Source organism: Mediterranea sp. ET5 (assembly GCF_023337025.1).
Lineage (GTDB): Bacteria > Bacteroidota > Bacteroidia > Bacteroidales > Bacteroidaceae > Phocaeicola_A.
In genome coordinates, this window is the sequence record NZ_JAMBLN010000016.1 from 57,672 (window position 1) to 101,900 (window position 44,229).

At 59.7% G+C, this 44,229-nt stretch carries 40 protein-coding genes, 2 tRNA genes and 1 riboswitch (1 of these 43 cut by a window edge); of the genes, 27 read left to right on the forward strand and 15 right to left on the reverse strand.

Annotation, left to right across the window (positions count from 1 at the left end; genetic code table 11):
- From M3087_RS10320 to tyrS, 17 genes are all read left to right on the forward strand, one after another.
- Window positions 1-1,138, forward strand: the 3' portion of a protein-coding gene (locus M3087_RS10320) for a pectinesterase family protein (protein WP_249095525.1). 512 nt of this gene lie to the left of the window's left edge; 1,138 of the gene's 1,650 nt are visible here — the last part of the coding sequence; its start codon lies beyond the left edge, outside the window; the stop codon is at window positions 1,136-1,138.
- Window positions 1,139-1,148: 10 nt separating this feature from the next.
- Window positions 1,149-2,720, forward strand: a complete 1,572-nt coding sequence (locus M3087_RS10325; RefSeq protein ID WP_249095526.1) for a pectate lyase — start codon at window positions 1,149-1,151, stop codon at window positions 2,718-2,720.
- An 89-nt stretch (window positions 2,721-2,809) separates the two neighbouring features.
- Window positions 2,810-4,258 carry a pectate lyase gene (locus M3087_RS10330; RefSeq protein ID WP_249095586.1) on the forward strand — a complete coding sequence of 483 codons (1,449 nt, stop codon included), beginning with the start codon at window positions 2,810-2,812 and terminating at the stop codon, window positions 4,256-4,258.
- Between the two features lie 788 nt (window positions 4,259-5,046).
- Complete coding sequence (locus M3087_RS10335; RefSeq protein WP_249095528.1) at window positions 5,047-5,919, forward strand: cell division protein FtsX; 873 nt, start codon at window positions 5,047-5,049, stop codon at window positions 5,917-5,919.
- A 2-nt stretch (window positions 5,920-5,921) separates the two neighbouring features.
- Entirely contained in the window at window positions 5,922-6,170 is a 249-nt protein-coding gene (locus tag M3087_RS10340) for a DUF3098 domain-containing protein (protein ID WP_249095529.1), read from the forward strand.
- Entirely contained in the window at window positions 6,167-7,024 is an 858-nt protein-coding gene (locus tag M3087_RS10345; RefSeq protein ID WP_022385029.1) for an undecaprenyl-diphosphate phosphatase, read from the forward strand. The genes M3087_RS10340 and M3087_RS10345 overlap by 4 nt, the downstream gene beginning before the upstream one ends.
- A gap of 9 nt (window positions 7,025-7,033) precedes the next feature.
- Complete coding sequence (gene truB, locus M3087_RS10350) at window positions 7,034-7,741, forward strand: tRNA pseudouridine(55) synthase TruB (protein ID WP_249095532.1); 708 nt, start codon at window positions 7,034-7,036, stop codon at window positions 7,739-7,741.
- A gap of 42 nt (window positions 7,742-7,783) precedes the next feature.
- Window positions 7,784-8,836 (forward strand): tRNA preQ1(34) S-adenosylmethionine ribosyltransferase-isomerase QueA, encoded by a 1,053-nt coding sequence (gene queA, locus M3087_RS10355; RefSeq protein ID WP_022385027.1) that lies wholly within the window; start codon window positions 7,784-7,786, stop codon window positions 8,834-8,836.
- Between the two features lie 12 nt (window positions 8,837-8,848).
- Entirely contained in the window at window positions 8,849-9,346 is a 498-nt protein-coding gene (folK, locus tag M3087_RS10360; protein WP_249095534.1) for a 2-amino-4-hydroxy-6-hydroxymethyldihydropteridine diphosphokinase, read from the forward strand.
- Window positions 9,347-9,609: 263 nt separating this feature from the next.
- Window positions 9,610-10,902 (forward strand): methionine adenosyltransferase, encoded by a 1,293-nt coding sequence (gene metK / locus M3087_RS10365; protein ID WP_249095538.1) that lies wholly within the window; start codon window positions 9,610-9,612, stop codon window positions 10,900-10,902.
- Between the two features lie 99 nt (window positions 10,903-11,001).
- Window positions 11,002-11,589: a TIGR00730 family Rossman fold protein gene (locus M3087_RS10370; RefSeq protein ID WP_249095539.1), complete on the forward strand. Its 588-nt coding sequence runs from the start codon at window positions 11,002-11,004 to the stop codon at window positions 11,587-11,589.
- Window positions 11,586-12,365, forward strand: a complete 780-nt coding sequence (locus M3087_RS10375) for a DUF4271 domain-containing protein (protein ID WP_249095542.1) — start codon at window positions 11,586-11,588, stop codon at window positions 12,363-12,365. The genes M3087_RS10370 and M3087_RS10375 overlap by 4 nt, the downstream gene beginning before the upstream one ends.
- Window positions 12,366-12,380: 15 nt before the next feature.
- Entirely contained in the window at window positions 12,381-13,124 is a 744-nt protein-coding gene (locus tag M3087_RS10380) for a uroporphyrinogen-III synthase (RefSeq protein ID WP_022385022.1), read from the forward strand.
- 107 nt (window positions 13,125-13,231) lie between these two features.
- Window positions 13,232-13,645, forward strand: coding sequence for a ribonuclease P protein component (locus M3087_RS10385; protein ID WP_249095544.1), 414 nt, complete (start codon window positions 13,232-13,234; stop codon window positions 13,643-13,645).
- A gap of 12 nt (window positions 13,646-13,657) precedes the next feature.
- Complete coding sequence (gene yidD / locus M3087_RS10390; RefSeq protein WP_022385020.1) at window positions 13,658-13,900, forward strand: membrane protein insertion efficiency factor YidD; 243 nt, start codon at window positions 13,658-13,660, stop codon at window positions 13,898-13,900.
- A gap of 33 nt (window positions 13,901-13,933) precedes the next feature.
- On the forward strand, window positions 13,934-14,695 hold the full coding sequence (locus tag M3087_RS10395) for a TatD family hydrolase (RefSeq protein WP_249095545.1): 762 nt from the start codon (window positions 13,934-13,936) through the stop codon (window positions 14,693-14,695).
- A 128-nt stretch (window positions 14,696-14,823) separates the two neighbouring features.
- Window positions 14,824-16,116, forward strand: a complete 1,293-nt coding sequence (gene tyrS / locus M3087_RS10400; RefSeq protein ID WP_106484079.1) for a tyrosine--tRNA ligase — start codon at window positions 14,824-14,826, stop codon at window positions 16,114-16,116.
- An 89-nt stretch (window positions 16,117-16,205) separates the two neighbouring features.
- Here tyrS and M3087_RS10405 read toward each other — a convergent pair whose 3' ends face one another.
- Window positions 16,206-17,072, reverse strand: a complete 867-nt coding sequence (locus M3087_RS10405) for a DUF4373 domain-containing protein (protein ID WP_249095547.1) — start codon at window positions 17,070-17,072, stop codon at window positions 16,206-16,208.
- Window positions 17,073-17,229: 157 nt separating this feature from the next.
- Window positions 17,230-17,559: a hypothetical protein gene (locus tag M3087_RS10410; protein WP_022385016.1), complete on the reverse strand. Its 330-nt coding sequence runs from the start codon at window positions 17,557-17,559 to the stop codon at window positions 17,230-17,232.
- 304 nt (window positions 17,560-17,863) lie between these two features.
- Here M3087_RS10410 and M3087_RS10415 point away from each other — a divergent pair.
- Window positions 17,864-17,934 (forward strand) — tRNA-Gln (locus tag M3087_RS10415).
- Between the two features lie 177 nt (window positions 17,935-18,111).
- Here M3087_RS10415 and M3087_RS10420 read toward each other — a convergent pair.
- The 4 genes from M3087_RS10420 to M3087_RS10435 all read right to left on the reverse strand — a co-directional run bounded on the left by M3087_RS10420 (window position 18,112) and on the right by M3087_RS10435 (window position 23,714).
- The gene (locus M3087_RS10420; RefSeq protein ID WP_022385015.1) at window positions 18,112-18,906 is read right to left on the reverse strand and encodes a gluconate 5-dehydrogenase; all 795 of its coding nucleotides are present in this window, start codon (window positions 18,904-18,906) and stop codon (window positions 18,112-18,114) included.
- A 144-nt stretch (window positions 18,907-19,050) separates the two neighbouring features.
- Window positions 19,051-19,893 carry a 5-dehydro-4-deoxy-D-glucuronate isomerase gene (gene kduI / locus M3087_RS10425; protein WP_022385014.1) on the reverse strand — a complete coding sequence of 281 codons (843 nt, stop codon included), beginning with the start codon at window positions 19,891-19,893 and terminating at the stop codon, window positions 19,051-19,053.
- 882 nt (window positions 19,894-20,775) lie between these two features.
- Complete coding sequence (locus M3087_RS10430) at window positions 20,776-21,780, reverse strand: 2-oxoacid:ferredoxin oxidoreductase subunit beta (RefSeq protein ID WP_249095549.1); 1,005 nt, start codon at window positions 21,778-21,780, stop codon at window positions 20,776-20,778.
- A gap of 86 nt (window positions 21,781-21,866) precedes the next feature.
- Window positions 21,867-23,714: a 2-oxoacid:acceptor oxidoreductase subunit alpha gene (locus M3087_RS10435; RefSeq protein ID WP_249095551.1), complete on the reverse strand. Its 1,848-nt coding sequence runs from the start codon at window positions 23,712-23,714 to the stop codon at window positions 21,867-21,869.
- A 343-nt stretch (window positions 23,715-24,057) separates the two neighbouring features.
- On the opposite strand from M3087_RS10435, the gene M3087_RS10440 reads away from it, so the two are divergent.
- A tRNA-Arg gene (locus M3087_RS10440) sits at window positions 24,058-24,129 on the forward strand.
- Window positions 24,130-24,304: 175 nt separating this feature from the next.
- Here M3087_RS10440 and secDF read toward each other — a convergent pair.
- The 4 genes from secDF to M3087_RS10460 all read right to left on the reverse strand — a co-directional run bounded on the left by secDF (window position 24,305) and on the right by M3087_RS10460 (window position 30,175).
- Complete coding sequence (gene secDF / locus M3087_RS10445; protein WP_249095553.1) at window positions 24,305-27,328, reverse strand: protein translocase subunit SecDF; 3,024 nt, start codon at window positions 27,326-27,328, stop codon at window positions 24,305-24,307.
- 144 nt (window positions 27,329-27,472) lie between these two features.
- Window positions 27,473-28,558: an endonuclease/exonuclease/phosphatase family protein gene (locus tag M3087_RS10450; RefSeq protein WP_022385009.1), complete on the reverse strand. Its 1,086-nt coding sequence runs from the start codon at window positions 28,556-28,558 to the stop codon at window positions 27,473-27,475.
- Window positions 28,559-28,629: 71 nt separating this feature from the next.
- Window positions 28,630-29,520 carry a rhomboid family protein gene (locus M3087_RS10455; RefSeq protein WP_022385008.1) on the reverse strand — a complete coding sequence of 297 codons (891 nt, stop codon included), beginning with the start codon at window positions 29,518-29,520 and terminating at the stop codon, window positions 28,630-28,632.
- Window positions 29,501-30,175 carry a rhomboid family intramembrane serine protease gene (locus M3087_RS10460; protein WP_249095555.1) on the reverse strand — a complete coding sequence of 225 codons (675 nt, stop codon included), beginning with the start codon at window positions 30,173-30,175 and terminating at the stop codon, window positions 29,501-29,503. Before M3087_RS10460 ends, M3087_RS10455 begins: the two co-directional genes overlap by 20 nt.
- Window positions 30,176-30,398: 223 nt before the next feature.
- Between M3087_RS10460 and M3087_RS10465 the strand changes: the two genes are divergently transcribed.
- The 7 genes from M3087_RS10465 to M3087_RS10495 all read left to right on the forward strand — a co-directional run bounded on the left by M3087_RS10465 (window position 30,399) and on the right by M3087_RS10495 (window position 39,005).
- Window positions 30,399-30,671: an HU family DNA-binding protein gene (locus tag M3087_RS10465; RefSeq protein ID WP_249095558.1), complete on the forward strand. Its 273-nt coding sequence runs from the start codon at window positions 30,399-30,401 to the stop codon at window positions 30,669-30,671.
- 127 nt (window positions 30,672-30,798) lie between these two features.
- Window positions 30,799-31,455 (forward strand): fructose-6-phosphate aldolase, encoded by a 657-nt coding sequence (fsa, locus tag M3087_RS10470; protein ID WP_022385005.1) that lies wholly within the window; start codon window positions 30,799-30,801, stop codon window positions 31,453-31,455.
- Window positions 31,456-32,424: 969 nt separating this feature from the next.
- A riboswitch (cobalamin riboswitch) is annotated at window positions 32,425-32,635 on the forward strand.
- A 110-nt stretch (window positions 32,636-32,745) separates the two neighbouring features.
- Window positions 32,746-33,909 (forward strand): DUF5074 domain-containing protein, encoded by a 1,164-nt coding sequence (locus tag M3087_RS10475; protein WP_249095561.1) that lies wholly within the window; start codon window positions 32,746-32,748, stop codon window positions 33,907-33,909.
- Entirely contained in the window at window positions 33,909-35,918 is a 2,010-nt protein-coding gene (locus M3087_RS10480) for a TonB-dependent receptor (RefSeq protein ID WP_249095562.1), read from the forward strand. Before M3087_RS10475 ends, M3087_RS10480 begins: the two co-directional genes overlap by 1 nt.
- A gap of 5 nt (window positions 35,919-35,923) precedes the next feature.
- Window positions 35,924-37,096 carry an ABC transporter substrate-binding protein gene (locus tag M3087_RS10485; protein ID WP_249095564.1) on the forward strand — a complete coding sequence of 391 codons (1,173 nt, stop codon included), beginning with the start codon at window positions 35,924-35,926 and terminating at the stop codon, window positions 37,094-37,096.
- Window positions 37,097-37,203: 107 nt separating this feature from the next.
- The gene (locus tag M3087_RS10490) at window positions 37,204-38,205 is read left to right on the forward strand and encodes a FecCD family ABC transporter permease (RefSeq protein ID WP_249095566.1); all 1,002 of its coding nucleotides are present in this window, start codon (window positions 37,204-37,206) and stop codon (window positions 38,203-38,205) included.
- A 23-nt stretch (window positions 38,206-38,228) separates the two neighbouring features.
- Window positions 38,229-39,005, forward strand: coding sequence for an ABC transporter ATP-binding protein (locus M3087_RS10495; RefSeq protein WP_022385968.1), 777 nt, complete (start codon window positions 38,229-38,231; stop codon window positions 39,003-39,005).
- 276 nt (window positions 39,006-39,281) lie between these two features.
- Here the strand turns inward: M3087_RS10495 and M3087_RS10500 are convergent, their stop codons facing one another.
- From M3087_RS10500 to pckA, 4 genes are all read right to left on the reverse strand, one after another.
- On the reverse strand, window positions 39,282-39,800 hold the full coding sequence (locus M3087_RS10500; RefSeq protein ID WP_249095569.1) for a TlpA family protein disulfide reductase: 519 nt from the start codon (window positions 39,798-39,800) through the stop codon (window positions 39,282-39,284).
- Between the two features lie 6 nt (window positions 39,801-39,806).
- Window positions 39,807-40,454 (reverse strand): nitroreductase family protein, encoded by a 648-nt coding sequence (locus M3087_RS10505; RefSeq protein WP_249095571.1) that lies wholly within the window; start codon window positions 40,452-40,454, stop codon window positions 39,807-39,809.
- Between the two features lie 40 nt (window positions 40,455-40,494).
- Complete coding sequence (locus M3087_RS10510; protein ID WP_106484092.1) at window positions 40,495-40,875, reverse strand: DUF6565 domain-containing protein; 381 nt, start codon at window positions 40,873-40,875, stop codon at window positions 40,495-40,497.
- Between the two features lie 307 nt (window positions 40,876-41,182).
- Window positions 41,183-42,790, reverse strand: a complete 1,608-nt coding sequence (gene pckA, locus M3087_RS10515; protein WP_022385964.1) for a phosphoenolpyruvate carboxykinase (ATP) — start codon at window positions 42,788-42,790, stop codon at window positions 41,183-41,185.
- Between the two features lie 401 nt (window positions 42,791-43,191).
- Between pckA and upp the strand changes: the two genes are divergently transcribed.
- Window positions 43,192-43,842: a uracil phosphoribosyltransferase gene (upp, locus tag M3087_RS10520; protein WP_022385963.1), complete on the forward strand. Its 651-nt coding sequence runs from the start codon at window positions 43,192-43,194 to the stop codon at window positions 43,840-43,842.
- Window positions 43,843-43,998: 156 nt separating this feature from the next.
- On the opposite strand, the gene M3087_RS10525 is transcribed toward upp, so the two are convergent.
- Window positions 43,999-44,229: hypothetical protein (locus M3087_RS10525; protein WP_249095573.1), on the reverse strand; the 231-nt coding region annotated here is incomplete at its 5' end.

A 44,229-nucleotide genomic window follows, 5' to 3' on the forward strand; every position in this document is an offset into this window, starting at 1 on the left:
CGAGTGCATCACCATCCCGGCGAACAAGCCCTACGTACACCTCATCGGGCAGTCGCGCGAGGGCACACGCATCCAGTTCCTCCTGAACCGCGTGCAGTGGAAGGACCCTGCCACGCCGAAGCCCGAGGGCTGGGAATGGTCGGCATACAACCCCGACTACCAGGCAACGACCGGACTGACCTCTGCCAACGAAGCCGTCTGCCTCGTGCTGGCGAGCGACTTCCATGCCGAGAACCTCTCGTTCGTCAACCTCTACGGCGCACGTGCCGACGTCTATGGCGGACGCGCGGCCAACGGACAGGCGGATGCACTCATGACACGCGCCGACCGCATCTCGCTCTACAACTGCCGCATGGTCTCCTATCAGGACACCTGGTGGGTGCGCAACAACCAGAGCGACAAGTGGAGGGGGCTGAACAACCGTAACTACGCCGACAGCTGCTGGATTGAGGGAAAGACCGACTACCTCTACGGCAACGGCAACCTGCTGGTGGAACGGAGCACCTTCTTCAACGTCGGCACGAGCGGCAACGTGATGACCGCCGGAGCCCACTTCCCCGGCACGGCGTGGGGACACATCATGCGCGGATGCACCGTCGACGGACTGCCCTCGGCGAACGGGACGACCTTCTTCGGACGCCCCTGGCAGCAGGAGCCCGTCGCCGTGTGGATTGACACCCGCTGCAAGGTCTCCCTGGACCCTGCCGGCTGGATGGACATGGGCGCCCTGCCCAAGGTCTACGGCGAGTACGGTACGACCGATGCCGAAGGGAATCCGGTTGACACCAGCCGGCGCAAGACGACCTTTGCCGTCGGTGGCAAGCAAGTGCCCTACCCGGGCAACATCGTCCTCGATGCAGCCGATGCCGCCAAATACACCTACGACGCCATCATCACCGCCGACGACGGATGGGACCCCCGCTCGTACTATACCGACAAGCATCTGCCTGCCCCCGCACACGTCGCCCTCGACGGGACGACCCTCACCTGGGACGGGCTGAACCGGGCGGTGTGCTACCTCGTCTTCCGCGACGGCGTCCTGCTGGGACAGACCACGGAGACGACCTACACCGTGCCCTCGGCCGACGGCACCTACACCGTCCGTGCAGCCAACAAGTATGGAAACCTGAGCGACTGAAGCCATGAACATGAACCGACTGATACTGACACTCCTGTGCGGCGCCCTCCTTGCGGGGGGCACCGCCTGCTCGGGCGACGACCCCCAGCCGTCCGATAAGCCCCAACCGGAGAACCCCGGCGGCACCGACACGCCGGACACCCCCGGACTGCCCACCTACCCGAAGCCCGACCGCTCGCACATAGCCGCCTTCCCCGGTGCACACGGGGCGGGCCGCTACGTCAAGGGCGGGGCGGAAGGGAAGGTCTACGTCGTCACCTCGCTCAAGGACGATAACTCCGTGGGGACGCTCCGCCACGCCATCGCACAGAGCGGACCGCGCACCATCGTCTTTGCCGTGAGCGGCACCATCGACCTCACGAGCGAACTGGTGATACGCAACGGCGACCTGACCATTGCCGGACAGACCGCCCCGGGCGACGGCATCTGCCTGCGCTACCACCCCGTGATGCTTGCCGCCGACAATGTCATCATCCGCTTCCTGCGCTTCCGCATGGGGGCGGACAGGCTGCAAGGGACCGAGGCGGACGGCGCCGACGCCATCTGGGGCAAGGGACACCGGGATATCCTCATCGACCACTGCTCCATGAGCTGGAGCACCGACGAGTGTGCCTCCTTCTACGACAACCGCAACTTCACCATGCAGTGGTGCATCCTCGCAGAGAGCCTCGCCCGTTCGCTCCATGACAAGGGGGCGCACGGCTACGGCGGCATCTGGGGAGGCGCGCCTGCCACCTTCCACCACAACCTGATGGCACACCACAGCAGCCGCACCCCGCGCCTGAACGGCAGCCGCACGCTGGGCAACCCCGGCGAGGAGAAGGCGGACCTGCGCAACAACGTGTTCTACAACTGGGGACCCACCAACGGAGGCTATGCCGGCGAAGGCGGAAGTTTTAATTTCGTGAACAACTACTACAAGCCGGGACCCTCCACCGCCACGAAGAAGGGCATCGTGAACCGCATCTTCTCGCCCAACGGCGACGACGGCAAGCAGAAGAACCCGCGCGGCATGTGGGGCACGTTCCACCTGTCGGGGAATTTCTTCGACGACTCCTGTCCGTCCCTCCCTTCCGCCTGGAAGCCACTGCTCGAGGCTGTCAACAAAAATAACCGCGAAGGCTTGCAGCCGAACACGGGGAATGGTGTACCTTTGCCGTCGGGAGGCGTGGACGCCCTCCTGGCAGCCAAGGAGTTTGCCGTTTCAACCGATGCCGCCGCCTTCACCCAGTCCGCTGCGGACGCCTACGAGTCGGTGCTCCGGCTGGCAGGCGCCTCGCTGAAGCGCGACGCCGTGGATGCCCGCATCGTGGAGAACGTCCGTCGGGGCGACTTCACCGCTCCGGGCAGCAACGGCAGCAACTACGGCATCATCGACAACGAGCAGGACGTGGGCGGTTGGCCCGCCTATGCCGGAACGACGCTGAAGGACACCGACGGCGACGGCATGCCGGATGCCTGGGAACGGGCGCACGGGCTCGACCCCGACCGGGACGACAGCGCCGCCTACAACCTGAGCAAGGAGTACACCAACCTGGAGGTTTACTATAACGGACTGGTGGAGAACCTCTACGGCAATTGACAATTGACAATTGACAATTGACAATGAAGAACGGACGATTGAAAAACAGAAAGACTATGCGACTACGAACCATGAGTATGACTGTCCTGATGCTGGCAGGAGCCTTCACGCTGCTGCCCGTGCAGGCACAGCAACAAGCGAATTATCCGACGCCGGACCGTTCCACGGTGCCCGCCTTCCCGGGTGCCGACGGAGCCGGCAAGTATGTCACCGGCGGGGCAGGAGGAGCCGTCTACACCGTCACCTCGCTCAAGGACGACGGTTCGGAGGGCACCCTGCGCTGGGCTGTCCGTAAGAAGGGACCGCGCACCATCGTCTTTGCCGTCAGCGGAATCATCGAACTGACGGAACCGCTGAAGATCAACAACGGCGACCTCACCATCGCGGGACAGACCGCCCCCGGCGACGGCATCTGCCTGAAGAACTACACGCTGGGCATCTCCGCGGACAACGTCATCATCCGCTTCATCCGCTCGCGCATGGGAGCGGACATCCGCCAGAAGGGCGACGATGCCATGAACGGCTTCCACGGGCACCGCGGCATCCTCATCGACCACTGCTCCATGAGCTGGAGCACCGACGAGTGTGCCACGTTCTACAACAACAGCAACCTCACCCTCCAGTGGTGCCTCATCAGCGAGAGCCTCGTGCACTCCATCCACGAGAAGGGGGCACACGGCTACGGCGGCATCTGGGGAGGCTCGCCTGCCACGTTCCACCACAACCTGCTGGCGCACCACACCAACCGCACCCCGCGCCTCTGTGGAAGCCGCTTCAACGGGAAGCCCGAGGAGGAGCGCGTGGAGCTGTTCAACAACGTGATTTACAACTTCGGCAGCGACGGCGCGTATGCCGGCGAGGGAGGCTCGTACAACTTCCTGAACAACTACTACAAGCCGGGACCCTACACCGCCACCAAGTCGTCCTACAAGCGTTTCTTCACCGCCTACGCGGACGACGGCAAGAACGAGAACGTCAAGGGCACGCACGGCGTGTTCTACCTGGCAGGCAACTACATGGACCCGACCTGCCCCGCACTCGACGAGAAGAAGCGTAAGGCCATCATGCGGCTCAACAAGGACAACGCCGCCGGCTTCGTCATCAAGAACGACTTCGCCCCTGCCTCCGAGGTGCTGGCGTCGCAGCCCTTCACCATTGCCGAGCACACCACCCTGCAGCCGGCATGGGATGCCTACGAGTCCGTGCTCCGTCATGCCGGCGCCTCGCTCCACCGTGACAAGCAGGACACGCGCATCGTCGGGGAGGTCCGCGCCGGGACGTACACCTACGAGGGTTCGCACGGCAGCACGCTGGGCATGATCGACCAGCCCTCCGACGTGGGCGGCTGGGAGACTTACCGTCAGACGGACGCACCCCTGGACACCGACGGCGACGGCATGCCCGACGACTGGGAAAGGGCACATGGACTGAACCCGTCCGATGCCACGGACGGCGCGGCGTACCGTCTCTCTCCTTCGTACACGAACCTGGAGGTCTACCTCAACGGGTTGGTGGAGGGAACGTTCCCCGACAATTGACAATTGACAATGGACAATTGACAATTGCCATGCGGCGTGGGGCTGCTGACGTTTTGTCAAAGTGTCAAACGAATCGCCCGAGAAGGGGCTTCCTTGCATCCGACTGCGAGTTGGTGGGCAGGGAGCGCCTTTTCGGGCGGTTTGTGTTTTTCATATTGATGTGGTTTTGGTTGTTTTCCTTTCCTTCTGTCTTGTTTTTCTTCTCGTTTGTTTCCTTCTGTCGGTGTTTTTACACGGATGGGCGCAAAGTCACACATTGGGAATCGTGTCCTTTGGGGCTCTAAAAAATGGGGACAGGTGGGTGTTTTCGTACGGACGAACGACTACGACGGTGCGGACACGTCGGTACGACGGTAGTCGTTCGTCCGTACGAAGCCAATCACAGGTGCTTTCGAGCGTGGAAACAGGTGCGTCGGATGCCTTTTTTGCGTTAGAAAGGGTATAATTGTGTGAATATAGGTTTATTTTGATGCATTCCGACGGACGTATCTTAAAATATTTAACGCGCGTTTTTCTAATTGGGACGATTTTGCGAAAATGCGCGTTAGCTGAAAACGGCAAATTGGGAAATTGTGATGTTAAAAACGACGTTTCAATGGACAATTGACAATTGCCAATTGACAATTATCGCCTGATGGGTTCATGTCCACGCCGCAGGGTTAATTGTCCATTGTCCATTGTCAATTGTCAATTGAAGCGTTGCCGATTGTTTAAATGTTATTAACCGGTTGCGCCCGTGTGGCAATTAATTTGTTACTTTGCACCAATTTAGCTAAAGAGTCGCTTTTATGTCCACGAAACACCGGGTACGCCTTTTCGATATGCAGTTCATCACCGCCTGCATCAGTACGACCATGGTACTGATACTGTTGGGGTTGATGCTGTTTCTCGTGTTGTCGGCGCACCGGCTGTCCGTGTACGTGCGCGAGAACCTGAACTTCACCGTCCTGCTGAACAACGACGCACCCGAGTCCGCCATCCTTGCCCTGCAGAAGCGGCTGGACAGTGAGGCGTTCGTCAAGGCGTCCGCCTACATCTCCAAGGAGGAGGCGCTGAAGGAGGAGGTGGAGACCATGGGCAGCGACCCCGTGGAGTTCCTCGGTTACAACCCCTTCAGTCCGTCCATCGAGCTGAAGCTGCATGCCGCCTACGCCAATGCCGACAGCGTGGCGTGGATCAAGGAGCGCATCCTTGCCGACAAGCTGGTGACGGACGTCGACTACAGGCAGGGGCTCATGGACTCCGTGAACCGGAACATCAGCAAGCTCAGCATCGGGCTGCTCGCCGTGGCCGCCCTGCTGACGCTCATCTCGTTCGCACTCATCAACAACACCGTCCGCCTGACCATCTACTCCAAGCGCTTCCTCATCCACACCATGAAGCTCGTGGGGGCGGGGTGGGGCTTCATCCGACGGCCCTTCCTGCGGCGCAACTTCTGGGTCGGGCTGTCGTCGGGCGTCCTGGCGGACGCCGTGCTGGTGGCTGCCGCCTACACCCTGGTGAGCTATGAGCCGGGACTGCTCGCCGTCATCACCACCGACATCCTGCTGTGGGTGATGCTGTCGACGCTCCTCTTCGGCGTGCTCATCACCTGTCTGTGCGCCTATATTTCGATAAACAAGTACCTCCGCCTGAGCGCAGGTGACCTATATTATATGTAAACATGGATAGACAAACATTCGCTTTCGACAAGACAAACTTCATCCTCCTCCTCATCGGGATGGCGGTAGTAATCATCGGCTTTCTCCTCATGGCGGGACCGGGCTCCTCGGAGACCCAGTTCAACCCCGACATCTTCAGCGTACGCCGCGTCCGGGTGGCTCCCATTGTGAGCTTCGTGGGGTTCGTGTTCATGATTTACGCCGTGGTGCGCCGTCCCAAACACACTGAAGATAACCGACCGGAAGCATGAACGACCTGACCCTCCTTGAAACCATCGTGATAGCCATCGTGGAGGGACTCACCGAGTTCCTTCCCGTCTCGTCCACGGGACACATGATCATTACCCAGGGCGTGCTGGGCGTGGAGAGTACGCCTTTTGTCAAGGCGTTCACCGTCATCATCCAGTTCGGCGCCATCCTCTCGGTGGTCTGCCTCTACTGGAAGCGGTTCTTCCGCCTGAACCCCAAGCCCGTGCCTGCGGGCAGTACGCCCGTGAGACGGTTCCTCCACAAGTTCGACTTCTACTGGAAACTGCTGGTCGCCTTCATCCCCGCGGCCATCTTCGGCTTCCTCTTCAGCGACAAGATAGACGAGCTGCTGGAGAGCGTGACCGTGGTGGCGGTGATGCTCATCCTGGGCGGCATCTTCATGCTGTTCACCGACCGCATCTTCCGCGACGAGGCAGGACGGAAGACCGAGCTGACGGAGGCGAAGGCGTTCCGCATCGGGCTCTTCCAGTGCATCGCGATGATACCCGGCGTGTCGCGCTCCATGGCGACCATCGTCGGGGGCATGGCGCAGAAGCTCTCGCGCAAGGATGCCGCCGAGTTCTCCTTCTTCCTCGCCGTGCCGACCATGTTCGCCGCGACCGCCTACAAGATGCTGAAGCTCTTCCTCGACGAAGGGGGCGCCGACGTGCTGCGTGAGAACCTGACCGCCCTGCTGGTCGGCAACGCCGTCGCGTTCGTCGTCGCCCTGGTCGCCATCAAGTTCTTCATCGCCTTCGTGACCAAGTACGGCTTCAAGGCCTTCGGCTGGTACCGCATCATCGTGGGCGCGCTGATTCTCATCCTGCTGCTCGCGGGCCATTCGCTCACCCTTTAAACCCTGCCTATGAACTTCAAAGACGGAGCCATCATCTGTGTCAACAAGCCCTACGGGTGGACCTCGTTCGGCGTAGTCAACAAGGTACGCTACTTCGTGTGCCGCAAACAGGGCGTGAAGAAGCTCAAGGTGGGCCATGCCGGTACGCTCGACCCGCTCGCCACCGGTGTGATGATACTCTGCACCGGACGGGCGACGAAGCGCATCGAGGAGTTCCAGGCGCACACCAAGGAGTACGTGGCTACCCTCCGCCTGGGGGCGACCACCCCGTCGTTCGACCTGGAAAAGGAGATTGACGCCACCTATCCCACCGACCACATCACCCGCGAGCTGGTGGAGGAGACCCTCAAACAGTTCGTGGGCAGCATCGAGCAGGTGCCCCCTGCCTTCTCCGCCTGCAAGGTCGACGGCAAGCGCGCCTACGACCTCGCCCGCAAGGGCCGTGAGGTGGAGCTGAAGCCCAAGACGCTGGTCATCGACGAGATAGAGCTGCTCGCCTGCGAGCTGCCCGACATCCGCATCCGGGTGGTGTGCAGCAAGGGGACCTACATCCGTGCACTGGCGCGCGACATCGGCATTGCCCTGCACAGCGGTGCACACCTCACGGCGCTGGAGCGCACCCGGGTCGGCGACGTCCGCCTGGAGGACTGCCTCGCGCTCGACCAGGTGGAGGCGTGGGTCGACGCGCAGGAGCTCACCCCGTCGGTGAACGACTGACGTCCCCCTGAACAAAGAAATAACAATAACATCGAAGATATTATGAAACTGTCGCAATTTAAATTCAAGCTGCCGGAAGAGAAAATCGCTCTGCACCCGGCGAAACATCGTGATGAATCGCGCCTGATGGTCGTCCACAAGAAGTCGGGAGAGATCGAGCATCGCATGTTTAAGGACATCCTGGACTATTTCGATGATAAGGACGTATTTATCTTCAACGACACGAAAGTCTTCCCCGCCCGTCTCTACGGCAACAAGGAGAAGACCGGCGCACGCATCGAGGTCTTCCTGCTGCGCGAGCTCAACGAGGAGCTGCGTCTGTGGGACGTGCTGGTCGACCCCGCCCGCAAGATACGCATCGGCAACAAGCTCTACTTTGGCGAAGACGACTCCATGGTGGCGGAGGTCATCGACAACACCACGTCGCGCGGACGCACCCTGCGCTTCCTCTACGACGGGCCGCACGACGAGTTCAAGAAGGCGCTCTATGCCCTGGGAGAACCCCCCTTGCCCTCGTTCATCAACCGGCCCGTGGAGCCGGAGGACGAAGAGAACTTCCAGACCATCTTCGCACGCAACGAGGGTGCCGTGACCGCCCCCACCGCCGGACTGCACTTCAGCCGGGAACTGATGAAGCGCATGGAAATCAAGGGCATCGACTTCGCCTTCATCACCCTCCACGCCGGACTGGGCAACTTCCGCGACATCGACGTCGAGGACCTCACCAAGCACAAGATGGACTCCGAGCAGATGTTCGTCGAGGCGGACGCCGTGCAGCGGGTCAACGCCGCCAAGGACGGAGGGCATAACGTCTGCGCCGTGGGCACGACCGTCATGCGCGCCATCGAGACCGCCGTGGGCACGGACGGCCACCTGAAGGAGTACGAGGGATGGACCAACAAGTTCATCTTCCCGCCCTACGAGTTCTCTGTTGCCAACAGCATGGTGTCGAACTTCCACATGCCTTACTCCACGCTGCTGATGCTCGTGTCGGCATACGGCGGATACGACCTCATCATGCACGCCTACGACGTTGCCCTGCAGGAGGACTACCGCTTCGGTACCTACGGCGACGCCATGTTGATTCTCGACTGACGACACGAGCCTATGACGACGGTTTACTTGGGCCTGGGCACGAACCTGGGCGACCGGGAGCTGAACCTGCGCCGGGCGACGGACGAGATAGCACGACGGATAGGGAAGGTGACTTCCCTTTCGTCATTTTATGAGACCGCCCCGTGGGGCTTCCGCTCCGAACATGCTTTCCTCAACGCCGCTCTGGCTGTGCAGACCGACCTGGCACCCGGGGAAGTGCTCGTCCGCACGCAGGCCATCGAGCGCGAGCTGGGCAGACGCAGCAAGAGCGTCGGCGGGGTCTATTCCGACCGCCCCATCGACATCGACATCCTGCTCTACGGCGACCGGCTCCTGACGACTGACACCCTGACGCTGCCGCACCCCGGCATCGCCGACCGTCTGTTCGTCCTCCGTCCGCTGGCAGAGATTGCCGGCGCCGTGACACACCCCGTGCTGGGCGTCACCATCGCGGAACTGCTGCGCCGGGCAGAGGCGGCGACCGCCCCCTGCGGTAGGGGACGTCCCTAAAAAGAATTTAAAAAGAGAGGAACACCTGCACGCCGTTCGGCGGGAAATGCCTACCTTTGCGCCCGACAAAACAATGTGGAAAGATTTGGGCAGCTTGCAACCACAGAAAAAAATGCTAAAGAAACCGCCTCCCGGCAGGCGGCGTGCGTAGTTCCCTTCCCAACTCCTCTTTCCCCATTCTTTTGTGACCGTGTATGTGGTACTGCCGTACGGCAGGGGCCGCACCGTGAATCAATGAACCAACTAACCTTTAAACGAAAGAAATGGGATATCTGTTTACATCCGAATCGGTGTCTGAAGGACACCCCGACAAAGTGGCGGACCAAATCTCCGACGCTGTGCTTGACAAACTATTGGCTTATGACCCTGGTTCGAAAGTAGCTTGCGAAACTCTGGTGACTACCGGACAGGTGGTGCTGGCGGGTGAAATCAAGACAAAGGCGTACGTTGACATGCAACGCATCGCCCGTGAAGTAATCAACCGTATCGGCTATACGAAAGGCGAATACATGTTCGACGGCAATTCCTGCGGAGTGTTCTCCGCCATCCACGAGCAAAGCCCCGACATCAACCGGGGCGTGGAGCGTCAGGACCCCATGGAGCAGGGAGCCGGTGACCAGGGCATGATGTTCGGCTATGCCACCAACGAGACCGAGAACTACATGCCCCTCTCGCTCGACCTGGCGCACAAGATACTGATGGTCCTCGCCGACATCCGGCGCGAGGGGAAGGAGATGACCTACCTGCGCCCCGACGCCAAGAGCCAGGTGACCATCGAATACGACGACGACAACCGCCCCGTCCGCATCGACACCATCGTGGTGTCGACCCAGCACGACGACTTCATCCGCCCCGCGGACGACTCCCCCGAGGCACAGCTCCGGGCTGACGAGGAGATGCTCGCACAGATACGTCGCGACGTCATCGGCATCCTCATGCCCCGCGTCATCGCCGGCATCCGTAACGAGAGCGTGCTCGCCCTCTTCAACGACCACATCACTTACCACGTGAACCCCACCGGCAAGTTCGTCATCGGCGGACCTCATGGCGACACGGGACTGACCGGCCGCAAAATCATCGTCGACACCTACGGCGGCAAGGGCGCACACGGCGGAGGAGCCTTCTCCGGCAAGGACCCCAGCAAGGTGGACCGCAGCGCAGCCTATGCCGCACGGCACATCGCCAAGAACCTCGTGGCTGCCGGCGTCGCCGACGAAATCCTCGTCCAGGTGTCCTACGCCATCGGTGTGGCACGCCCCATCAACATCTACGTGAACACCTACGGACGCAGCCACGTGAACCTGACCGACGGGGAGATTGCCCGCAAGATTGACGCCCTCTTCGACCTCCGTCCGAAGGCCATCGAGGAACGCCTCAAGCTCCGCAACCCCATCTACTCGGAGACGGCTGCCTACGGACACATGGGACGCGAACCCCAGGTGGTGACGAAGCACTTCGACTCCCGCTACGAAGGGAACAAGGACATCACCGTGGAGCTCTTCACCTGGGAGAAGCTCGACTACGTGGACCGCGTGAAGGAGGCCTTCGGACTCTGACACACCCGTACTCATACCGGCGCGGACGGCACGGAGGCACACAGCCGCCGGAGCCGTCCGCGTCCGGACATTCATGCTAACGACAAAACCCACAGACTCATGAACACCCTACGCCGCGTATGCGTCTACTGCGCATCCAGCACACAGATTGACCCCGCCTATGCCGAGTGCGCCGCCGAACTGGGCAGGCTGCTCGCCCGCCGGCACATCCGGCTCGTGAACGGTGCCGGCTCGATGGGGCTGATGGCCGCCTGTGCCGATGCCGCCCTGGAGGCGGGAGGCGAGGTGACCGGAGTCATCCCCCGCTTCATGGTCGAGCAGGGCTGGTGCCACAAGGGACTGACGGAACTCATCGAGACGGCGGACATGCACGAGCGCAAGGAGGTCATGGCACGACTCTCCGACGGCGCCGTTGCCCTGCCCGGAGGCGTCGGCACCCTCGAGGAGCTGCTCGAAATCATCACCTGGAAGCAGCTGGGGCTCTACGACAAGCCCGTCGTCATCCTCAACACCCGCGGCTACTTCGACCCCCTGCTGGCGATGTTCCGCCGTGCCGTCGACGAACGCTTCATGCGCCCCCAGCACGCCGGACTCTGGACCGTGGCGTCCACCCCCGCCGAAGCCGTCGAACAGCTGCTCGTCACCCCTCTCTGGGACAAGAACCTCCGTAAATTCGCTGCCCTATGACCCCCCGATGCCCCGTTGACAGCCTTCAGGTACACTACTGCCAGCCGCAGGACTCGCTCATGGCGACGATGGTCCAGCGGACGGAGATTCCGGGCCGACCCGGTGTGCCCTTGCCCTACCAGCTGCGCACCGACGACGGCATCACCTCGGTCATCCTGCTGTGCATGTGCATGCTCGCCTACGTCCTGTCGCGCGGCAGGCACTTCCTGTGGCAGCAGGTCAAGGACTTCTTCTCCACCCGCGAGCGTTCCAGCCTCTTTGCCGAGGAGACGAACACCGACGTCCGTTACCGCGTCCTGCTCCTGCTCCACACCGGGCTGGTCTTCGGACTGCTCGTGTTCGAGTACCTCAGCGGACGCCTGCCCACGGCGCTGCATGCCCACCCCATCCGGTGGCTCGGGCTCTACATCGTCGCCTGCCTGGCATACTACCTGCTGAAGTGCGCGCTCTACAGCTTCGCCAATTGGACTTTTTTTGACAAACAGAAGTCCCGCCGGTGGCTGGATTCCTATTTCCTGGTCTTTGTCGGCGAAGGGTTGCTGCTTTTCCCGCTGTTGCTGCTCGTGGTCTACTTTGACCTGGGCGCGGAGAAGAAGGTGCTTTTTATCGCTTTTGTACTTGTTTTGGGCAAAATCTTGCTGTTTTGTAAGTGCGCAGGCATCTTTTTTGGAAAATACTACCGTGCTTTCTATTTAATTGTGTACTTTTGCGCCTTAGAAATTCTGCCTAGTTTCCTGCTTGGCCGAACATTAATCACCATTAGTAGTTTGCTATAATAAAAGATTCATACTTTGGAAATAAAAAAGATACTAGTATCGCAGCCGAAGCCCAGCTCCGATAAGTCGCCATATTACGATATTGCGAGCAAGTATGGGGTAGAGATAGTCTTCCGCCCGTTCATCAAAGTTGAGAGCGTTTCTGCTAAAGAGTTCAGACAGCAGAAGGTGTCCATCCTGGACCACACTGCCGTAGTGTTCACCTCCCGCCACGCCATTGACCACTTCTTCCACCTGTGCGGCGAGTTGCGTGTCACCATCCCGGAGACCATGAAGTATTTCTGCGTCACCGAGTCGGTCGCCCTCTACATCCAGAAATACGTGCAGTACCGCAAGCGCAAGGTGTTCTTCGGCACCACGGGCAAAATCGAGGACCTGCTGCCCTCAATGATCAAGCACAAAGGTGAGAAATACCTCGTCCCCATGTCCGACGTCCACACCGACGAGACGAAGACCCTCCTCGACAAGGCGAAGCTCCAGCACACCGAGACCGTCATGTACCGCACCGTGAGCAACGATTTCACCCCGGAGGAGAAGTTCGACTACGACATGCTCATCTTCTTCACTCCCGCCGGAGTGGCTGCGCTGAAAAAGAACTTCCCCGACTTCCAGCAGGGCGACATCGCCATCGGCTGCTTCGGACCGGCGACGGCGAAGGCGGCACGCGATGCCGGACTGCGGCTCGACGTCGAGGCTCCCACGGCCGAAGCGCCGTCCATGACCGGAGCACTGGAACTCTTCCTGAAAGGACTTAAATAAGAATATCCGCGGTCCGCGGCAAATAACGGACCACTGACAGTGGCTTTATACCGGAGAAAGTGTAACTTTGCGGTCTGAAGCCACTGTCTTTTTTACGCTGTCACGCTATGGAACCTACACAACCGACCCCACATCCCCGTACGTTCGGCAAGGCTGAACGCCTCTGCCGCCAGCTGCTCATCGACCGTCTGTTCGCCGGTGGGAGCAAGTCGCTGGTGTCGTTCCCCCTGCGGCTGGTGTACCTGCCGGTGGAGGAGGCCGACGTCCGTGTGCCGGTCTCGATACTGGTCAGCGTACCGAAGAAGCGTTTCCGTCGCGCAGTGAAGCGCAACCGGGTGAAGCGTCAGGTGCGCGAGGCATACCGCCGGAACAAGCACATCCTGCTGGACACCGTCACGCGCCGGCAGCTCCATCTCGTGATGGGCTTCATCTGGCTGGGCAATGAGCTTTGTCCCACGCAGGAGGTCGAACGCCGCGTGGTCAACCTGCTCCAGCGCCTGTCCGAACGTCTGGACGCCTGAAACCGTCTGCCTATGTGGAAAGTACTGCACCTGATAAACCGCCTGCTGACCCAGTTGCTCCTGCTCCCCATCTACTTCTACCGCAACTGCATCTCTCCCCTGACACCCCCGACGTGCCGTTTCACCCCGACGTGCTCGCAGTATGCCATCGAGGCCATCCGCAAGCACGGCCCGTTCAAGGGACTCTACCTTGCCGTCCGCCGTCTGCTCCGCTGCCATCCCTGGGGCGGTTCGGGCTATGACCCCGTGCCCTGAACATTCGTCCGCTGAACCCCTTGCACCCGACTGATGAATCCGCACCTCCCTTCCGACTCCCCCTTGCCGTCCGCCTTTTTTCACACGGACGCCCTGCCGACGGGCACGGTACGCCCTTCCGCTGAAGCAGCCGTGCCGACGGACATCCACACCCACCGCCTGCCGGAACAGCCGGGGAGCGCGGTCGTCACCGTGGACCCCACGACGGAAGGCGGACTGCCGGAGCACCAATGCTGCTCGGTGGGCATACACCCCTGGCACACCGACGGGGACTGGGAGCGGACGGGCATGCCCCGGGTCGAACGGCTTGCCGGCGAGGACCGCGTGGTCGCCATCGGGGAGTGCGGACTCGACAAGGTGTGGCTCAAGAGACTGCCTGCCGGGGAACGCGACGGGGCCTTCCGCCGGCAGACGGAAGCCTTCGAGGCGCACATCCGCCTGAGCGAGGCGACGGGGAAGCCGCTCATCATCCACTGCGTGAGGGCGTACAACGAGCTGGTCCTTCTCCACCGGAAGCACCGTCCCCGGCAGACGTGGGTCGTGCACGGCTTCCGTGGAAACCGCAGCGTGGCACGGCAGTTGCTCGACGAGGGACTGTCACTCTCCTTCGGCGAACATTTCCAGGCGGAAGCCCTGCTTGCCACCCCCGACGGACGCCTGTTCGTGGAGACCGACGAGAGCCCGAAGCCGCTGGCGGACATCCTTGCCGCCGTCGCCACGGCACGCGGAACGGACCCCGAAGTCCTCGTCCGCCTGCTCGAAAACAACTACCGGAGGCTGCACGCCCCACGCTGAACGTGGAAATCTGCACGCCCCGGAGCAAAGAGTACGTCTTTTTGTTGCTCCTTTAGATAAAGAGTCGTACATTTGCCCACAACGTTACAAACTTTAACAGATAAACGAACACACTAAAGTATCATTCGATGAATTTTGTAGAAGAACTAAGATGGCGCGGGATGTTGCACACCATGATGCCCGGCACGGAAGAACTGCTCGAAAAGGAACAAGTGACTGCCTACCTCGGCATTGACCCGACGGCAGACTCGCTCCACATCGGTCACCTGTGCGGCGTGATGATGCTCCGCCACCTGCAGCGTTGCGGACACAAGCCGCTGGCGCTGGTGGGCGGTGCCACAGGCATGATCGGCGACCCTTCGGGCAAGTCGGCAGAACGTAACCTGCTCGATGAGGACACCTTGCGTCACAACCAGGAATGTATCAAGAAGCAGCTCGCCAAGTTCCTCGACTTCGAGTCGGACGCGCCGAACCGCGCCGAGCTGGTCAACAACTACGACTGGATGAAAGACTTCACCTTCCTCGACTTCGCACGCGAGGTGGGCAAACGCATCACCGTGAACTACATGATGGCGAAGGACTCCGTGCAGAAACGTCTCAACGGCGAGGCGCGCGACGGGCTCTCGTTCACCGAGTTCACCTATCAGCTGATCCAAGGCTACGACTTCCTATACCTCAACACCCACAAGAACTGCAAGCTCCAGATGGGCGGTTCCGACCAGTGGGGCAACATGACCACGGGCACGGAGCTGATACGCCGCACCACGGGCGGTGAGGCATACGCACTGACCTGCCCCCTCATCACGAAGGCGGACGGGGGCAAGTTCGGCAAGACGGAGTCGGGCAACATCTGGCTCGACCCGCGCTACACGTCGCCCTACAAGTTCTACCAGTTCTGGCTGAACGTGAGCGACGAGGACGCTGCCCGCTACATCAAGATATTCACCTCGCTGAGCCGCGAGGAAATCGACGCACTGACGGCAGAGCATGCCGCCGCTCCCCACCTGCGGGTGCTGCAGAAGCGTCTGGCGAAGGAAGTGACGGTGATGGTCCACTCGGAAGCCGACTACGAGGCTGCGGTGGAGGCATCGGGCATCCTCTTCGGCAACGCCACGTCGGAGGCGCTGCACCGGCTGGACGAGTCGACACTGCTCGCCGTGTTCGAGGGTGTGCCGCAGTTCAAGGTGTCGCGCGACCTGCTCGCCGGCGGCGTGAAGGCAGTCGACCTCTTTGCCGAGCACTCGGGCGTCTTCGCCTCCAAGGGCGAGATGCGCAAGCTCGTACAGGGCGGAGGCGTGTCCTTGAACAAGGAGAAGCTGACGGAGTTTGACCGCGAAGTGACCACCCAGGACCTGGTGGCTGACAAGTACCTCATCGTACAGCGCGGGAAGAAGAACTACTTCCTTCTGATTGTGGAATAATCTGATTCAATATTTGACTTGTGACAGGGGATCTCGTTGCGCGACGCAACGGGGTCCCCGCTTTTTATGCCCACGCTCCGGGCGACGGCTCAGGTCTTCAGGCTGAGCAGGTAACGCCCCGGCAGACGTATCTTCCCGCCGCTCTCCCGGAGGACGCAGAAGCCGCGCCACACACTGTGCCCGATGGCACCGTAGTTGCTCCGGCAGATGATGGCATACTGCTCGTCGGGCGGGATGCGGAACTGCCTGAGGTTCTCCAGCAGACCGCGGAAGTTGCGCTTCACCCCGTCGGCAGGCGGCACCAGACGCTCCAGTGCCTCCGGCGTCCACAGCTTCCGTCCGCCCGTCCGTCCAGGCGCAGCAGAAGGTCCCTCCTCCGGCCCCCTTTCCGTTTCCCCGTCGAGGGGGAACAGGAGGGGGTTTTCTTTGCTCTGCTCTGCTGTTCTTTTCTTTGCTATGCTATGGGGGGCTGTGGCGGGCGAAATGTCCCCTTCCGCGGGTGAAACTGCCGCCATTCGTTCGGTTTTCACGGACGCCTCCTTCGGGGCTTCCGTCTCTTCGCCCCCGTCGGTCAGCAGCGACAGGTCGGGGTCGATGAGCGACTCGCGCGCCTTCTTCTTCACGAAGGCGAACTGCTGCTGGATGTGTGCCGAGGTCAGGATGTGGCGTCGCTCGTACAGTCCCGCGTCGAAGATTCCGCAGTCCACCGCCGCCTCCACCACGCGCCGTACATCCTCGTCCGTGAAGCCGTAGAAGTCCGCGGCAATGTCCTCCAGCAGGACATCGTCCACCTCCAGGTAGTAGCCCTTGTCCGCGTAGATGCACGAGAAGAGCCACACGAGGATGCCCACCGCCCCGTCGCCCTCGCGTTTCATCAGGCGGCGCACCGTGCGGTGTGTGATAAAGTCTGTGTCCAGGGGGAAATAGTCCAGTCCCCGTTTCTTGATTCTAGCCATAGTTCAAGGTTTGTTGTTTGTTCATGGTAAAATTTGTTGTTTGTTCGGGGTAAAAAAGAAAGGCGCAAGCGCCATGCACGTCACGTGGTTTTCAAATATTGAATCCCCGTCCGGCATGCCTTGTGCCTTTCCGTGTGCGGCCCACCGGCGTGCGCCCTCACTCGCTGTCCTCCATTGCCGCTTCGCGCTCCCTGCGTCGGCGGACGCTCTCCGCCACCACGCGCAAGGCATGGCGGATGAGGGTCATCCTCAGTTCGCGGTCTTCCACTTCGGTCAGTACCAGGTAGCTCCGGTACGTTTCCGTGCGCGGTCCGAGCGCAGACTTGCCCCGTTGTATCCGGCTCGCCTGACGGCGGCAGGCCTTGCAACGTGAGTCCGGTTTGCCCGTGCGGGCATTGACGTAGAATTCGGTCAGCGGCAGCTGACGGTGGCAGCAGGGGCATTGGCGCATCTCTGTCTGCAACGGTGTGTCTTCCATCGTGTTCATATCGCAATTTGTTTTTGTTATTAAATCAATAGCAAAGATAGTATACATATATAATACCATCCAAGTAAATCACGAAATTAATTTTCACGGGTGGTTGTCGTGTTGTGAATCGGTTCGTGTTTTGTTACCGGAGGAGCCGATGTGGCGACGACTGCGGACTTTCGTTGGGGCTCTCCGGGGGGCTTCCCTTTTCCCCACAGGTGCCGATGTGACAAGATTCCCGAAAAAATCCCGGCAAACATTTGGAGCATATCGCCCAAACGCCTATCTTTGCATCGCTTTTCAAAAGAAAGCACAGAATGATTGGACTATGGTGTAATGGTAGCACAACAGGTTTTGGTTCTGTTTGTCTAGGTTCGAATCCTGGTAGTCCAACGGTTTACTGTTAAGAAGGTTGACCCGGAAGCATCGCTTCCGGGTTTTTTCATGCCCTTGCCGCACCTGCGGATACACGCAGCGGGCATGTCCGGAGGGTTGTCCGGGCATGCCCGCTGTATGCTTCTGGTCCGGCGGACGGCGACGGTGCGTCCGTCCGTCAGCCGGTCACACGGCTCACTTGGGCTGCTTGCCGATGTAGGCGAGGATACCGCCGTCCACGTAGAGCACCTGTCCGTTCACGAAGTTCGACGCGTCCGAAGCGAGGAACACCACCGAGCCCATCAGGTCCTCCGGCGTGCCCCAGCGTGCTGCCGGAGTCTTGGCGACGATGAACGAGTCGAACGGGTGGCGGGAGCCGTCAGCCTGACGCTCGCGCAACGGGGCGGTCTGCGGTGTGGCGATGTAGCCCGGGCCGATGCCGTTGCACTGGATGTTGTACTCTCCGTACTCCGATGCGATGTTGCGGGTCAGCATCTTCAGGCCGCCCTTCGCAGCGGCGTAGGCGGACACCGTCTCGCGTCCCAGCTCGCTCATCATCGAGCAGATGTTGATGATTTTTCCGTGACCCTTCTTGATCATGCCCGGGATGACTGCCTTCGACATGATGAACGGGGCGGTCAGGTCGATGTCGATCACCTGGCGGAACTCCTCCACCTTCATGTCCGTCATCGGGATGCGCTTGATGATGCCGGCGTTGTTCACCAGGATGTCGATGGTTCCCAGCGTCTGCTCGATGTCGGCAATCATGGCGCTGACCTCGTCCTCCCTGGTGACGTCGCAGAGGTAACCCTTCGCGTCGATGCCCAGCTTCTTATAGTCCGCCAGAGCCTGTTCCATGTGCTCCTTGCCGCGGCAGTTGAATGCAATCTTCGCACCTGCCTCCGCCAACGCCTGTGCCATGGCGAAGCCGATGCCGTAAGCGGCGCCCGTCACGAGGGCGACCTTTCCTTCCAATGAGAAATTTACCATAGTCGTATAGATTTGATTAAGTCTCCGCCTGTGCCTGCGGGCAGGGGCTGACGGCTGTCTGTCGCCGTCCGTCTGCCGGGAGGACCTGCGGAAGTTGAATGATTCGGGTGTTGTCGTCCGTCCGTCCGGACCCTTCGGTGTGCCTCACCTCAAGTCGGTGATGGCAGCGAAGTCCTGGTCGCCATAGTCGAGGTTCTCCCCTCCCATGCCCCAGATGAAGGTGTAGTTGTGCGTTGCCGCCGCGCTGTGGATGGACCATTCGGGCGACAGCACTGCCTGCTCGCCGCGCATCCACAGGTGTCGCGTCTCGTCCGTCTCGCCCATGAAGTGGCAGACGGCGTGCTCCTCGGGCAGCTCGAAGTAGAAGTATGCCTCCATGCGACGGCTGTGCACGTGTGCCGGCATGGTGTTCCACACCGAGCCGGGCTGGAGTTCGGTCATGCCCATCTGCAGCTGGCACGTGGGCAGCACCTGGTTGACAATCATCTTGTTGATGACACGGTGGTTCGACCCTTCGAGCGAGCCCATCTCCACGCTGATGGCGTCCGCCCGGGCAATTTTGCGGTCGGGGCAGGTGCAGTGTGCCGTGGTGGAGTTGAAGTAGAACTTCGCCGGACGGCCGGCGTCGCGGCTCTCGAAGGTCACCTCGCGGTCGCCCCGTCCCAGGTAGAGCGCCTCCTTGTAGTCCAGTTCGAACACGGCGTCGCCCGCGCGCACGATGCCCGGTCCGCCGACGTTGAAGATGCCCACCTCGCGCCGTGTGGTGAAGAAGGGAGCCTTCAGCGGGTCGATAGCCTCCAGGCGGAGCACCTCGCCCACAGGCTGTGCGCCGCCGACGACCATGCGGTCGTACATGGAATAGACCATGTTGACTTCGTCGGGTGTGAATACTCGTTCGATGAGGAAGTCGCGCCGTATGCGCGTCGTGTCGTAATGCTTCGCGTCCTCGGGATGCGCCGCATAGCGTATTTCATAGTTCGTTTTCATAAGCAGGAGATTGCCTTTCGTTGTTAGGGTTATCCACAAAGATACAGCTTTTGGGTGGCATGTACCACCTTCTTTACTTTTTTTTACAAGAAAGGACGACAACGTTTCAATTGACAATTGACAATGGACAATTGACAATTGCCGTTCGGCGCGTGGATGGTTTGGTGACGGGGAAATGGACCGGGATGGGCATTTTGACAATGTGACAGTTTGTCAAACGAAGGGCGCGAGAATGCCCTTCGTTGCGCCAAAATACGGATTGGTGACCGGGAAGGGCCTTCTCGGGCGATTCATGAAATACATATTGACGGGGTTTCCGTCGGTTCCCTTTCCTTTTGTTCCGTTTTTCCGTCCGTTTGTTCCCTTCCGTCGGTCTTTTCTGACGGAAGGACGCACTATCACACATCGGAAATCGTGCCTCTTTGGGGGCTAAAAAATGGGGACAGGTGGGTGTTTTCGTACGGACGAACGACCACGACGGTGCGGACACGTCGGTACGGTGGTACGGACGCGTCCGTACGAAGCCAGTAACAGGTGCTTTTGTTCGTGGAAAGGGGTGCGAAGGAGGCTTTTTCTGCGTTAGAAAGAGTTTGTTTATGTGAATTTGTGTCTATCTGAATGCGCTGCGGAGGATGTATGTTAAGATATTTAACGCGCGATTTTCCAGAAGGGACGAAATCGCGAAAGTACGCGTCAGCTGAAAACGGCAAAACGGGACATGGTGACAGGGAAATCGACCGGAAGGCTATCATTTTGTCACACGCGCGGGAACACAAAGGCACGGAGGGACAGGGTTTGTCTGCCTGTCTCCTCCGTGCCTGCATATCTCGGTTGTCCGGCGGACGGGTCACATCCGGCGGACGGGGACCTGCGCACCCGGGGTTATTCCACCACCCAGGTGTCGTTGGTCATGAGCAGTTCGTTGAAGTTGTGGTACGGCTTCTTCGCGCCCACGGTCTGTATCTGCTCGTTGACGGCAGCCTCGTAGGTGGGTGCTGCCACGTCGCGGATGACGCCCAGCGCGATGGGGAAGTCGGGGCCGTCCATGAGGGCGAGCTTCAGTTGGAGGGTGTCGTCCTCACAGTGTGCGTCGTGCACGAGGATGTCCTTCTCGGTGATGCCGTTCTCGCCGAGCTTGACGACCTTCAGGCCGAAGCCCTGCTGCATGAGTCCGTACTCATTGTTCTCGCCGAAGATGAGCGGTTTGCCGTGCTCGACGTAGATGGCGTTTTTGGCCCTGCCCTCCTTGGTGTAGATGGACTCGTGCGTGCCGTTGTTGAAGATGACGCAGTTCTGCATCACCTCGACGACGGCTGCACCCTTGTGTGCGACGCTTGCCTTGAGCACGTCGACGGTGCCGGGTGCGTCAGTGGCGACACAGCGTGCGAAGAAGCGTCCGCGTGCACCGAAACAGAGCTCGGCGGGGTGGAAGGGGTCTTCGACGGTGCCGTAGGGGGATGACTTGCTGACGAAGCCGCGGGGCGACGTGGGCGAGTACTGTCCCTTGGTGAGGCCGTAGATGCGGTTGTTGAGCAGGATCATGTTGATGTCCACGTTGCGTCGGATGGCATGGATGAAGTGGTTGCCGCCGATGGCGAGTCCGTCGCCGTCGCCTGAAATCTGCCAGATGGTCAGGTCGGGGTTTGCCACTTTGCAGCCGGTGGCGATGGCAGCGGCGCGTCCGTGGATGGTCTGCATGGCGTAGGTGTTCATGTAGTAGGGCAGGCGGCTGGAGCAGCCGATGCCTGAGATGACCGCTGTTTCATAGGGGGCAATGCCGATTTCAGCCATTGCCTTGTGGAGGGAGGCGAGGAAGAAGTGGTCGCCGCAACCCGGACACCAGCGGGGTTGTCCTTTCTTGAAATCTTTAGAAGTATATTCTGTCATGGCTTTGTTTCCTTTTAGTTGGTGTTTTTGTTTCTGCCGACGGGCGTTGTGCCTTCGCCGGCGTGTTCACGCTGACGGGGGGAGGCTCACTTCTTGAGTATTTCCTCGAATGCCTCGACCAGTTCGGTCACGACGAAGGGTTGTCCCTTGACCTGGTTGAACTGATAGGGGACGAAGTTGTCGACCTTCATGCGCAGGTATCCGGCGAGCTGTCCGAGGTTCTGCTCGGCAACGACTACCTTCTTGTAGCGGTGGAGCACCTCGGCGGTGTTCTTCGGCAGGGGGTTGATGTAGGAGAAGTGGGCGAGGGCGACCTTGTGTCCTGCCTTGAGCATCTCTTCCATGGCGGTGTAGAGGTGTCCGTAGGTTCCGCCGAAGCCGACGATGAGCAGGTCGGCGTCATCGGCACAGCCGAGTACCTTGAGGTCGGGCACGGGGATGCGGGCTACCTTCTCGGCACGGAGGCGGCACATCTTGTCGTGGTTCTCCGGGTCGTTGGAGATGGCTCCGGTGTCGCTGTCCTTCTCCAGTCCGCCGAGGATGTGGGTGAAGCCTTCCTGTCCGGGGAGTGCCCAGTAGCGTGCTCCGGTCTCGGGGTTGCGGTGGTAGGGGGCATAGCCTTCCTTCATCTCGGGGGTGACGTAGGGCGGACGGATGGCGGGATACTCGTCGATGTTGGGCAGACGCCATGCGGCGGAACCGTTGGCGACGAAGGCGTCGGTCAGGAGCACGACGGGGGTCATGTGCTCGAGGGCTATCTTGGCGGCGTTATAGGCTGCGTCGAAGCAGTTGGTGGGCGATGTGGCGGCAATGACGGGCATGGGGGACTCGCCGTTGCGTCCGAAGAGGACTTGCAGGAGGTCGGTCTGTTCCGACTTGGTGGGGAGTCCGGTGGAGGGTCCGCCGCGTTGCACGTCGAGGACGACGAGCGGAAGCTCGGTCATGACGGCAAGGTTCATCGCTTCGGACTTGAGGCAGATGCCCGGTCCGGAGGTAGAGGTGGCTGCGAGTGCGCCGGCGAAGGCGGCACCGACGGCGGATGCGCAGCCTGAAATCTCGTCTTCACACTGCATGGTTGTCACGCCCAGGGACTTGTGCTTGGAGAGTTCGTGCAGCACGTCGGTGGCGGGGGTGATGGGGTAGGAACCCAGGAAGAGGCGCAGTCCGGCTTTCTCGGCGGCTGCGATGAGTCCGTATGCGGTCGCCTTGTTGCCGGAGATGTCCATGTAGCGTCCGGGCTTCTTGGCGTGCGACTCGATGCGGTAGGTCGAATTGACGGACGAGTGGGTGTTGTGTCCGTAGTCGTATCCGGCGTGGAGGACCTTGATGTTGGCTTCTGCCACGTCGGGTTTCTTAGCGAATTTCTCGCGCAGGAACTTTTCGGCTGCGTTAAGGTTTCGGTTGAAGAGCCAGCAGACGAGTCCTACGGCGAACATGTTGCGGCACTTGAGCATGGCCTTGTTGTCCATTCCGGTGTCGGCGAGGCAGTCCTTGACCATCTGGGTGATGGGGGCTGCGACGACGTCCTGCTGGATGCCGAGCTCCTCGATGGGGTTGTCGGTCGTGAATTTTGCCTTGTCAAGGTCGGTCTTCTTGAAGCTGTCGGTGTCGATGATGATGCATGCGGTCTTCTTGGCGAACTTGTACTGCGTCTTGAGCGCTGCGGGGTTCATGGCAACGAGCACGTCACAGAGGTCGCCGGGGGTGAAGACCTGGTCGGCTCCCACGTGTACCTGGAAACCGGAGACGCCCGTAAGGCTGCCTTGCGGGGCGCGGATGTCTGCCGGATAATCGGGGAACGTACAAATGTCATTGCCGACTGTTGCTGATACGCTGGAGAAGATGTTTCCTGCCAGCTGCATTCCATCGCCGGAGTCGCCCGAGAAGCGTACTACGACTTCATCGAGCTCTTTTACTTCCATTCTTTCTGCCATATTATTATTGTGATAAAGGTGTTTGTTTACTCATTGACGGACAAAGGTCTGTAATGTTCACGAATAAAGCAAGCAATTGGTGTGCTATTTTTCCCGGACGGGTACTCTTTTGCCGCCACGGGGGTGTTTTTGCGGCGGAATTGTAATGTGTAAGGGGGATTGGGTGAATGATGCGTGTGCTGTCAAGTGGGTATGCGCGGAATTGAATGTTTGCGGGGCGGTTTGCTTACAATATGTCAGACGTATGTTATATATCATGTTTTCGGGGCAGGTGCATCGGGTGGGCTGTTTGTTTGGAGGATACGCATTTTTCGTTACCTTTGCAGGCAGATTAGGTATTAGGGCCCTTGTAGTTCAATGGATAGAATAGAAGTTTCCTAAACTTTAGATTCGAGTTCGATTCTCGACGAGGGTACACATGTTATCATGATTGAGATGTTTGGACGCAGCCACAGTGACTCCGTGCGGGTCGGTGTGTGCTGCGTTTCTTTTTGTGCACGGGTGCCGGAAAAAGACAGCCGCCATGCTTGTCCCCTGACGGGGTGGGCATGGCGGCTGTGCCGTTATGTGCTGTTACAGTAAAGCTTGGCTTATGCTTCGGCAGGGGTTTCTTCCTTGTCGGCCTTCTTCATCTTGTTGCCCATGACGAGGTATGCCACCGGGGCAGCCACGAAGAGCGAGGAGAAGGTTCCGAAGACGACACCCAGAATCATGGCGAACGAGAAGCTGCGGATGCTGTCACCTCCAAGGATGAAGATGCAGATGAGCACGATGAGCGTACTCTGTCCGGTGTTGAGCGTACGTGCCAGGGTGGTGTTCAGTGAGTCGTTGTAGAGGCGGAAGTGGTCGCGCTTGGGGTAGAGCCCGAAGTACTCGCGGACACGGTCGAAGATGACCACCTTGTCGTTGATGGAGTAACCGATGGCTGTCAGCACGGCGCCGATGAAGGTCTGGTCGACCTCGAGCGAGAAGGGCATCCAGCCGTAGCAGAGCGAGTAGGCTCCGATGATGAGGACGGTGTCGACTGCCAGTGCCACAACCGAACCGACGCTGTACGCCACGTTGCGGAAGCGCAGGAGGATGTAGAGGAAGATGGCGATCAGGGCGAGTACGACTGACCAGACGGCGGCTACCTTCATGTCCTCGGCGATGCTCGGTCCCACCTTCTGGGAGCTGATGATGGAGCCGCCGGTGTGGTTGTCGCGGTCGATGAAGACTTCGAGGGTGGTGCCCTTGGTCAGGAGGTTGCTGTCATAGAGCGCCTGGTAGAGCACGGCCTCGATTTCGCTGTCGACGTTCGGGTCGTTCTCCTCGATGCGGTAGTTGGTCGAGATACGCACCTTGCGGTTGTCCGTTCCCAGGGCAATGACCTGAACGTTGCTGTCGCCGAATTTCTCGGAGAGAGCCTCGCGTACGGTCTCCGGTTGGGTATCTTGCTCGAAGGTCACGACGAAGTTGCGTCCGCCGGTGAAGTCGATGCTCTGGCTCAGTCCGCGGATGGCGAACGATGCGACGCAGACGGCGATGAGGATGCCGAAGATGGTGAGGTAGCGTTTCACGTGGCCCATGAAGTTATACTTCGGGTTGACCATCAGGTTCTTGGAGAGCCCTGTGGTGAACGTCAGGTTCAGCCACTTGTCCTTGTTCATGTAGTGCTCGTACACCAGACGGGTGAGGAACACGGCGGTGAAGAAGGAGCAGGCAATACCGATGATGAGGGTCGTGGCGAAGCCGCGGATGGGACCCGTACCGAAGAAGAACAGGATGATACCGGTGATGATGGAGGTCAGGTTGGAGTCGAAGATCGCGGAGAAGGCGTTCTTGTAACCGTCCTGCAGGGCGCTCTTGACGTTCTTGCCCAGGCGCAGTTCCTCCTTCGTACGTTCGTAGATCAACACGTTGGCGTCGACTGCCATACCGAGGGAGAGCACCATACCCGCGATACCGCTCATGGTCAGTGCTGCCTGGAAGGACGAGAGGATGCCCAGGGTGAAGAAGAAGTTAAAGACGAGTGCCATGTTGGCTACCATGCCCGGGATGAAGCCGTACATGGCGCACATGTATACCATCAGAAGGATAAGGGCGACGATGAAGGAGATGACGCCCTGGTTGATGGACTCCTGTCCGAGTGACGGTCCGACGATGTCCTCCTGCACGATGTGTGCGGGGGCGGGCATCTTACCGGAGTTGAGCACGTTGGCAAGGTCCTTGGTGTCCTCGAGGGAGAAGTTGCCGGTGATCTGGGACTGTCCGCCGGTGATTTCGTTCATCACGTTCGGTGCGCTGTAGACATATCCGTCGAGCACGATGGCAATGGAGCGGTTGATGTTCTGCTTGGTGAGTTGTGCCCAGCGGCGTGCGCCCTCAGTGTTCATGTTCATGTGGACGCAGGGCTTGCCGAACTGGTCGTAGCCGTCGCTGGCATCGGTGACCACGTCGCCTTCCAGGGGAGCACGTCCGTCACGCTCGGTGACACGGATGGCGTAGAGCTCGAAGGTGGAAGTCTTGGCATCGATGGCCTTCACGCCCCAGAGGAGCCGGAGTTCCTTGGGGAGGCTGTTCTTCACTTCCGGCATGGCAAGGATGCGGTTGATGGCGGCGGTGTCGCGTGCCAGTGCATAACCGGCGATGCCGCCTCCGCCCTGGCTGACCTGCAGGAGCGAGAGCAACGGGTGCTGCTTCTTCATCTCGTCGGCAGCTGCGTTGCTGGCAGCCTTTGCCTGGTCGCCCTTGAGTGCGTTGGCGAGGCTGTCGGCGATATTGGTGGCTGAGGAGTCTGCCTTGGCCGTGGTCTCGGCCTGTGCGGCAGGTTCGGCAGCGGCAGCAGTGGCGGTGGTGTCTGCCTTGGCTTCACCGGCGAGTGCCAGTGCGGCTTTGGCGTCGGCATCCATCAGGTAGGGAGCCACTTCCTGTCCGTTGAATGTTTCCCAGAATTCGAGATTGGCAGAGCCTTGGAGGAGCTTTCTCACACGTTCGGGCTCTTTGATGCCCGGGAGCTCGACCATGATACGTCCCATGCCGCCCTCCAGCTCCTGGATGTTGGGCTGTACGACACCGAAGCGGTCGATACGTGTACGGAGGACGTTGTAGGAGTTTGCCACTGCCGACTTGATTTCACTGCGGAGCACGCGTTCCACTTCGGCGTCGCTGCTCTGTGCGCTGACCTTGTCTCTCAGTTGCTGGGTGGCGAATATCTCGGCGAGGCGTTTGCCCGGAGCGAGCTTGTGGTATTCGTCGACAAAGAGGGTGACGAAGTCGCTCTGGCTGCTGACTTGTGCCTTGGCAGCGTTTGCCACTGCCTGGTTGAAGGCTTCATCCGTCTTGTGGTCCGCCAATGTTTTCACTACTTCGGGGACGGACACCTCGAGGATGACGTTCATACCACCCTTCAGGTCCAGACCCAATCCGATTTCCATCTCACGACACTGTTTTAGCGTATAGTTCCACAAGTAAACCCGCTCGTTCTGCATGGAGTCGAGGTAGTGTGTCTCCCCCTGTGGGTCTTGTGCCGCCAGCTTCATGTAGTGGCGCGTCACAAACGAAAAGGAGAGGTAGAACACACAGACGAGTGTGAGCAATACCGCAAAAACCTTAACAAATCCTTTGTTTTGCATGTTACGTTACTTAATTATTTTATTTACTTTATTAATATGCATACGTTACAAGGCTGCAAATATAGCCTTTTTTTCAAATTCGGGCAGTAAAAGAATAGTAATTATTTGATTCGTAGAGCGGATTTAGCCGATGGGGACGCCTTCTCATGGCTTTTTGTCCACATAGCACCAGATGGGGTAGTGGTCGGAGTTCTTGATGCGGCTGTCGACGGTGCAACGGTAGGACTGCAGGTCGGGGCTGATGAGGATGTTGTCGATGCGGAAGAGGAAGCCGTTCCGGTGGTAGGAGATGCCCAGCCCGAAGCCGGACTCCACGAAGGCGTCGGTCAGCCCCTCGGCAATGGTGCGGTGGGCGTAGGAGATGGGGGAGGTGTTGAAGTCGCCGCACACGATGAGCCGCTTCCGCCCCTGAGAGGCTATCAGGCGGGCGATGGTGTCTGCCTGGTGGGAGCGGATGGAGGTGGCTTCCGCCAGCTTGCCCAGCAGGAGGCGCGACCCCTCCTTGACGTCGGTGCTCTCGGGTGAGCGCAGCATGCGGACGTACGTCTCGCGGTCGCTGGTGGTGAGCTTGTTGGACTCCAGGTGGTTGTTGACCACGGTCAGCGTGTCGCCTCCGCACAGCAGGGTGTAGACGACGCTGCCGTTGAAGTCGCTTCCGTAATCAATCGTACGGGCGTGCAGGATGGGGTAGCGCGAGTAGCAGGCGAGGTGGTTGCCGCCCTTGCCCACGCGGCGGACGTCCTTGTAGGGGTAGGCGGAGAGCACCCGGTCGATGTGCGACTGCTTGAGCCGTCCGCCACGGATGTACTCCTGCAGGCAGAGGATGTCGGCGCCCGAGTCGCGGAGGTAAGCCAGGACCAGGTTGGGGTTGTCGGGTGTGTCCGGATGGTCGGCGTCGAAGCCCATGACGTTGTAGGACAGGAACTTGATGGCGCCCTCGGGAGCGTCCGCCCGTCCGAAGTTCAGCGGACAGTACGTCCGGATGGCGGGCAGGCAGCAGAGCAGACCCGCCAGCGCCACGAGCGCATAACGGTAGTACACCACCAGCCAGAACAGCAGGAACAGCACCGTCCCCAGGAGGAACACCGGGAAGGCGAGTCCCGCACACGACTGCACCGGGTGACGCACCGGGTCGATGTACGGGCTGTAGGCACAGAACAGCAGTCCGCAGACCCACAGCAGGTTCGCGGCGAGCAGTATCCATCCCAGCAGACGTCCGATGTATTTCATTGGTTCAGGGGGTTGTGGCGGTGCACGGTGCGTGCGGCCGTCGGGTGAATAGTCGGGTTCAGGGGGTTCTCTTACGGGCGGCGGCTCTCGTCGAAGAGCTTCTTCTTCTCCTCGGCGCTCAGGCTGTTGTAGCCGGACTTCTTCAGCTTGTCGAGGATTTGCCCGATTTCCTCCTCGCGTTCGCGCTTGCGTGCGTTGTAGTCATAGTCCTCGGCGTGCTTGCCATAGTGGACCTTCATCTTCGGACGCTGCCTGCGTCGCGGGGCGGACCACCGGACGGGCAGGTCGAGCAGGCGGTTGATCCAGTGCGTCGGGTCGGAGCCGTGCTGGAACGCGCGTGCGAACCAGAAGCCGGCAAGGGCACCACCCAGGTGGGCGATGTGTCCGCCCGCATTGTTGGACGTGATGAACAGCAGGTCCGTCACCACCAGGATGAGTGCGAGGTACTTGAGGCGGACGCTTCCGAAGAACAGCAGGTTCACCCGGTATTCGGGCTCGCGCACTGCCGTGGCTACGGCAATCGCCAGCACCGACGCCGACGCCCCGATGAGCAGCGCACCCTGTACCGACGCGCTGAAGTAGGGGAACACGTTGTAGGCGAGGATGTAGAGCGCCGCCCCGCAAAGCCCGCCCAGCAGGTAGACCCCCCGGAAGTGCTTCTCCGAGAAGAGGTACAGGAACAGCTGCCCGAACCAGTAGAGCCACAGCATGTTGAACAGCAGGTGGAGCACGTCGGCGTGCATGAACATGTACGTCACCACCGACCACGGCTGCCGCACGAGGCGCCCCACGTCGGCAGGGCACTCCAGCCACGACAGCAGGGGGGCGTACGTCTGTGTGAGCTTCATCACGATGTGGACGACAGCCGTGACGAGGAACACCCCCACGTTGATGTAGATGAAGCGGAGCGCGATGTTCCCTTGGCGGAACTTCATGCGCAGGTCAGTAAGTATAGTTCCCATTGCGGTATTTTTTACGCCAGTAGACAATCAGCAGGAAGCCGAAGAGCATGCCTCCCAGGTGGGCGAAGTGCGCCACCCCGTCGTTCGCCTGCAAGCCCATCAGCAGCTCGATGACCACATAGACCGCCACGAACCACTTCGCCTTGATGGGGAAGGGCAGCGGGAAGATGAACAGCGGCTGGTTGGGGAAGAGCACCCCGAAGCCCAGCAGGATGCCGTAGACCGCACCCGACGCGCCCACCGTCGTCATCAGGTTCAGGTAGACGCTCATGGGGATGATGGCGGTGCCCGTGTTCACACTGTCATAGTTGGACAGCACCGTCGCGTACTCGATGTACTGCACCAGCTCCTGCATCAGTCCCGCCCCGAGGCCGCATACCATATAATATATAAGGAACCGACGGGGACCGAAGACCCGTTCCAGTGTCGTTCCGAACATCCAAAGCGCAAACATGTTGAAGAACAGGTGTGCGAACCCGCCGTGCATGAACATGTACGTCACGAGCTGGTAGAGATGGAAGTCCGACGCCATGAAGTAGTGCAGGCCCAGCACTTCCGTCAGGTCCACCCCGTACTTCGGAGCGACGAGTGAAGCAAGGAAAAAAATTACGTTTATGATGAGCAGGTTCTTCGTGATTGGAGGCATCTGGTTCATAGGTCTGGTGCGTGTCTAAGTGTCTGTTAACGGGTTAATGTGGGTGCAAAAGTACGAAAATATTCCTTTTTGCGGCACGAATGACCCCCTTCTTAGGTTTTTTTGCAGGAATGGCGCGATTTTTAGCCGAGAATGTTTGTTTCTTAGGTATGAAGACCTATCTTTGTTGGGCAATGGATGAGCAACATCGTTGCAGCACGTATACATTTAATCAAAAATAGTTATGAATAAGTCAGAACTTATCAATGCAATGGCAGCCGAATCGGGATTGAGCAAAGCCGATTCAAAGAGAGCACTCGACGCTTTCATCGCCACTCTGTCAACAGCGCTCAAGGACGGCGACAAGGTCGCACTCGTCGGTTTCGGCACATTCTCCACAGCAGAGCGTGGAGAAAGGTCAGGCATCAATCCGGCTACCAAGCAGGCCATCACCATCCCCGCCAAGAAGGTGGTGAAGTTCAAGGCTGGCAACGAGCTCGAGAGCGCCATCCAATGAGTCACGACGGACAGGACGCTTACTGACAACGTATACTGTTAGGCACGGACCTGCGCTCCGCGTGGACCCGTGCCTAAGTTGTTCTTCTTCCCTCACCGGACATTCACTGTTATTAAAATCTATACGTATGAAATTCTTTATTGACACAGCCAATCTGGAACAAATCCGTGAAGCAAACGCCATGGGCGTGCTTGACGGCGTAACCACCAATCCGTCCCTCATGGCAAAGGAAGGCATTAAGGGTACTGCAAACCAACGCCAACACTACATTGACATTTGCAACATTGTCAATGGCGACGTCAGCGCAGAAGTCATCGCCACTGACTATGAAGGCATGATCAAGGAAGGCGAGGAGCTTGCAGCCCTCAATCCCCATATCGTGGTGAAGATCCCCTGCATCGCAGACGGAATCAAAGCCATCAAATATTTCACCTCCAAGGGCATCCGCACGAACTGCACCCTGGTGTTCTCTGCCGGGCAGGCATTGCTCGCCGCAAAGGCAGGCGCCACCTACGTTTCGCCCTTCGTCGGACGTCTCGATGACATCAGCAGCGACGGCGTAGAGCTCATCGCTCAGATTGTCAGTATCTACCGCACCTACGGCTTCAAGACCCAGGTGCTGGCAGCCTCCATCCGTCACACGCAGCACATCATCGCATGCGCCGAGGTCGGCGCCGACGTGGTGACCTGCCCGTTGTCCGCCATCAAGGGGCTCCTGAAGCACCCGTTGACAGACTCCGGTCTGGCAACCTTCCTGGCAGACTACAAACGTGTGAACGGTTAATCTAGACTTTTATAAGTAGTAAAGATTATGGTATGAAGGACTATTTTGTCCTTGAACGCTACTTTCTCCGTGAGGCGAAGGTAGCGTTTTCCTTTTTTAGTGGTTGCCTTGCAGACCGTTCGCCCTACATTTTTCGGAATGTTTTGTTTATGTAACGTGGCGGTTGTGTCATTTTGTCAAAATGTCAAACGAAGCGTCTGAGAATGCCTTCGTTCGCACCAAAATACGAGTCGATGACCGGGAGGCCCTTCTCGCGCGATTCGCGAAATACACATTGACGGGGTTCCCGTCAGTTTCCTTTCCTTCTGTCTGATTTTTCCCTCCCTTCATTCCCTTCCGTCGGTCTTTTCACACGGACGGACGCAATTTCACACATCCGAAATCGTGCCCCTTCGGTCTCTAAAAAATGGGGACAGGTGCCTGTTTTCGTACGGACGCGTCCGTACGACGGTGCGGACACGTCGGTACGGTGGTGCGGACACGTCCGTACGAAGCCAACAACCGGTGCTTTCGACGGCGAAAATGGGTTCGGCGAATGCCTTTTTCGCGTTAGAAACGGTATAATTGTGTGAATATATGTTCATTCTGATGTGTTCTGACGGACGTCTCTTAAAATATTTAACGCGCGATTTTCTAATTGGGACGATTTTGCGAAAATGTGCGTTACCTGAAAACGGCAAATCAGGAAAATAGGATGTTAAAATCGGGAAAATGATGTCGTTTTGATAAACGGATTCTGTTGGATTGGGGTGTCCGTTCGTTGGGCGGGTTGTGTTCGTTCGTTGGACGGGTTGTGTTTGTTCGTTGGACCGGGCGACCAGACCGGTCGCCCCTACATTCACCGCCTGATGGGTTCATGCCCACGCCGAACGGCAATTGTCAATTGTCCATTGTCAATTGTCAATTGCATAAACATTTTCCTGTTCGGCTTGGCTGTTCGGTGCATTTCGCCTACCTTTGCAGCAGTAATCAGAAACACGGCGTCCTGGTGTCCCGCGGAGCGTCCTGCCCCGAGGGATGAAAAGGGAACCGGGTGAGAATCCCGGACAGACCCACTGCTGTGAGTCCCCGTAGTGTTTCCACGAATCACCGCATCATGTCCACTGTCCCTGCACAAGGGGTGGGAAGGACTTCGTGGAAGGGACGAGTCAGAAGACCTGCCAGACACACGCCTTTTGTTCAACGTTTCGGGGGAGGAAACGGAGAATATACGTCGGCATTTCCATCCGGGCGCCCACTGCCGTCGCGCGTTCTTTCGACTCTTCTTCGCGAAGTAAAAACCATTCTATCATGTTCTTAGTTAAAAAATTCGCGTATGCTCTCGCATGCGCTGCCGTCCTGTTCGCAGCTTGTAGCGACGACGACAAACCGGTGCTGCCGGAAGAAGAGGTGTCTGAAAAGACCGTAGAGGCAATCGTGGTCAATGAGGGCCAGTTCGGAAAGAACCTGGGCTCGATTTCTGCCATTTACAGTGACGGAACGGTCGACGCCGACATCTTCCGTCAGGTGAACAACCGCCCGCTGGGCGATGTGGCACAAGACATAGCCCTCATCAACGGTGCCTACTTCGTGCCCATAAACAATTCGCACATCATTCAGGTCGTTGATGCCAAGACCTTTGAGTCGAAGGCCACCATCCTGGCACCGGACATCACCCCGACACGCATCGTGGCGATTTCGGACACGGAAGCTCTGGTGAGTGCAGGATACGGGAAAGGATTCGTACGCATCAGTACGGTAGAGCCTTACGGCGAGGCTACACCCGAAGGCGGACGTGAAGTGCTGGAATATATTCCGACTTCGGGTGCAGGTCATTACATGGCAGCGGTCGGAAACAAGCTGGCAGTGTCGACCGGTAGCTCGACCAAGGGGGTCGTCATCTACGACCTCAACAAGCTGAATGCAGAAGGAAATACACTGGCTGTCCCCCACTTCGGTGAGAAGGCAAAGCTGCTGAAGGACAAGAACAACATTGTCTGGGCCATCGGCGAGTACAAGCCGGATGACAACACGAAGGTAATCCGTTGCAGCGGGATAGACCTTGCGAAGGAAGCAGTCGTGTCGACCATCGACATTCCCGAGGCACTGAATGCAACGTCTGCCAAGGCGGGAGACCTCATCGGTGTCCCCAGCTATAACCGTACGGACATTGCGAACAACAAGCTCTACTTCCCCGTGAAGATAGCCACCGAGGGCGGAGACCTTTTCTCCGCCGAGCAGGGTGTCTACGAGGTGGATGTCGAGACGGGAACCTATCGTCTGTACTGCATGACGCCCGACCTGGGCATGATGTACGGCTTCGGGGTCAGCCCGGCAGGTGATGTCTGTGTCGGCGACTGCATCGACTGGAGCGCTCAGCAGGGTTATGTGCGCATCTACGACCGCAACGGTGCACACAAGGATATAAAGGTCGGCGTCTATCCGACCGAAGTTTATTTCCCTGACAAGCAATAATGAGACACTGGGGACTTTGCATACTGATGGTATCCGGCTGGAGCGGCGCACAGGCTGCCCCCGCCGACACCATCGTCTACGACAACCGCCTGGACACCATCCAGGTCGTGGCACGACGCATCCGGCACGTCAACGAGGCGAATGCCGGAGCACGTGTCACGACCATCGACCCGGAGCTGCTGCTCGCCAACCGCACGCGCTCGCTCTCCGAACTGCTCGCCGACAACTCGGCGGTCTACATCAAGAGCCTGGGCACGGGCGCACTCGCCACAGCCTCCTTCCGCGGAGGCAGCGCGGCACAGACACGCGTCAACTGGAACGGCATCAACATCACACCGCCCATGTCGGGCACGTTCGACTTCTCGCAAATCCCCGTCTTCTTCACCGACAACGTCGACCTCTACTACGGCAGCAGCCATGTCAAGAACGGCACGGGCGCCGTGGGCGGCAGCGTCAACCTCTTCACCGACCCGGACTGGGGGCAGGGCTTCAGCGGACGTGCCTTCACCGAGTACGGCTCCTACGACACCTGGACCGCGGGCGGACAGCTCAACCACAGCCGCGGACGCTCCTCGTTCAAGACCCGCGCCTACTACCAGCGTTCGCAGAACGACTACGAGTACATCAACCGCATCCTCACCAACACCCCCTTCCGCGAGCGTCGCGCCGATGCCGACTACTCCCAGTGGAGCGTCATGCAGGAGGCGTACTTCCGTCTGAGCCCCTATGCCCGGCTGACGGCTGTCGGCTGGTTGCAGGGCGGCACACGGATGCTGCCCCAGCCGCTGGGCGTGGTGCAGACGAGCCACGAGCGTCAGCAGGACCTCAACGGACGCGCCTACGCCGGGCTGGACTGGAGCCGCGGCATACACCAGCTGCACCTCAAGGCGGCGTGGCTCTACTTCCGTCAGGACTACGACAAGTGGTACGACCGGGGCTCGTTCGACCCGTCGGGCACCGTCAACCAGTCGCAGACGTGGCAGGCGGTGGCGGACTACTCCTGCGCACCCGCTGACGGACTGGTGCTCAACACCACCCTCACCTATACCCACGACCGCGTGAAGTCGGAGAGCTACATCGACGTGGACTCGTCGAAGTACGTCATCGACGGCGTGCACTTCGACATCCCCGTGCCCGAACCGCCGCTGACCGCCCACCGCAACGTGCTCTCCTGGCAGGCGTCCGCCCGTTGGGAAGCCCTCCCGTGGCTGCTCCTCGACGGGCAGTACATGCTGGAGCGCAACGGGCACCGCACGGTGTCTACCGGCTCGGCAGGCTTCCTCGTGAGTCTCTGGGACAAGATGCTCAGGCTGAAGGGAAGCGCCTCCTACAACTACCGCTTCCCGAGCATGAACGACCTCTACTGGCGTCCCGGAGGGAACCCGGACGTGCTGCCCGAGGACGGTTTCTCCTACGACGCCGCCCTGAGCTTCCACCGTCCGCTGACCGACTGGCTGACGCTCGATGCCGAGGTGGCGGGCTACCTGATGTACATCGACAACTGGATACTCTGGCTGCCGCAGGACGGCAACCAGTGGATATGGACCCCGCAGAACAAGCGCGACGTCCGCTCCACGGGCGTGGAGGTATCCACCCGGCTGGAGTTCCGTGCAGGCGACCTGCGCGCCGTCCTCTCGGGCAACTACAGCTGGTCGGAAGCCTGCACGCGCACCAAGCAGCACGTGGACGACGGCTCGCTCATGAAGCAGATTCCCTACGTGCCGCGCCGCAAGTGGAACGCCCGTCTCGCGCTCGACTGGCGGGGCGCGTTCCTCTCCTGGCAGACGACCCACGTAGGCCGACGCTATGTGACCACGGACGAGTCCTACTCGACCGACGCCTACACCGTGCACAACCTCCTGGCAGGCTACCGCTGGACGTTCGCCGGCGGCAAGGCGCTCACCCCGCAGCTGCGGGTGGACAACGTGACGGACGCCTACTACGAGTCGACGCAATACTATCCCATGCCGTTGCGCAACTACCTGGTTTCACTGCTCTTTGAATTTTGACGCTTATGAGAACGCATTTCCTCCCCCTGCTGCTCCTCGGCCTCTGGCTGACGGCAGCCTGCACCCACCGTCCGCCCTCCTACAAGCAGGTGTACACGGACGTGGCCTATGACAACGTCTGTGCCAAGGGCTTCCACATATGGGGCGCCCGGGACCGGCAGAGCACCGTCATCGAGGTGACGAACCCGTGGCAGAACGCCCGCGACGTGACGATGGCGTACTTCGTGGCACGCGGCGGCGAACAGCCCCCCGAGGACTTCGACGGGGTCGTGATTCCCGCCGGACCGCGACGCATCGTCTGCATGTCGTCGAGCTACGTGGGCATGCTGGACGCCCTCGGGGCGACGGACCGCGTGGTGGGTGTCTCGGGCCTGGACTACATCAACAGTCCGGCGCTGCTCGCCCGGCGCGACAGTGTGCGCGACGTGGGGGCGGAGCTGGACTTCGAGGTGCTGCTCGGCCTGAAGCCCGACCTGGTGCTGCTCTACGGCGTGGACGACGCGCAGACGGCAGTGACCGACAAGCTGACGGAGCTGGGCATCCCCTACATGTACATCGGGGAGTATGTCGAGGAGGACCCCATCGGACGTGCCGAGTGGATGATGGTGCTGGCGGAGGTCCTCGGGCTCCAGAAGCGCTGTCAGGTCATGATTGACATCCTCTACACCCAGTACAAGACCCTCAGCCAGCTGGTGGCGGACGTGAAGGAACGTCCGAAGGTGATGCTCAACACGCCGTGGAACGACGTCTGGACCCTGCCTTCGCCGGAGAGCTACATGGCGCGCCTCATCCACGACGCGGGGGGCGAATACATCTTCCGCGAGGGGGCAGCCGGGAGCTACACCCGCATCGGCATGGAGACGGCGTACAGCCTGCTCCATGAGGCGGACTACTGGCTGAACATCAGCTCCGTGAAGACGCTCGACGAGCTGAAGGCGATGGACCCGCAGTTTGCGTCCGCCAAGGCGGTGCGCGAGGGGCACGTCTTCAACAACAACCTTCGCACGAACGCTGCCGGCGGCAATGACTTCTGGGAGTCGTCCGTCGTCAAGCCTTCGCGCGTGCTGCTCGACCTCATCTGCATCCTGCACCCCGAGAAGCGGCGCGCCACCGACACCTTGTATTATTACCGGCCCATCGTGCCGGCGACCGGGGCGGACACCCCTCCGTCCCGTTAGCAACGGACCCCGTCGGCAGGAGCGGTCCACGCACCGTCCCCGTCCGCCGGTCCTCCAACGAATGAACCTGCCGGATGCACGCACCGTGTGTCCTGCCCAATGAACCAATGCCCATGACACGAACCGCACTCTGTTTCCTGCTGCTTGTCCTGTCCACCGCCGGGCTGTTCCTGCTCGACCTCATGACGGGCGACGTCACCCTCCCCGCTGCCGACGTATGGGCGGCACTGACGGGCAGTGGCGGCGACGCGCTGACGGCACACATCGTCCGTTCGGTCCGCCTCGTGCGGGGGGTGGTGGCAGTACTCGTCGGGCTGTCGCTCTCCGTGAGCGGACTGCAGATGCAGACCGTCTTCCGCAATCCGCTGGCGGACCCCTACCTGCTGGGCGTCAGTTCGGGAGCCAGCCTGGGCGTGGCGCTGTTCATCCTGGGCATCCCCCTGCTGGGGCTGTCGGGTGCGCCGTGGTTGCAGTCGGTGGGCGTGGCAGGCGCCGGCTGGGTGGGTTCCGCCGCCATCCTGCTGGGCGTGGCGTTCATCAGCCGACGGGTGAAGAACATCATGGGGGTGCTCATCCTCGGCGTGATGATAGGCTACGTTGCGGGGGCACTCATCCAGGTGTTGCAGTATCTCAGCGCGGCGGAACAGCTGAAGCTCTTCACGCTGTGGTCCATGGGCTCGCTGGGTCAGGTCACCGAGACCAAGCTCTGGGTCATGCTTGCCGTGGTGACGGTGGGCCTCGTGCTCGCGGTGGCAAGCATCAAGGCGCTCAACCTGCTGTTGCTGGGCGAGCAGTACGCCTCGACGATGGGGCTTGACGTCCGCCGCTCCCGCTCGCTCATCTTCCTGTCGACGATGTTGCTCACGGGCACGGTGACCGCGTTCTGCGGGCCCATCGGGTTCGTCGGTCTCGCCATCCCCCACCTGGCGCGGGTCGTCTTCGGCAACGCCGACCACCGCGTGCTGCTCCCTGCCTGCGTGGGCATGGGCATGGCGGCGATGCTCGTGTGCGACATCCTCTCGAAGGCGTTCGTCCTCCCGGTGAACTGCATCGCCGCCCTGCTGGGCGTCCCCGTCATCGTGTGGGTCATCGTGAAGGTCGGCTGGTAATGAACTTGTAATCTGAAACACTCATGCACATCGAACATCTCTCCATCGGTTATGGCACACGCACGCTGCTCTCCGACGTCACGCTGACGCTGGAGGGAGGGCAGCTCGTGGCGCTTCTGGGCCGTAACGGGACGGGCAAGAGCACCCTGCTCCGTGCGCTGGCAGGGCTTGAACCGTGCCGTACGGGCGAAGTCTGGCTCGACGGACGCCCCCTCTCCACGCTCGATGCGGGCGAACGCTCGCGCCGGGTCAGCCTGGTGACGACCGAGAAGGTGGCAGTACCCCACTTGCGTGTCCACGAACTCGTGGCAATGGGCCGCGCTCCCTACACCAACTGGGTGGGCCGTCTCTCCGCCACGGACGAAGCCGCCATCGCCCGTGCACTGGAGCTGACGGGCATGTCCGCCTACGCCTCCCGTCCGACCGACAGCCTGTCCGACGGCGAGAGCCAGCGGGTGATGATTGCCCGGGCGCTGGCGCAGGACACGCCGCTGGTCCTGCTCGACGAGCCGACGTCGTTCCTCGACCTGCCGAACCGCTACGACCTCTGCCTGCTGCTCAAGCGGCTTGCCACGGAGTCGGGGAAGCTCATCGTGTTCTCTACGCACGAACTGGACATCGCGCTGTCCGTCTGCCACACGGTGATGCTCATCGACAATCCGCGCGTGCACTGCCTGCCCACACCGGAGATGGTGTCGGCGGGCCACATCGAACGCCTGTTCCACAGCCCGTCGGTGAGCTTTGACATCTCGGAGTGGGAACCCGGCAGCTATGCCGTCCGGGTGAAGGGGAGGGGATGAATTTTCCCGTCGGGCGAAAGATTTCCGTCCGATTGTTTCGCCGCTCCGACATCTCTTTGTATCTTTGCGGTACTTTAAGAAGCAAGTCACAATAAGGAAGTTTCCGTTGTGAAGACATCTAGGTAGCCCTCGGCCTTTAAGCGGGGGCTTTTTTATTGTCCCATTCCAAACAAAGGCGGGCAATGACGACAGTTTCCTGTGCCGTCATTGCCCGCCTTTCCTTTATCCTTGCCCGCCGTCGTGCCGGCAGGTTCCGGTCCAGGTCGTCCTGTGGGGTCAGTTCTTCGCCGTTCCGTACTTGTCCATCAGTCCGCGGATGACCTCCGCCGTCAGCTCATGTCCCTCCAGGAGGGGGAACCCTTCCCAGCGGACGATGCCCTGCGGGTCGATGAGGATGACGTGCGGGATGCCCTTCACCTGGAGCGCGTTCTTCATCGTCGCCCGGGTGTCGATGGCGCTGCTGTACTCCAGTACGGGCGAAGGCATTGCCTTCACGTCCTCCGCCTTCTCGTCAGAGAGGCCGATGACCACCAGCTCGTCCTTGAACTGCTTCTGGAACTCGTTCAGCTCGGGGATAGCCTTCCGGCAGGGACCGCACCACGTCGCCCAGAAGTCGATGAGGACGAACTTGCCCTTTGTCTCCGGCTGTGCGGTGAGCCACTGCTCCACGGTCAGCTCGGGTGCCTTCTTGTTGAGGAACGAGGCAGCCCACAGCTGCTTGCCGTTGTTGCTCTCCTGTGCCATTCCCGCTATGCTGCACAGCAGGAAGGCGATGCACGTAAGTAGCTTGTTCATGGCGCCTTATTCGATGAATTTCACTTTGCTCATGTCGCGCGACTTGGCTTCAGGCGCCTCGTCGGGGTAACCCAGGGCGATGGCGTAGAGCAGCCGGTGCGTGTCGGGGAGGTCCAGCCGTTTGAGGTACTCCGCAGCTGCGGGCGTCTCCATGAAGCGGGTGGCGCCGCCCAGGCAGCACGAACCGATGCCCAGCGACTGTGCCGCGAGGATGATGTTCTCGCCCAGCAGGCCGCAGTCGACCTGCGAGAGGTCATAGGTCGTGTCGTAGGCGATGAAGACCACCGTCGGCGCGTTGTTGAACATGTTGCGGAAGCCCGGACGCTCGGCTGCCTTGGGGTTCTCCTTCTTGTACAGTTCGGTCAGTCCGTTGATGAAGTCCGCGTTGTCGGTCACGCGCACCTGCCACGACTCCCGGTGCATCCCGTTGGGGGCATGGATGCCGCACTCCAGGATACGTTGCAGCGTGTCGCGGTTCACCGGCTGGGGTTTGTACTGACGGATGCTGCGCCGCGCCATGATGTTCTCGATGACGATGTCCGAGCGGCTCGGCAACGGTTCCTGAGCAGGAGCTTCCTGCTGTGCCGGACTGCATCCGGCAAGGGCGGCACACACGCAGAGTCCGCCCGCAAGCGATTTCAATGTTGCGTTCATGTTATGAGGTATTGGGTGATTGGTTGTCAGGGAGTCGGGGTTACTTGTCCTTCGGCTTGTCGTCGGACTTCAGTCCGTCCACGAAGCCGTCGATGGCGGCGCCTGTCTTGTCGATGACGTCCCCTGCCTTCTCGATGACCTTGCCGGCGTGCTCCTTGAAGGCGGCGGAAGCATACTCACCCTGCAGGCGGGCGATCTCCCTCAGCTCATCCTCGGACAGGTCCTTGGCGTCCTTCGCCTTGTCCAGGAGGGCGCTGAACTTCTTGTTCGCCTCCTCCCACTGCGCCTCGGTGTAGCTGCTGCCCTTGTCCTTCACCTCCTCGATGAAGTCCTTCAGTTCGTCCACTTGGCTCTTCTCCCGGCAGGAGTCGAGCGAGAATGCCGCTGCGAAAAGCAGGGCGTAGATAAAGAATCTTTTCATACTCTTGACTGGTTAAGTCCCGCCTGCGTCCGGTACGCCCGTTGGCAGGGAGTCCGTCGCCCGTCCGTTGCAGCCCGTCGCCTGCGGAAGTGATTGAACAGTATCGGGTCACGGATGCTCCGCCCTGCGTACCTGCCGCCGGGACGCCGTCCGTGATACCTTCGCAAATATACGGCTTTTGCTTGCTAAAAGGAGTGAAAAAAGTCCACATTATGTTGCACGTGTCTCCCCGTCGGACATAAAAAAGGGGGCGCTGCAGAGCAACGTCCCCTTTCCTTTTAATATGGCGTATGATGGAATGCCAGTCTTAGAGCTTCGGACCAGCAGCAACCAAAGCCTTGCCGGCTTCGTTACCGGTGAACTTGGCGAAGTTCTTGATGAAGCGGCCGGCGAGGTCCTTAGCCTTCTCGTCCCACTGAGCAGCGTCAGCGTAGGTGTCGCGCGGGTCAAGGATCTTCGGGTCTACTCCCGGGAGTTCCGTCGGAACGACGAAGTCGAAGTACGGGATGGTCTTCGTGGGAGCCTTGTCGATCGAGCCGTCGAGGATGGCGTCGATGATGCCGCGGGTGTCGCGGATGGAGATACGCTTACCCGTACCGTTCCAGCCTGTGTTGACCAGGTATGCCTTGGCGCCAACCTTGTTCATCTTCTTCACCAGTTCTTCAGCATACTTCGTCGGGTGCAAGCTCAAGAAAGCGGCACCGAAGCAAGCGGAGAAGGTCGGAGTCGGCTCGGTGATGCCGCGCTCTGTACCTGCCAGCTTGGCAGTAAAGCCGGAGAGGAAGTAATACTGGGTCTGCTCTGCGTTGAGGATAGATACCGGGGGCAATACGCCGAAGGCATCAGCAGAGAGGAAGATTACCTGGTGTGCGTGAGGACCCTTGGAGATGGGCTTCACGATGTTCTCGATGTGGTAGATGGGGTAAGACACGCGGGTGTTCTCGGTCACGCTCTTGTCTGCGAAGTCGATCTTGCCGTTGGCGTCAACGGTCACGTTCTCCAGGAGGGCGTCACGCTTGATGGCGTTGTAGATGTCCGGCTCAGACTCCTTGTCGAGGTTGATGACCTTGGCATAGCATCCGCCTTCGTAGTTGAACACGCCTTCATCGTCCCATCCGTGCTCGTCGTCGCCGATGAGCAGACGTTTCGGGTCGGTCGAAAGAGTGGTCTTTCCGGTACCTGACAGACCGAAGAAGATAGCGGTGTCAGTACCTTCCTTGTTCGTGTTGGCGGAGCAGTGCATGGAAGCGATGCCACGGAGCGGGTTGAGGTAGTTCATGATGGAGAAGATACCCTTCTTCATTTCACCACCGTACCAGGTGTTCAGGATTACCTGTTCCTTGGTCTTGAGGTTGAACACGGTAGCAGTCTCCGAGTTGAGGCCAAGCTCCTTGTAGTTGTCCACCTTTGCCTTGGCAGCGTTGAAGGACACGAAGTCGGGCTCGCCGTAGTTGGCAAGTTCCTCAGCTGTCGGACGGATGAACATGTTGGTCACAAAGTGTGCCTGCCAAGCCACTTCCATGATGAAGCGCACTTTCAGACGGGTAGCCTCGTTGGCACCGCAGAATGTGTCGACAACGAAAAGACGCTTGCCGGAGAGTTCCTTCACGGCCTTTGCCTTCAGGTCAGCCCATGCCTCTTCGGAGCAAGGCTTGTTGTCGTTCTTATATTCGTCGGAAGTCCACCATACGGTGTCCTTGCTGGCCTCGTTGTATACGAAGAATTTGTCTTTGGGCGAGCGGCCGGTGTAGATACCGGTCATCACGTTGACTGCGCCCAGTTCAGTTACCTGGCCCTTCTCGTAGCCTTCCAATGTTGATTTGGTCTCTTCTGCGAACAGAACATCATAAGACGGATTGTGCACGATTTCTTTGACATCGGTGATTCCGTACTTGCTCAAATCCAAGTTTGCCATTGTTGTTGAGTTTTTAGTTGTAATATAATGAATAGATTCTCTTGCTTGTTGTCTTTCTTTCTGAAAAGGCAGGGCTTTCGCTCTGAAAGTGGCAGGGAGCCTGCCTTGTTTATCAGGTGCAAAAGTAGCATATTCTTTGGAGTGGGGAAAATATATTAGAGAAAAATTTCCATAATGCGGTAAGATTTATATTTGTATAACATCTGTCCGCGTCAGAATTGCGTGTTTGGGCTTTATTTCGTTTATTTGCAGCCGATAAAGCGAAAGCAGCCGGACCGTCGGGCAGGCAGGCTCCCTTGTCCCGCCTTGCCCTGCCCCTTCGTGTGCCCGTGTCCGGAGAGCCCTTTCCGGTCGCCGGCTGCCAAAGAGTCAATCATTTAACAACAAGATAAACCTGACTTATGAAAGTAATCGACTTCAACCAGTCCAACTCGGTGCTCAACCGGTTTGTGGCTGAGCTCCGCGACGTGAACATACAGGGCGACCGCCTCCGTTTCCGCCGCAATGTGGAACGCATCGGCGAGGTGATGGCCTATGAGATGAGCAAAGAGTTCCACTACACCCGTCGTCCCGTGCAGACCCCGCTGGGAGTCGCCCAGGTGAACCTGCCGGACAATCCCCTCGTCCTCGCGACCATCCTGCGTGCGGGGCTTCCGTTCCACCAGGGCTTCCTGAGCTACTTCGACCATGCGGAGAACGCCTTCGTCTCCGCCTACCGCAAGTACATCGATGAGGAACACTTCGACGTGAACATCGAGTACATCGCCTCGCCGGACATCACGGGCAAGACGCTCGTCCTGGTCGACCCGATGCTTGCCACCGGGTCTTCGATGGAGCTGAGCTATCACGCCATGCTGACTCGTGGCGAACCGGCGGAAATCCACGTGGCATCCATCATCGCCACCCGTCAGGCGGTGGACTACATCTCCGAGAAGCTGCCGGCAGACAAGACCACGGTGTGGTGTGCTGCCATCGACCCCACGCTCGACGACCATTATTATATTGTCCCCGGTCTGGGTGACGCGGGTGACCTCTGCTTCGGGGAAAAATAAACACCCCTCAATTGACAATTGAAGAAGCGCTTTGCGCTTCTGACAAAATGTCAAATGAATCGCCCGAGAAGGGGCTTCCTTGCACCAGAATACGAGTTGGTGACCGGGAAGGGCCTTCTCGGGCGATTTGTGTTTTTCATGTTGTCGGGGTTTTCGTCAGTTTCCTTTCCTTCTGTCTTGTTTTCCTTCCCGTCCGTTCCCTTCCGTCGGTCTTTTTACACGGACGGACGCAAAATCACACATCGGAAATCGTGCCCCTTCGGTCTCTAAAAAATGGGGACCGGTGGGTGTTTTCGTACGGACGCGTCGGTACGACGGTGCGGACACGTTGGTACGACGGTAGTCGTTCGTCCGTACGAAGCCAATCATAGGTGCTTTCGACCATGA

What these genes read in the sequence shown, in the direction of transcription:
- M3087_RS10325 (WP_249095526.1), top strand. Translation starts at nt 1,149, where the DNA reads ATGAACCGACTGATACTGACACTCCTGTGCGGCGCCCTCCTTGCGGGG.
- M3087_RS10330 (WP_249095586.1), top strand. Translation starts at nt 2,810, where the DNA reads ATGCTGGCAGGAGCCTTCACGCTGCTGCCCGTGCAGGCACAGCAACAA.
- M3087_RS10335 (WP_249095528.1), top strand. Translation starts at nt 5,047, where the DNA reads ATGTCCACGAAACACCGGGTACGCCTTTTCGATATGCAGTTCATCACC.
- M3087_RS10340 (WP_249095529.1), top strand. Translation starts at nt 5,922, where the DNA reads ATGGATAGACAAACATTCGCTTTCGACAAGACAAACTTCATCCTCCTC.
- M3087_RS10345 (WP_022385029.1), top strand. Translation starts at nt 6,167, where the DNA reads ATGAACGACCTGACCCTCCTTGAAACCATCGTGATAGCCATCGTGGAG.
- truB (WP_249095532.1), top strand. Translation starts at nt 7,034, where the DNA reads ATGAACTTCAAAGACGGAGCCATCATCTGTGTCAACAAGCCCTACGGG.
- queA (WP_022385027.1), top strand. Translation starts at nt 7,784, where the DNA reads ATGAAACTGTCGCAATTTAAATTCAAGCTGCCGGAAGAGAAAATCGCT.
- folK (WP_249095534.1), top strand. Translation starts at nt 8,849, where the DNA reads ATGACGACGGTTTACTTGGGCCTGGGCACGAACCTGGGCGACCGGGAG.
- metK (WP_249095538.1), top strand. Translation starts at nt 9,610, where the DNA reads ATGGGATATCTGTTTACATCCGAATCGGTGTCTGAAGGACACCCCGAC.
- M3087_RS10370 (WP_249095539.1), top strand. Translation starts at nt 11,002, where the DNA reads ATGAACACCCTACGCCGCGTATGCGTCTACTGCGCATCCAGCACACAG.
- M3087_RS10375 (WP_249095542.1), top strand. Translation starts at nt 11,586, where the DNA reads ATGACCCCCCGATGCCCCGTTGACAGCCTTCAGGTACACTACTGCCAG.
- M3087_RS10385 (WP_249095544.1), top strand. Translation starts at nt 13,232, where the DNA reads ATGGAACCTACACAACCGACCCCACATCCCCGTACGTTCGGCAAGGCT.
- yidD (WP_022385020.1), top strand. Translation starts at nt 13,658, where the DNA reads ATGTGGAAAGTACTGCACCTGATAAACCGCCTGCTGACCCAGTTGCTC.
- M3087_RS10395 (WP_249095545.1), top strand. Translation starts at nt 13,934, where the DNA reads ATGAATCCGCACCTCCCTTCCGACTCCCCCTTGCCGTCCGCCTTTTTT.
- tyrS (WP_106484079.1), top strand. Translation starts at nt 14,824, where the DNA reads ATGAATTTTGTAGAAGAACTAAGATGGCGCGGGATGTTGCACACCATG.
- M3087_RS10405 (WP_249095547.1), bottom strand. Translation starts at nt 17,072, where the DNA reads ATGGCTAGAATCAAGAAACGGGGACTGGACTATTTCCCCCTGGACACA.
- M3087_RS10410 (WP_022385016.1), bottom strand. Translation starts at nt 17,559, where the DNA reads ATGAACACGATGGAAGACACACCGTTGCAGACAGAGATGCGCCAATGC.
- M3087_RS10420 (WP_022385015.1), bottom strand. Translation starts at nt 18,906, where the DNA reads ATGGTAAATTTCTCATTGGAAGGAAAGGTCGCCCTCGTGACGGGCGCC.
- kduI (WP_022385014.1), bottom strand. Translation starts at nt 19,893, where the DNA reads ATGAAAACGAACTATGAAATACGCTATGCGGCGCATCCCGAGGACGCG.
- M3087_RS10430 (WP_249095549.1), bottom strand. Translation starts at nt 21,780, where the DNA reads ATGACAGAATATACTTCTAAAGATTTCAAGAAAGGACAACCCCGCTGG.
- M3087_RS10435 (WP_249095551.1), bottom strand. Translation starts at nt 23,714, where the DNA reads ATGGCAGAAAGAATGGAAGTAAAAGAGCTCGATGAAGTCGTAGTACGC.
- secDF (WP_249095553.1), bottom strand. Translation starts at nt 27,328, where the DNA reads ATGCAAAACAAAGGATTTGTTAAGGTTTTTGCGGTATTGCTCACACTC.
- M3087_RS10450 (WP_022385009.1), bottom strand. Translation starts at nt 28,558, where the DNA reads ATGAAATACATCGGACGTCTGCTGGGATGGATACTGCTCGCCGCGAAC.
- M3087_RS10455 (WP_022385008.1), bottom strand. Translation starts at nt 29,520, where the DNA reads ATGGGAACTATACTTACTGACCTGCGCATGAAGTTCCGCCAAGGGAAC.
- M3087_RS10460 (WP_249095555.1), bottom strand. Translation starts at nt 30,175, where the DNA reads ATGAACCAGATGCCTCCAATCACGAAGAACCTGCTCATCATAAACGTA.
- M3087_RS10465 (WP_249095558.1), top strand. Translation starts at nt 30,399, where the DNA reads ATGAATAAGTCAGAACTTATCAATGCAATGGCAGCCGAATCGGGATTG.
- fsa (WP_022385005.1), top strand. Translation starts at nt 30,799, where the DNA reads ATGAAATTCTTTATTGACACAGCCAATCTGGAACAAATCCGTGAAGCA.
- M3087_RS10475 (WP_249095561.1), top strand. Translation starts at nt 32,746, where the DNA reads ATGTTCTTAGTTAAAAAATTCGCGTATGCTCTCGCATGCGCTGCCGTC.
- M3087_RS10480 (WP_249095562.1), top strand. Translation starts at nt 33,909, where the DNA reads ATGAGACACTGGGGACTTTGCATACTGATGGTATCCGGCTGGAGCGGC.
- M3087_RS10485 (WP_249095564.1), top strand. Translation starts at nt 35,924, where the DNA reads ATGAGAACGCATTTCCTCCCCCTGCTGCTCCTCGGCCTCTGGCTGACG.
- M3087_RS10490 (WP_249095566.1), top strand. Translation starts at nt 37,204, where the DNA reads ATGCCCATGACACGAACCGCACTCTGTTTCCTGCTGCTTGTCCTGTCC.
- M3087_RS10495 (WP_022385968.1), top strand. Translation starts at nt 38,229, where the DNA reads ATGCACATCGAACATCTCTCCATCGGTTATGGCACACGCACGCTGCTC.
- M3087_RS10500 (WP_249095569.1), bottom strand. Translation starts at nt 39,800, where the DNA reads ATGAACAAGCTACTTACGTGCATCGCCTTCCTGCTGTGCAGCATAGCG.
- M3087_RS10505 (WP_249095571.1), bottom strand. Translation starts at nt 40,454, where the DNA reads ATGAACGCAACATTGAAATCGCTTGCGGGCGGACTCTGCGTGTGTGCC.
- M3087_RS10510 (WP_106484092.1), bottom strand. Translation starts at nt 40,875, where the DNA reads ATGAAAAGATTCTTTATCTACGCCCTGCTTTTCGCAGCGGCATTCTCG.
- pckA (WP_022385964.1), bottom strand. Translation starts at nt 42,790, where the DNA reads ATGGCAAACTTGGATTTGAGCAAGTACGGAATCACCGATGTCAAAGAA.
- upp (WP_022385963.1), top strand. Translation starts at nt 43,192, where the DNA reads ATGAAAGTAATCGACTTCAACCAGTCCAACTCGGTGCTCAACCGGTTT.